The organism is Bacteroides sp. 224, from assembly GCF_010500995.1.
Lineage (GTDB): Bacteria > Bacteroidota > Bacteroidia > Bacteroidales > Bacteroidaceae > Bacteroides.
Map to the genome: position 1 here is coordinate 1 of NZ_QVMK01000017.1, position 57,671 is coordinate 57,671.

Sequence of the window (57,671 nt, forward strand, 5' to 3'; positions counted from 1 at the left end):
AGGAATTCCTCCCCTGCAAGGGGGAGGTGCCCAAAGGGCGGAGGGGGTATCATACAACTAATTATGAGCATCTACTTATATGAATTAATTTTGAATACCTACTTATTAAAAGAGTTTTCCTGTAGCTTCCAGCTTTTGTTTTCTGAGTAATGCTTCCAGAAAGTAGTAATCAGCATAAACAATGGGTACATCAATTTCGAAGTTTCCGGGTTTTGAACCTGTGCTATGCAGCAATAGGAAACCTTGATCTTTATCTAAAGTAGCGCGATATCCGTGAGTGAGGTTTTTCAGAATCATATCTGCTTTTCCTTTGTAGTCTTCGCTTTTTGAGGCGTCATAAAGACTGAGTTCGTATAATGCAGAGGCCATGCAAGCAGCAGCAGATACATCACGTGGTTCATTGGGTATCTCAGGCGCGTCGAAATCCCAGTATGAAATTAAATCGGAAGGCATGTTGGGATGTGTAAAGATGTAATTTTCTACGTGTTGCGCTTGTTTCAGAAATTCGGGTAAACCGGTTTCACGATAACACATCGTGTATCCATACAGCGCCCAGACTTGTCCACGCGACCAGGCCGATTCATGCGCATATCCCTGATGGGTATTCTTTTTTAGTACTTCGCCACTGATGGTGTCGTAATCTATCACATGATAGCAACTGTAATCTTCTCTGAAATGATTCTTCATTGTAGTTTTGGCATGATTTACAGCGATATCGTAATAAACAGAATCACTTGTCTGACGGAAAGCCCAGAAGAGCAATTCAAGGTTCATCATATTATCAATAATAACCGGACAATCCCATTTGGCTTTGCTGTGATCCCATGAACGTATGGCACCTATAGTTGGTTTGTATCTGGTAATTAATGTCTCGGCAGATTGTAATAATATTCCTTTATAGTTCTCATCTTGCGTTAAACGGTAACCATTTCCGTAGCTGCAAGCTTTTCCCGTTGAGAGAGCAAATTGTATATCCGTATAAGAAGTATTTCAATATTAAAGGGTTTCACGATATAATCATCAGCACCGGATAAATAACCTTCCTTCAAATGCATCACCATGGCGCGTGCGGTAAGCAATATCACCGGAATATGTCCGGTTTGCATATCGTTTTTAATACGGGCGCATAGTTCCAAACCATCACTTACAGGCATCATTATATCCGAAATAATAAGATCCGGAAACTCTTGCAGTGCAATATCAAAGGCAACTGCTCCATTATCGGCCTCCAATACAGTATAATAAGGTTCCAGTTTATTCTTGATGTAATGCCGTATCTCTTCGTTATCTTCAACTATCAGTATCTTTTTATCGGGAATGAAAAGAATGTCTTTATCGGGCTTATCGACCGAAGTCACAGGTGCAGACTGTTCATGATCTGCCGACGTTTGCTCCTCGATGGAATAGGCACTTTTCTCATTGGGTATAATGATGGTAAAGGCTGTTCCTTTGGGAGTGTTGTCTTCCACAAAGATGGCACCATGATGCAAACGTACGATTGATTGAGTAAGGCTGAGGCCGATTCCCGTTCCATTCGTGTTGTTTTGTTCACTGCTTTCTACCTGGTAAAATGGAGTAAAGATATGTTGCTTAACCTCTTCGGGTATTCCTTTACCTGTATCGCTTATCCTGATCATGAAGAAGTTTTCCGCTTGAGTCTGATGGATTTCCTCGGATAATAATTTATGGTATTTCTGTTTTATTTCCTGTGCGTTCAGAGGCATCATGCACATCTGAATAGATTCTCCCGTAGGTGTGAACTTAAAAGCATTGGACAGTAAGTTGAATACCACTTTTTCCAGAAGACTGTAATCAAAGTAAGCAGGGAACTCACCCGGTAGAGATTCGTAATGAAAATCTATTTTCTCGCGTTCTGCTATTTGCTTGAAGGCTAAGTACATCTCCTCTAAAAAGACATTCAGGTCGGAATGAGATAGTTTAAGCTTCAACTTTCCTGCCTGGTTCTTCTGTAAATCCATTAATTGATTGACCAACAATAGCAACCGTTGTGAGTTTTTGTACACCATACCCAGCTTTTGTTTCACTGCCGGAAGTATTTCTATCTGTTGAAGCATCTCCTCCAAAGGACTGATAATGAGTGTAAGAGGGGTACGCAACTCATGAGAGAAGTTAGTGAATAGACGAACTTTGGTTTGGTGAAACTCCTCAAGCTTTTGCCTTTCGATTTGTTTGATTTCCAGATTATGTTCCAATTCTCGCTTGCGGTATATATAGTATCCAATGGTAATACCTACAGCTAAAACGGATGTAATGTATAGGAAATAAGCCAAAGGAGTTTTCCACCACGGAGGCAGAACGATAATCTTTATACTTTTCGGATGCTCGTTCCATATTCCATCATTATTTGAACCGATAACCTGGAATGTATATTCTCCGGGGGCAATGTTGGTATAAAATGCTTCTTTACGAGTACCTACCCGATTCCAGTTTGTTTCATGCCCCAATAGACGGTATGCATATTGGTTTTGTTCGTGATAGATGTAATTAAGTGCACAATAAGCAATGGAGAAGTTACCTTGATTGTAGGCTAATGTCATCTCTTCTGTAAACTCCGGAGTTTCCTTCAGTATGCCCGTTTGATCTCCCGGAATTAGAACTTCATTGTTAACAGAGATTTGGTTGATAACAATGGAAGGGATGTATTCATTCGTCAGCAGGTTTTTGGGGTGAAAACATAGAAACCCATTACTGCCGGAGAAATATATTTCACCGGTCGGCAGGCAACAACTTCCCTGAGGGGTGAATTCGAAAATATCGGGGCCGTTAAAGCAATTGTAGGTCTTAACTTGGTAATCAGTCAAACTAACCTCGGATATTCCACCGGTATGACTGACCCAAATGGAGTTCTCGAATTCCTCCATGGCATAGATGTTATTGTTAGGTAAGCCGCTGTCTTTATTTATATGTTGAATCAATCCTTTGTATTCATCATATATATAAATGCCTCCTCCGAATGTAGCGATGCAAATCTCTCCTTTTTTACTTTGCTTGATAGAAGTAACATAATTACTCGACATCCTATGGGAGGGGAGCGTGGCATTTACATGATATTGCTCAATGGTTTTATGTTGAGTATCGTATTTATAAAGACCATTGGATCGGGTTCCTATCAGGAAAACACTTTCTTTTAGTTCGAGGAAACTTCGAACGCTGGGTAACCCAAGGGCAGCAGAATTGTTCTCCAACGGGATTTGTTCGGCTATGTCTCCGTCTTTTTCTATTTTGATGAGCCCGTTTGCTGCTGTGGTTCCTATCCACCAGTTTTCAGCCTTGTCTCGAAACAAGGTATAAATACCTAAGTTCTTTATATAATCAAATCGATGTACCAAGGAAAAACGCTTGGTAGGAATATGGAAACGATAAATAAGACCATTGTTTGTTCCACACCAAATATACTCCCCATCGGGAAGAATCGATTTTATAATATTCCGATTGTAAGGTCCCTGCGGAGATACATCCAACAGAAAGTTTTCGGATTGTTTGGTCTTTACATTGAAACAATATAAGCCGCTTCCTTCCGTAGCTATCCATAAATGATTGGCATGAAAAGCCATAACGCCAAAAATGCCCTGTGAATCAATGTTGTTTTGAGTTTTCGGGTGATAAAAGGTAAAACGATTCTTTAATGGATTATAGAAATTTACGCCACCCGAAAAAGTACCTACCCATAATGTATTCACCTTATCAATGTAGAGGCTGTAAACAGAAAAATGGCTTAAATTTCCCTGCCTCATGTCGAAGTTATTATAAGGTGTAATTATATCGGTGGAAAGATTCAGGATACTTAAACCGTTGAAAGTTCCAATAATAAGATCATTATTCATTTGTTTGAAACAACGAATATTCTCATCGGATAAACCACTGTTCTGTGTAGTGAATTGCCGGATGGTATTATCTTTAGGGTTCCATTTGTTAAGTCCTTTATCTAAGGTGCCTATCCAGATGCTTCCGTAAGAATCTTCGTAAAGCTCAAAAATGGTATTGTCAGTGAGGGCGGGAGTAGTAGAACGGGTTATTTGGGTAATAATTTGCAGTTTATCATTGCATACAAAGAGCCCTTTATTATAGGTCCCGATGTAGAAATGATTTTGCTTGTCAATATGGAGAGCATTAATTGTCTCATTAAATAAAAGACCATTCAGAAGAATGCTTTCAAATGTTTGCGTCTCGGGTTTGAACAAACATAAACCTTTGCGGGTACCTACCCATAAATTGCCGGAAGGATCTGAGCATAAAGAAACAATTTGATTACTGGGTATTTCAGGATAATCTGTATGAAGGTAGGATGTTATTCTATTGGTTTGAAGGTCTATGTAATTCAGACCATTATTGGTTCCTGCCCATAAACCTTTTCTTAAAGTGTCGGGAAGTAAAACGGTTATATGATTATCGGATATGGAGTTTTTATCTGTATTGTCATGGCGGTAAATAACGAAATGATCTCCATCAAACCGGTTTAATCCATTGCGAGTCGCCATCCAGATATAGCCATTAGAGTCTTCACAGATGTCTAAGACGGAAAGTTGAGAAAGGCCGTCGCGAAGGTCGAGGTTGGAGAAATAGAAGATACCATCATTAACAGCGGCATGTATAGGAAACATAGCTGCCAAGAAAATTATTAGCAAGAGAAGGTGTTTTTTGAATAAGAAGCAGATGTTTCTCATGTATTTAAATGCCAGTTAACTTTAAACAAATATATGTGATTGTTTAGAAACCGTTTTTTGATGAAGAATTGGGTGGTTGTACTTACAGATTAGGCTTGTTTTGTTCAGCTTCAAATGCTTTCCAATCATCATGCTGTTCGTTTAGCCAGTCATAATAATAAGAAAGAACAGTATAGGACATATCATCAGGATGTTCTATTCCTTTTTTCTGAAAGTATTGCTGAAGCCTGGAACCTCCCCATAATCCCCAGTTGTTTCTTAGAAAAGTGCCAAGTCCATGATGATAGATTATTGTCTCGTGTCTTTTTTCAAGGTTTTTTATAACTTCAATATTTTCTGGCTTTAAGAGCTTGTTTAGTTCAAAGAAACATTCCTCAAGGTTTTTGGGGATATAAAATCCGTTTATAGAGTCTGCTTCCAGACGTTTCTGGTAAGCTTCTTTTTCTTCTGCTGTCATTTCCCTCTTTTGGAATCCTTCATAATTCTTTAAATAAAAGTTTTTATTTGAGATATAGTTGGCTGCATGAATTGCTTGTATTCCTAAAAATATAGAAAGTACAAAAAAGGTAGATAAAGTAAAGATGTGTTTCATAATAAATAATTTAGCAAGTATTATGAAAGCAAATGAACATAATTCAAACTAAATAAACAAATATTTTACCCTTTTTCTGTTCTCAATTCTCTTTGCTCTTTCAACTCCTCATACCTTTCTATGATGTGTCTTCTACTCATGATTATTTGATAACGATATACCAAACATGTAGTTACAAAATAGAACCCTGCCTGTAGCCATAAAACTTTATATTCGAATCCGACATCGTGCAGAGTAGCTCCCATATTATTGATTCGAACAAAACCGTTAATACCAAAAGTAGAAGGGAAGATATATGAGAAATATTCCCAGAACGGAGGTATAGCTGCTCCCGGCCAGGATATACCGGATATAAACAATAGCGGGATAGATGTAAAGACAAAGATCAACATACATGTTTCCCGATTACGGATGGCGATGGAAGCAGTCATGGCAAAGAATATGCAGGCAGCCAAATAAGGCAACATAAATAAAAGCAAATCAAGCGGCATCCCTATTTGGTTTAACTTAAACATGCGAGGTACTACCACCAATACATATACACATACAATGGCGTAGATCATAAAATAGCATAACCCTTTGCCCAAAACAATGCGAAGAGTACCGTGATAATGCCGGTTGATAGGTACCAAATCCTTGAACTTATTCTTTTCGCGCGCCGTTCCGGCCGAAAGACCGATACCAAGCAACAATGTTTGTTGAATAATGAGGACTAATACCGCGGGAATCAAGAAAGCGGCGAAACCATTGGTCGGGTTGAACATAGCAACATCCTCATACTCGATGGGATAAGCTGTGATTTCATCTTGTCGGTCGGTAGTATTGCCTGCTAACGCAATTTTAATCTTTTCGTTCATATCCAATGAAACAGCGGTATTGGCCAATAGCACGCTTTTGTAATATAACAATCCGCTCATATCGCAATAAATGCTTACCTGCGTTTGCTTACCGGCTACAATATTGCTACTGAAATCATTAGGTATATAAATAGTGCCGTAAGCATCACGCTTTTTCATGAGTTGCTTCGCTTCTTCCATGTCGCTGCAATAGGCTACAATTTGTACATCGGGGGTAGCATCGACTTTGCGGAGATATTCTCTGCTTAAGGAAGATCGGGAATCATCTACCACCACGACGGGAACATCGCGTACTACTTCATTGGTATAGATAAATGCGTAAACCAATGGGTATGCCAAAGGAACGAGGATGAAGAATATCAATACTCCCTGATCCCGAAAGACATTGCGAAACTCCTTCTTCCAAATATAGAACAGGTCGCTTATTCCTCCTTTTATTTTTTCTTTGAATGTAAGTTCTTTCATCAGGGCATGTATTTATAATAGATTAATGCTTCTTTTAAACGTTTGAATATCAGGAAAGGAAGCATCATAAATAATAGTAAAGCCACATAGTTCACCCAAGAATAAGCCATATCGTATCCGTTAAGAGCCTGATCTACATAAATCAGGAAATAATGCCTAAGCGGAAATAGATTGGATAAAGCTTGCAAAGTAGGGTGCATGGCCATTACCGGAAACGTGAATCCCGAAATAGAGAACGAAATAACTCCCCATAGTGAGGCAAAGCTAAGCCCTAAACGCAAGGTTGGTAATACTCCTACCATGAAGACACCACAGGCTTGTGAAGCAAGTATAAACAGTAGCGTGGCAAAAATCATGGGTAGTATTCCACTATTATGAGGAAAATGCAGAATACCATATAAATATGCATTATAGAAGATGCCCATAATAAAGAATATAACAGTATGAGGTAGCAACTTACCGGCTAATGAAATGTAAATGGAGTTATTTCCCATTCGCAGCCATTCTCTGGCAGTTCGATCTTTAATCTCTACGCCAATGGAGTAAACAGTTATCATAAATATCATCAGCATTAAAACGCCCGGAACCAATGTGTTACAGAGATAAACAGAATAGTTTAACCAGGGATTATTTAACGCATGGGTATCTATAACAATAGGTTGCAGATAGGCCATTGCCTGAGCTTTTGTGGCACCTTTGGCATATAATACAGTGCGTGCGGCGGCACCGGAGGCCAATTCACTCATCATTTTCATATCCCTGAATAATAAGGAACCGGCAATCAGGTATGAGTTATTGGTGTAAAAAGAGACTTTGGGCTGCTGTTGCTTTTGAGCTTCTTCCGATAATCCGCGGGGGATGTAGAAGAATCCGTAAATCTCTCCTCGTTGCATGGCATTGCGTGCTTCGTCTACGCTACCATAACGTTGCACTACGGCTGTTTGACTGAATGCATCCAAATTCTGAATGATGTTTCGGGAGGTGGAGGTGTTATCTAAGTCTACTGCTGCTATCGGAAGGTTTGTAGGAAGCCCCGAATCCATCAGTGTAGTGAAGAATATATAGCAGAATAGAGGAGCTATTACCATGCAAAACAGGTAAAGCGGACGAGAGACAAGACGGCGGCATTCGCGCTTGGATACTGCCAATAGCCTCTCCCCAACCCTCTCCGAAGGAGAGGGAGAAGAGGAGGAACTTTTCTTATATTGCAGCTTTTTGTTCATTAAACTTTGTAAGTAGGATTTTTATTTCTCCCTTGGAGAGGGTTGGGGAGAGGCCATTATCACCGACATTCCCGGGCGAAGTCCTTCCACTTTCTCTATGGGAGATGCTTTCACTTCGAATGTTTTTAAGTCGAATTGTCCGGTAGTTTTGGTAGCTTTCCAGGCGGCGTATGTGCCCAAATCCTTCATGTAATATACCTTCAATCGGATGTTCTTTTGATCTAAAGCAGGTACAAAAGCTTCGAACTCGCTGCCCATGGTAAGGTCTTTGAGTAAATCCTCGCGTACATTGAAGGTTACCCACATATCATTCATAATGGCTACATTCATAATGGGTGCTCCGGTGCCTACCAATTCTCCCATCTTAGGAAATATTTCGGAAATCTCTCCCGCAGCTTGGGCTATGAGTATGGTTTCTTTGATGTAAGATTCTACCTCTGCCACAGCTCCTTGGGCACGACCTACCATAGCGGCGGCTGCCAACTTATCTTCGCGTTCGGCACCATTCCTGGCCATATCATATTGTGCTTTGGCAGCTTTTTCGGTAGCGATGGAAGCGTTTAGCTGTGCGGTTGCTTCATCTAACTTCTGGGCAGGCATAACACCTCCTTCATATAGATTCTTTACACGTTTGTGTGATTTCTCTGCGATATCTACACCGGCAATCGCCTTCTGCCACATTTCATAAGCTGCTTGTATCTGCTCCTGACGAGCACCTTTGATGGCTTTTTCGTTTTGTGCTTCGGCAGCAGCTTTGGCGGCTTCTGCCTGTTCAAGCTTGGCTGCGATGTCCGGAGCTTCCAGTATAGCAAGGGTATCTCCGGCGTTTACATGCTGTCCTTCTTTTACACGTATTTCTAATATTCGTCCGGGTACTTTGCTCGATACGCGATATTCGTTTACTTCTGCCTGTCCCTGAATGGTTTCAGGACCTTTTCTTAGCATAAAGAATCCAACAAGTGCTACTAATAAAATAACAGATAGCAATGTAAGGAATGCAAGTATCATGTTGCTATTCTGAGACTTTCTTCTTTCTGACTTTTGTGAGCCCATATCCATATTTCTTAATTCTTAATTTAAAATCTTACTTACCTAAACTTCCCATGGCCTTTTTGAGGTATATTTCTGTTAACTTCACATCTATCTGAGCATCAATCTTTTCAGATTGTGCAGATAGCCAGGCCGTTTGAGCTTCCAACACATTGCTGGTGGGGATGACTCCTTCTTTGAATCCAAGATTGGCATACCGAAGGTTTTCATTTGCTTTATCCATATTATTGTCGGCCATTATCAACTTTTTGGCAGCTTCGTTTACCTTGAATACAGCCTGATTTACCTGTAGCTCAATCTTTTCTTTAACATCATTCAGTTGATATTGAGCAATGTTTGCCTCTGCTTTGGCTGCTTTTACCTTATACGAACCCTCTCCCCAGTGCCAGATGGGTATTTGAAGCATTACGCCTACATTCCACATACCACGAAATTTCTTCTCGAAGCCATTAAATAAAGAAGGGTTCGATACCATATAATTTCCTATTAAAGCTACAGACGGCAGATGTTCGGATCGAGTTACGTTTATCTTCTGTTGGTGAATTTTTGTTCCCAGTTCTAAGCTCTGAACTTCAGGACGGTTGGCGTATATGGATGTTAGTTCAATTTGAATATCATCAGGATGTTTTATGGAGAGGTCTTCTATATCTTCGTCGTTTAATACAATGGGGGTAGTAAGCGGAATACCACATAGTTGACAAAGCAACATTCTGGAAAGACTTAATCCGTCTTCTACTTTTGTGAAGGTCATTTCTGCTTCATTCAGCTTAACACGTACAGATAGTGCATCGGCTCTGGTGGCTACTCCTTCTTCTACCATCTTTTCAATATCGCTATTCATTTTCTGCAAGAGGTTTCGATAGGCTTCTGCCAACTTCTTTTTATTTGTTAAAGATACTACCTGCCAATAGGCTTGGTCTGTGTTTAATATTACTTCCTGCAATTCTGTATTGTGTTGTTGATGAGCTAATTCTTCGGCATATTTGGTGATTTTATTGTATGCGCGAATTTTGCCACCCATATATAGAGGCTGAGTGAGAGTAATAGCCCCTACATACATATTTCTGGTGTCGGTGCGTAAGGCATCTATTAAAGAATTTCCAACGCCGTTCAGGGGAGCCACTACGGAGTTTCCTAAGGATGAAATCAGTGGTTGCAAGTCGGGAAACTGTGTTCCGATGGCTTGTGCAAACTCCTGAACGCTTCCGTTTACGGAAGTACCTATATGAGTTAATGCGCTTTTCTGATCGTCATTGAGCAATGAGATCTCTTTCTGCATACGCATATAAGCGGCTGTTCCCGAAATGCTTGGTAGGTAATTGGTGAAAGCCGCCTTCTTTTGATAGTGGGCGGCTTTTATTTTTTGTTGACTAATTAGTAACTCCTTATTGTTGGCTATGGCAAGTGCGCGACAACTATCTAAATTAAGATACGTTTGGGCTGTTAGCGAAGAAATGAAGCCGATAAAGATAAATGGTAATAGTAGCTTTTTCATTGTATACTAATACATTATAATGAATATATATGTTCAAGGAACAATCATTAAAGATATATTGTTCACAAGTATTTAATGCTTATTACCGGCAAAGATAATTAAAATAATTGCATAAACAACCTTATGGGCGGCTAACGTGTTCTAACCATATATTTCATTGAATGGAGTGTCGAGGAATTTGTCGTTGATATATTCTTTTGCAGTCTTTATAAATCGTTTCAATCCACCTTCTACTACAAATGCTTCCCATACTTTTTCGCCATGTTCTTTATCGTTTTCTCTATAGTAGTGTGCAAAGATATTTTCGAGAGATGCTTCTATTGCTTGGTCGATGGTTGCGAATTGTTTTTCCTCATATTCCACAATCGCCAAATAATATTTTCCTTTTCTTTTAATTTCCAAATAGGTTCCCATGGCTGTATTTACGTGTGAGTCGGCAAGTTGGAGACCTATGCATTGGAAGTCGTCGTCATCATCACTTTTGCGCATTTCCAACGTTGTTATTCCATTGAGTATTGAAATTTTTCTGGGGCTAATAATTGCTTCTTTAACTTTAAATTCGCTTAGTGTATTGCTTTTCTCATCTTTTTCAAAAATAGACATACAATAAGTTTCCTCATTGTTCTCTGCCAGATGAATTGTCTGAAAGGTTTCAAAGCAGTCGTCAACCTCATGGAATAATTCAACGATATGGACTGTATTTTCACCTTGTTTCATGTCTTTGATGGAGTAACTGATGGCTGATTCCGGATTGTTTGTAATACTCTTTACCCGCTCTTTTGTTGAGTTGGTCAAATAATATTCTATCTGGTGGTTAATCCTTTCAATTTCCCATTCGTTGTATCCGCATTCCTCGTCGTAGTGGTACATCAGGCTTGGGTGTATTTTTTTGAATAGAGATACTTTGCCTTCTTTGACTTTGCTGATTTCTACAGCCTGTTCAGATAAAGAGTAATCATCATCATCTTCATCAGTGAATCCAAATTTCCATAGAACTGTGACTATATCTCCCTGATTCAACTCGAGCATCGCTATGTCGTGAGAGGTTTTATTTCTTACTAAAATTGTTTCATCATCTTTTTTGAGAATAAAAGAAGGATAATCTATATCGCTGATAAAGGTGATATATTCAAATTCGTCCGTATAGGTTTGGTCGGCCTTTAGATCTATTCCGGGGCGAATGATGGATGTGACAGTAGTATTAGGATATAATACTTCAACCTCTTCCTCGGTAGTACAAATTTGTTCGGTGGGTTCGGTGGTGAAAGAATTAGAATCCGTTCCTTTCTTTTGAAATATGCACGAGGTGAATACTAAAAAAGTAATAAAGGCAATGGTGGTGAAGATTTTTGTTTTCATTGTTGTGCTTTATGGAATTGTTTCGATTTCTTTTACGGGAATTCTCTCATATTCTCTTTTACGTATTCGTATAATGTGTCTATCAATTCCGAACGACGTTTCAAGAATATTTCGTTCAATAATATATAGATATCATCTTCCCATATATTTTCAATCTCTTTACTTCGATTGATTGTATGATTAAGTATGTCTGCCATCCAATTCATTTTCAGAACTTGGCATGCTTGTACTACAGCAGGAGAAAGAACAATATATCCTTCCCACAATTCGTAATTAACCCATTCCATCAGTACTACAAATGGATATTCTATGGAACTAATTTGAGGACATTTCTTTTCCCAACAGAGCCAAAAGTCAAATGCGTATTTTTCGTGAATTGCATGTAGTACCTTATTAAGTGCATCTTCCTTATTTTTGTTTTTGAGTAAACATAGTTCTGTTATGCCATGTGTCTCCATTTCAAAATTTCGGATTGCTACTCCTAAATCATAATTGGCTGCTTCAAGGTATTGAACTGCTTGTTCAGTATTCAATGATTGCTCTTGCATGAATGTGTTGACTAAGCTTTTCTTAAATTGATATTCTGCTTCAGCAACATTCCCTGCTGCTTCTACCAACAATTTTTTAGCCTGATTAATTCCTATTGGGAACTTTTTTCGTAGTACCTTTATTTCTTCCAAATATTCCATTTCTATGGTACTCTCTTATTCAGCTTGTTAGTTTTCTACAGAATGAAATTCAAACCAGCCAACTTACTCTAAACTAAATTTCCTGGAGCCAATTAAAGTTCCATCAGCAAAAATGTCGGCTCTGTACTCTCCGGCATGCAGAAACTCTTCCACTTGCCAGTACACCACTACCGATTGCTCTTCGCCATTATATTCAACATACTTTTTGATGGAATAATTAAGCTCGCGATTTTCGTAAGGGAATGTATGAGATGCGTCTTTAAAAAGAACACTGTTGTCGGGCTTGGTTATGCGGACATAGATAATTCGTTCACCGGTTTCGGCAGTGATGTTCTTCACTAAGGTAAAGCCGATATTGAATTTAGTGACATCCTTTACCTTTTTAATGGTTTTATTCCTTTTGTTTTTGGGCTCTACCCAAATGTTGGTTGCATCTAATTGTGCAGCCAACGTCACACGTTTATTTAATTGTTCTTTTTCTTGAGATAAGGAATTGATTTGCTGAGATGCAGCATTGTATCTTTTGGTCACTTCGGCAATCTGCTTTTGTTGCTTTTCGGTTAGTTGATTCAGAGAGTCAATTTGAGTAATATAACTCATCATGATTTTGCGAAGTGAAGTTAACTCATTTTTTAAACGACGAATCTCTGCCGCATTGGTGCTCTTTACGGTGCGAAGTTCTTCCAACAATCGTTGCACCTTAACCTTTTCTTGGTCTAATAAAACGGATAAAGAATCATTGGTGAGTGTTGTTTGCAATTCGTCATAACGGGTAGCAAAATGACTATATTCGTTTTCGAGCTCTTCTTTTTCCAGTTCGAATACCTGAACAAGCTCTTTATTATTCTGCTTTTCTGCAAAAAATAAATAAGTAACGGTCAGCATGGCTACTATCAAAATGCCAACAACAGTAAATAGTATTGTATTTTTTTTATTCATGTTTTCAAGTTAAGATTGTTAAAACCGTGCAAAAATAGTCTTTTTTGTTATAGTACAGCAAGTAGCTTACTTCTTTTTATGTTTTCTTTGGTAACTGATTTCTATTTTATTGGGTGTTAACGAGTGATTTTCTTTAACTAAATTTATTACGGAAATATTTCCGCAATTAAGAATATCCTCTTAATTTTGCCTTTTCAAACAAATGGATCTAAGAATATTTATCAATTTAAATAAGAATAGTATTATGTCAAAAGTAACCGTAGTAGGCGCAGGTAACGTAGGTGCTACATGTGCAAATGTTCTTGCCTTCAATGAAGTGGCAGATGAAGTAGTAATGCTCGATGTAAAAGAGGGTGTTTCGGAAGGTAAAGCAATGGATATGATGCAGACAGCACAATTGTTAGGTTTCGATACAACCTTGATAGGCTGCACCAATGATTATGAAAAAACAGCTAACTCGGATGTAATCGTAATCACCTCGGGTATTCCTCGCAAACCGGGTATGACTCGCGAAGAGTTGATCGGCGTGAATGCAGGTATTGTGAAAACAGTAGCTCAAAACGCATTGAAATATTCTCCTAATGCTATTATCGTGGTAATTTCTAACCCTATGGATACCATGACTTATTTGGCATTGAAATCATTAGGTTTACCAAAGAACCGTATTATTGGTATGGGTGGTGCTTTAGATAGCTCACGTTTTAAATATTATTTGTCACAAGCTATTGGTTGCAATGCCAACGAAGTAGAAGGTATGGTAATTGGTGGTCATGGAGATACTACCATGATTCCTTTAACTCGTTTTGCTACTTACAAAGGATTGCCTGTTTCTAATTATCTTTCTGCAGAAAAACTTGAAGAAGTGGCCAAAGCTACCATGGTAGGTGGAGCTACACTGACCGGTTTATTGGGAACTTCTGCTTGGTATGCACCGGGTGCTGCCGGAGCATTTGTGGTAGAATCGATTCTTCACAATCAAATGAAAATGATTCCTTGCTCTGTAGCATTGGAAGGCGAATACGGCGAAGAAGATATCTGCTGTGGTGTGCCTGTACTTTTAGGTCGCAACGGTGTAGAGAAAATTGTGGAGCTTCCTTTGAATGAAGATGAAAAAGCTAAATTTAAAGCAAGTGCTGCTGCCGTACGCGGAACAAACGCTGCATTGAAAGAAGTAGGGGCTTTATAATGAGTATCCGTATAAGATAGAATAAGATAAAAAGGTGGGAGATTGAAGGGAGAAGTTCCGGATGTTTCTCACCTTTTTTCAGATACCTGATCAAATATTAATCGACTAAAATTTTATTTCATGGAAAACATTTTCTCGTTAGCTACCGAAGAATTGAAGTTTATTGCAGATGCACTTCAAGCAAGAATCGAAGAAGGTCTTAAAGAAGATAATCAAGAAATATCTGCCATTCCTACCCATATTCATCCCAAAGAGGAAGGTGTTACAGGAGAAGAAAGAGTGCTTGCGCTCGACTGGGGTGGAACCAATTTCAGAGCTGCCCTTGTAGAATATAAAGATGGAAAAGCTACCATTATTGAGGATGTAAAACATCGCTTATCTCGCGTGGAAACAAAAGGCTTTACGCAAGAAAAGCTGCATGAAAGAATGGGCTGCTTTATCAGCGAACTAAAACAACTCGATGAACGTGTTACCAAAATCGGATATTGTTTCTCTTATCCGGCAGCTTCGCGCTTAAATGGTGATGCCATTCTTCTTCGTTGGACAAAAGGAATCGATATTCCTGATATGATAAACAAACCGGTAGGAGAGTCATTGCTTAAATACCTGAATAACCATAAAGAGATAAATACCACATTTAAAGATATTAAGGTAGTAAACGATACAGTTGCCAGTTTGTTTGCCGGACTCACCGAACGCATAGATGGTAAACCTTTCGATTCTTACGTTGGCTTAATTGTAGGAACAGGTACCAACATGGCCAGCTTGATGCCTCTTAATAAAATAGAAAAGCTGAACAGTAAAGATGAAGGTGTGATTCCTGTTAACCTGGAATCGGGAAATTTCAATCCTCCTCATTTAACAATTATCGATAATCTGGTAGATGCTATATCGAATAATAAGGGTAGTCAGCGATTTGAAAAAGCTATATCGGGTGGTTATTTGGGCGAAATCTTCAAAACCGTATTTATGTTTGAGAAGGTTAAATATGACTTCGACGGTGGCGATTTGAGCTATATCATCAATAACCCTGATAAAAACAAAAAAGATCATGTAGACATCGCCAACTGGGTTTATAACAGATCGGCACAACTGGTTGCTGCTTCTCTGGCCGGATTGGTTCAGGTTTTGGTAGCACAAGACAGTGCAATAAAGAATATCTACCTGGCTGCCGACGGAACCCTGTTCTGGAGCAACGATTATGAGCAGCAAGTAGAAGCTGAACTTAAAAAGCTGTTGCCGGCAGGTGTTACAATGGTGATATCGGCTAAAGAAAAGATGCAGGAACCAAATCTGATTGGTTCGGCTATTGCAGCACTTTCTTAAGAATTAATAATTCATCCTTTTATAAGAGTGTATTTTCCTTTAATATATGGAAAGTACACTCTTTCTGTATGAAAATAGTTTTGTTTGAAAATCTATTTCAAACTGCTAAAACTTGTTATAAAGCTTGCGTTGTCGCACACGAAATTTGCACAAACCGAAAAACTCCGTACCTTTGTACTGTGTTTTTCATAGTATTAGATTTAAGGTTAACAAAGGTTGGGATCAGGCGTGATCCCTTTTTTTATATCTATACTTTTCCTTTGCTTCTGCATTCCACCAACCACTGTTTTAATTGCCGGTAGCATTTGCTTCAACTGTCGGTGGCATTTGCCCCAAATGCCAGTAGCATTATTAAGGTTTGGCAAGAAGGGAATTTTCACCACAGATTAACACAGATTTTCACAGATTATTAACTCAAAACAATGTTTTTGGGGAGGGAGGTAGTGAAATAATTTAATCTGTGCAAATCTGTGTTAATCTGTGGTGAACTAATTCAAGACTATTTCTAAAGTGTTTTAATGATAAGCTTTGAAGCAAGCAAAGTTTCAACACCTCCGGCAAATGTTTTGAAATGCGCTGATGTGGCATGAGTGTTTATCGCATCTTGGTCTTTATACTCCTCGTAGAACATAAAAGAGGTAGGAGTGAACGGACTTTGATAAAGATTATAACTGATATTTCCTTCTTCTTTGCGGGTTGCTTCAATCAGGGTTTCGGCCAAGGTAATGAATTCTTTTTCTTTTCCCGGGGTTACTTCTGCCCAAGCTACAATTGTTTTCTTTTCCATTGAATGTATGATTAAAATGATTTATGAATTAAATAAATACCGTACAAAGGTATAAGATTCTTGTTGAATAGCTATCTTTGCATATATTATATTTAGGTGAATTTATGCAGTATAAACTTTCCATACCATCTGCCTTAAAAGCAAATATACAGCTTCCGGCCTCTAAGAGTATAAGTAACAGGGTGTTGATAATGAATGCACTGGCTTCCGGAGAATATATTCCTCAAAATCTGTCGGATTGCGATGATACCAATGTCATGCTAAAAGCATTATCGGGCAATAATGAAGTGGTGGATATTATGGCGGCCGGAACTGCCATGCGCTTTCTTACTGCTTATTTTAGCATTACTCCCGGTTGCCGGATAATAACAGGCACCGAACGCATGAAGAATCGTCCCATTGCTATTTTAGTAGATGCTTTAAGAAAGTTAGGCGCTCAAATAGAATATGTAGAGAAAGAAGGTTTTCCGCCCTTAAAGATCACAGGCAAAGAACTCGATAGTAATGAATTGGCTTTGCAGGGAAATGTAAGTTCACAATATATATCTGCATTGCTTTTAATTGCTCCAATGCTAAAAAATGGATTAAATCTTTTTCTGGAAGGGGAGGTCATTTCAAGACCTTATATCAATCTTACCATCAAATTAATGAAAGATTTTGGTGCAGATTTGAGTTGGACTTCCGAGAATAGCCTTCATATAAAGCCGCGTCCTTATCAGAGCATTCCTTTTGTAGTAGAGAGTGATTGGAGTGCTGCTTCTTATTGGTATCAGTTGGTAGCACTTAGCAATGATGCAGAGATTGAACTACTGGGGTTGTTTAAGAATAGCTATCAGGGAGATTCTCAAGGGACGAAGATCTTTGAACGCTTAGGAGTTGACACAGAGTTTACTGATAGGGGAGTTATATTGCGAAAGAGTAAAATAAAAGTAAATCGAATTGAAGAAGATTTGGTGGAAATGCCCGATCTTGCCCAGACTTTTGTGGTAACTTGTGCCTTATTAAATATTCCATTCCATTTCACCGGTCTGCAAACATTAAAGATAAAAGAAACAGATCGTATTACAGCTCTTATTACCGAATTGGGTAAATTAGGCTTCCAAATCCGCCAAGAGAATGATTCTGTATTAATATGGGATGGCGAGAAAATGGTAGGAGAGGAGAAGCCAATAATACATACCTACGAGGATCATCGCATGGCGATGGCATTTGCACCGGCTGCTATACACTTTCCCAATCTGCGTATTGCAGAGCCGCAGGTAGTTACTAAGTCTTATCCTGATTTCTGGAAGGATTTGCAGAAGGCAGGGGTGTTAGTTAAGGAGCTATAAACTAATAATTGAACACAGAGACACAAAGGCACAGAGTTATTAATTTATAGAATAATAAATCTCCGTGTCTTTGTGTCTCTGTGTTCAACATAATATAAAATATTCTCTTATTTCCTCTCCATTATCTGCAAATTCGACTGCCGTGCAAAACCAATACGGAAATTTAACGGCTTAGGATCTCCCGTTTGATAAGCATCCCTCAGTTCTGGCTGTGCATATTTGGTATACGCTGTTGTGGGCTTATAAAATGTACCATACAATGTAATATCCCATTTATCGGGCGAATAAAAAGAGAGAGGAATTCCGGAGTCGTCTTGTACCACTGTATTGGAATGATCGAGAATCAGGCTGCGGATATCAGAGAAGTCACCTTCGTGCATCAGGTAAGATGCTGATTTAATGAAAGTAACTGTAGTCTTTCTATTTAGATTATTTATATAAGTAACAAGTGGTTTGTTCTTTAGCAAACCTTCGTTGCTAAGGTCGGTAGCGTAATAATACAATGTTTGCAGTCTTCTGGTGCCTTCTTTGAAGAACTTTATTTCTACAAGACCCGTATTTTCTGTAATCGGACTACCATTCTCGTGAGTAGAAACAAGCTCTCCTTTATTGCTAATCCGACAACTTTTGATGCTGACAATTTCCTTATCGGTACGAGCCATAAGCATCGAAATCACAGGAATAACCCCATCAATGGTGTCATTCTCTTCTTCTATATTCATATCTCTGGTTCGGAAGAAACTTAAACTAAGCACATCCGATACAGCATCCTGATACAGCCGATATGTGCGGGCAGAAGGGTGTTTAACCTGTATGGCATGCCCTGTACGCTCCAATCCAATCAGAAAATAAGTATCTACATCGGGGAAGAAAGAATTTGAAAACAAGAAATCCGGTCCACCGAAAGGATAAAACATAGCACTGCTTTCCTTATTGATGCTGTTCAATTCGTTCATGGCAAAAGACAAAACCTTAGGCGCACTCTGTTGATAAGAGTTCCAAATCTGGTCCATATTGCGCGAATGATTCTTCCACTCCTTGGTTTGTGTCAGTGCATACAATTTACTATTTTTATTATGAACAGGAAGACCGGCAACAAAGCGGGCGGCATCATTAAGTGCCTGATCGGTAATTAGCTTGCTATCATGCGGCCCTGTCGAATTACTCATCATAGTTGTACTGTCGGGGGTGGTGGATGTACCCTGTTGTTTATTGTTGCAGGAATACATGCACAATAGTATTCCGGCAGACAGTACGGTTAAAAGAAGTAGTTTAGTTTTCATATATTGTTTTGTTTACTTTTATGTTTAACGGCTATTGAATTCCACCAATAGAGTCCTGCCCCTGTTAATAAAGTTAATACACTCATTAGGGTCATCCACATTACAGGTTGTTCACGATCAATGAAAGTACTGACATAGTCTTCATGAATCAAATAAATAATAGACCATAGAATTAGTGTTATAAAAACGCAAGGAATCACAGGATACCCCCATGTTTTGTAAGGACGTGCGGCGTTTGGGAATTTTCTTCGATGAATAAATACCCCGGCTACCGTCAGCATTGCAAAAAAGGAGAGAGTGATACCCGTATATTTGGTGATTATAGCAAACGAGTTGGTGATAATCAATAGGAAGCTAATTGCAAATTGCACCCAGATAGCTATGTATGGGGTTCCTTTGGAAGATCGTTTGGAGAGTGCCCGAAGAATGTAAGTGTCTTCTCCCATTACTTGCGAAACACGAGGCCCCAGGAAAACCATTGAGCTAATGCTTGATAGTAGCAGCGAGGCAATGATTAACCCCATAATATTTCCGGCTTGTTCGCCAAAAATATAATGGGCAGAGATAAGCCCAACCTGCAACTGCCCCTTCATTTCTTCTATCGGAGTAGAAAGATAAAAAGCTGCATTCAAAAGAATATAAAGAATGGTAACAATCAATGTACTGATGAAAAGCGATTGAGGAATTGTTTTTTGTGGATTCTTGATTTCATTCGCCATATAAGCAGATGCATTCCATCCGGAGTAAGCATAGTACACCCAAATCAGAGAAACGGCAAAGCCACCGGAGAACAATTCTCCCAAAGAAAACTCAGATACGGAGGAAGATACCTCCTGATGATTCTCTGGCAAAATGAAGCCACAGATAATCAGCCCCACAATGATGAATATCTTGAAGAAAGTGAAGTAGCGTTGTACTGCACCTCCTATTTTTAAGTCATACGCATGTATGCAGGTAATAATAGTCAATACAACTAAAGCCGTAGTAACAGGAGGAAGAAAAGGAAATACCTTCGATAAATAAGTGCCGAAAGCGATGGCGGCTAAAGCCACAGGAGCAGCGAATCCAACAATTAAAGAAGCCCATCCCGCCATAAAGCCAAGTATGGGGTGATAGATTTCGCGGAGATAATGATATTCGCCTCCCGAACGAGGCATGGCGGCGCTTAATTCTCCGTAAACTAATGCTCCGCATAAAGCAATGATTCCGCCGAAAAGCCATAACAACAAGATGGATATAAAGTTGGTAGTTTCCAACAATACGAAGCCTAAAGATATAAAAACACCGGTACCAATCATATTGGCAACTACAAAAGCTGAGGCTGTTATGAGCCCGAACTTGTAGGTATGGGGTTTATCCTTTATCATTCTTTATGCTGTTGAGGATACAAAAATACAATTTAATAAGTAACTTTGCAGAAAACATTTTATTTTTAATTATGTGGGTTCTTGTTATTGGTTTGTTGTTCATAGCAGTTTTGGCACTAATCTTAGGTTATGCGCGCAATCGATATTTGCAAAGAAAAATAGAAAAAGGCGAACTGGATCAGATGCCGGAAATTCAGGAAGCAGATACCGAATGTTGTGGTCAGCATGCCACCTGCGAAAAAGACAGTCTGTTAGCTGCCGTAAGTAAAGAGATTGAATACTATGACGATGAAGAGTTAGATGCATTTATTGGTACCGCATCAAATCAATATGAGGATGAACAAGTAGAGCAATTTCGAGAAGTTTTCTATACAATGCAAGACATAGAAGTGGCAGGCTGGGTAAGAAGCTTGCAACTACGTGGAATCTCTCTACCCGACGATATTAAAGACGAAGTGTTTTTGATTGTAGGGGAACGCAGGAAATAGAGTTTGAGTTTATAGTTTGGAGTTTATAGTTTATAGTTACCATGCGGGCTTAAATTTGCAAACTCCAAACTTTAAACTCTAAACTATAAACTCACAAACTTTAAACTCACAAACTTTAAACTCAAATGAATCTACTACAATATACATTCTTTCAACATGCCCTGCTTGGTAGTTTGCTGGCAAGTATTGCATGCGGAATTATTGGAACTTACATTGTAACAAGACGCCTGGTCTTTATCAGTGGGGGGATTACACATGCTTCATTCGGAGGCATTGGTATTGGGCTATATACGGGTATTTCTCCCATACTATCGGCTGCTGTTTTCTCTGTTCTTTCGGCCTTTGGTGTGGAATGGCTCAGCAAACGCAAAGATATGCGCGAAGATTCTGCCATTGCAGTGTTCTGGACGCTGGGTATGGCTGTAGGAATTATATTCAGCTTTCTCTCTCCGGGCTTTGCTCCCGACTTATCTGCTTTTTTATTTGGGAATATACTTACGATTACCCAATTAGATATTGTGATGTTGGGTATATTAGCTATTTTATTAATTCTGTTCTTTACACTGTTCATTCATCCGATTGTTGCAGTTGCCTTTGATCGTGAGTTTGCCCGTTCGCAAGGTATTCCCGTACAGTTGTTCGAATATGTGTTGATGATGTTTATCGCCCTCACCATTGTATCTTGCTTGCGGATGGTTGGCATTGTTTTGGCTATTTCGTTATTGACAATCCCTCAGATGACAGCCAACCTGTTTACCTATAATTTTAAGAAAATAATATGGCTCTCCATTGGAATCGGTTACTTGGGATGTTTAGGAGGACTGCTAATATCCTACTTCCTGAATGTACCTTCCGGAGCCTCTATCATATTCTTTTCAATTCTTATTTATGCAATATGTAAATTGCTGAAAGCAACATTTATAAAAACCCAAATGAAATGAAAATACAAATTCAATCGTTAGACCAGATTCACGAGGCAGCCCGTCAGTTTATTGAAGCCATGGGCGATAATACGGTTTTTGCCCTTTATGGAAAGATGGGTGCCGGTAAAACTACTTTTGTGAAAGCTGTCTGCGAAGCACTCGGAGTAACGGATGTAATTAACTCACCTACCTTTGCTATCGTTAATGAGTATCGTTCGGATACCGGCGAGCTTATTTACCATTTTGATTTCTATCGTATAAAGAAACTGGATGAAGTGTATGACATGGGTTATGAAGATTACTTTTATAGTGGTGCCCTTTGCTTTATCGAATGGCCCGAATTGATAGACGATTTATTGCCCGGGAACACCATCAAAGTAACCATTGAAGAATTAGAAGACGGATCGAGAACAGTTACTTTAGAAGAATAGTTATGGCACCTCAATATTTTATTCAAGGACTATTTGCACTGGCAGGTATTGTTGCTTTATTGGCCGCAATCTTTAACTGGAAGTGGTTTTTCGAAGCACATAATGCTCAGTTTATCGTTCGTAATGTGGGTGCAAATCGTGCGCGACTATTTTATGGAGTGTTAGGAGTCATTCTGATTGTTATGGCTGTTTTCTTTTATTGTAAAACAAAGATTTGAATATACTGTTGCTCTTATGATAAACCGCAGAGTTACGCGGTTCAAAAAATAAATTAATAAATAAGTGTTCAGAATTAATTCATATCTTAGCAGTCACCCCGATAGGGGTGAGATGTGCATAACCCCGGGTCAGCGAAGCGCAGCCCGGGGATGGTCAGTCATCACACTCAGTCTCAACCCTGAAAGGGTTGAACCCACTTCGGGGTTCAGAGAAGAGAGAGTACCATCATCCCCGGGTTACGCTTCGCTCACCCGGGGTTATGCACATATTACCCCTGTCGGGGTAAATGCTTGCAGTTTAATTAATAGATGAACTAATTTTGAATACTTACTCAATACATACATATTATGGAAGAGAGAAAACCCTTGATATTTATATCTAACGATGATGGGGTAACCGCAAAAGGAATTAATGAACTAATTAAATATTTGCGCCCTTTAGGCGAAGTTGTAGTTATGGCACCCGATTCTGCCCGTTCGGGAAGTGGATGCGCCTTAACCGTAAATACCCCCGTACATTATAAACTAATAAAAAGAGAACCGGGATTAACCATTTACTCATGCTCGGGTACCCCTGTAGACTGTGTAAAACTTGCCCGCAATACAATTCTGGATCGTACCCCGGATTTAATTGTGGGAGGAATTAATCATGGAGATAACTCCGGAACCAATGTTCATTATTCGGGCACTATGGGTATTGTGATTGAAGGATGTTTAAACGGAATCCCCTCTGTAGGATTCTCTCTTTGCAATCATGCTCCTGATGCCGACTTTGCACCTTTCAAACCGTATGTGGTTGAAGTAGCTCGCATGGTATTAGAAAAAGGTCTGCCGGATAGAACTTGCTTGAATGTGAACTTCCCTGATACACAAGAGGTAAAAGGCGTAAAAGTCTGCGAACAAGCAGTGGGTCGTTGGCAAAAAGAATGGGAACCCTGCCCAAGACGATTTGATGATTGCTATTACTGGCTCACCGGCGAGTTTGTTAATACCGAGCCCGAGAACCCCAAAACAGATAATTGGGCTCTTGCACAAGGTTATGTAGCCATAACTCCCACAACAGTGGACGTGACGGCTTACGGATTTATAGAAGAATTAACTAACCGACTTTCTATACAAAAATAGAATGAAATACTATTTGATTGTTGGCGAAGCCTCCGGAGATTTGCATGCCTCTCATTTAATGGCTGCCTTGAAGAAAGAAGATCCCCAAGCCGATTTTCGTTTCTACGGTGGCGACTTGATGGCTGCTGTTGGCGGTACGATGGTGAAACATTATCGTGAATTGGCTTATATGGGCTTCATCCCGGTACTATTGCACCTACGTACAATATTTGCCAACATGAAGCAATGTAAAAAAGATATTGTAGCTTGGAACCCGGATGTAGTTATATTGGTGGATTATCCCGGCTTTAATCTGGATATCGCTAAGTTTGTACATGCCAAAACACAGATCCCCGTTTTCTATTATATCTCTCCTAAAATATGGGCCTGGAAAGAGTATCGCATAAAGAATATCAAACGCGATATAAATGAACTCTTCTCCATTCTGCCTTTTGAAGTGGAGTTTTATGAGAAACATCGCTATCCTATACATTATGTGGGGAACCCAACGGTAGATGAAATAACGAAGTTTCAGGAAGAGAATAAAGAAACCTTCTCAGAATTTGTGGCACATAATCAGTTAGAGGGTAAACCTGTGATTGCCCTGCTTGCCGGCAGCCGAAAGCAAGAAATAAAAGATAATCTTCCGGATATGATTAAAGCTGCATCTACCTATAAAGAGTATCAGTTGGTGATTGCCGGAGCTCCCGGAATCTCTCCCGATTACTATAATCAATATATAGGAGATGCGAATGTGCGAATCATTTTCGGGCAAACTTACCAATTGCTGAGTCAAAGTAAAGCGGCATTGGTAACTTCCGGTACGGCTACTCTCGAAACTGCCCTTTTCCGTGTGCCGCAGGTGGTGTGCTATCATACACCCATAGGAAAAGTAATCTCCTTTCTTCGCAAACACATTATTAAAGTGAAGTATATTTCTTTAGTAAACCTCATTGCAGATCGGGAAGTGGTAAGAGAACTCGTGGCCGATACTATGACAGTGAATAATATGCGGGAGGAATTGAATCGTTTACTCAATGATTCCGCTTATCGTGAGGATATGCTGAATGCATACGAACAGATGGCAGAAAGACTCGGACCGGCCGGAGCCCCCGAGCGAGCAGCTAAAACCATGATATCTCTATTATAGGAGCTGTTAAAGTTGTTAATTAACTAAAATCCATGCAGTAAACGCGTGGATTTTTTGTTTATATAGTGTATTAAGAAAGAAGCGATATAGTATTATGAAGAAGCTAAACCTTTACTTATTGGGATTGTTGCTAATGTTGATACCGGCAATCCAGTCATGTGGTGACGATGGTTATTCACTGGGAGAATTTGAAATCCGTATGGCTACTGTGAGAGTAGTAGGTGGTAGTACCTATTATTTAGAGACAGATAATGAAAAAACTCTTTGGCCGGTTGCTACCGAAATTGGATGGTACAAACCTGTGGATGGACAACGAGTGATAGCCAATGTAACAGTTCTATCCGATCAGTATGATAAATATGATCATGCTATAAGAGTGAACTTCCTAACTAATATTCTAACTAAAAATGTAGAAGAACTGACAGAAGAAAATCAGGAAGGGTTTGGAAATGATCCGGCTGATATAAGGGATATATGGATTGGAGGGCATTATTTGAATGTGGAATTTGTGTTTAATCTTCCCAAGTATCAAAAACATCGTGTTAGTTTGGTTAAGAATACTTTGGCAGAAGATCCTGAAGATGGATATATACACTTGGAATACCGATATAATGATCAGGATGATGTAAGTGGAGTATTCCGTTATAGCATGGTTTCCTTCAATTTAAGTGAATATATAAACGATGAGGCTACTTCTTATAAAGGAATAAAAATAAAGGCCAATTTAATAGACGAAGAAGAGAAAATATATACATACCTATTTACTGACAAATCTGAAAGCTCACGAGAAGTAGATGATCCTACCGACTTAGTAGACGGCGAAGGAAAAGTAATGTAAAGTTCCGGTAATGTTGTTGGTGAAGGGATCGTGTTCCGAAAGAACCGATCCCTCTTTATTATCTGAGCATTTGTAGGATATAGATATAAGTAACCGCTGCCGGAATAGCCATTAAAGCACTATCGAAGCGATCGAGCATTCCGCCATGTCCGGGAAGTATATTTCCCGAATCCTTCACTCCTAACTGGCGTTTCAGCAGAGATTCGGTAAGATCTCCCCATGTACCAAATACCACTACCACAAAGGCCAGACCCGCCCATTCCCAATTACCCATAGTAGAGATAGGGAAGAAGTGAGCTAAAGCAAAGGAGGAAGCAATCGCTAATACACCTCCGCCAATAGAACCTTCCCATGATTTTTTGGGTGAAATACGTTCAAACAACCTGTGCTTTCCTATCAGTGAACCTACACAGTAGGCACCAGTATCGCTCAACCAGATGAAGATGAAAATAGACAGCGGCAATACAAAGTTGTATGCATCTACCATATTGGTTACTTCATTATATTGAAAAGCGAGAACGTTTAAGAGAGCGAATGGCAAAGCTACATACAATTGGCTCATCATGCTATAAGCCCAGTTGTTGGCCGGATGTTCCTTCTTGAGATATAATTCGCTGATCATTAAATACATCAGTATTACCAGATAAGGAATGAATATCTGTGAAGTGGTAATGCCTGTGCAAAAACCGAAAAATGCCAAGCAGAGATAAACTCCACCCAGCATTGTTATTGATTTGTTTATTTTAGCTGTTCCCGTTTTATTTATAAGTTGAGCAAACTCATATACAGTGAGTGCACTGATCACCGTAAATAAGATGATAAATGATAAAGGACTGTATATAATGCCCCCAATCAGGATGGCCACAAATAAAATACCGGTAACGGCTCTTAATATAAAGTTCTTCAATGTAAATTAGTTGTTAGTTGATACTTCGGGTTCGCTAACAGGGTTGTTTTTCTTCTCATTAGCCATAATCTCTTCCGAACGAGATGCCCAAGGACGCTTACCAAAGATTTTTTCAACATCTTCGGCAAAGATTACTTCTTTTTCAATCAACAATTGTGCCAGTTCATTGTGCTCTTTCTTATGTGTAGAAAGAATATCTTTGGCTCTGTTGTATTGGTCGTTGATCATTCGTTTCACCTCTTCATCAATGAGTTCGGCTGTCTTTTCGCTATAAGGTTTGTTGAATGAATATTCGTCATTGTTGTAATAGCATAAGTTAGGTAATTTCTCGCTCATACCTAAGTAAGCAACCATGCCGAAGGCTTGTTTGGTAGCACGTTCAAGGTCGTTCATAGCTCCGGTCGATATTTTACCAATAAATAACTCCTCGGCTGCGCGTCCACCCAGAATAGCACACATTTCATCCAACATCTGATCTTTGGTAGTGATTTGTCTTTCTTCGGGTAAATACCAGGCAGCACCCAATGCACGTCCACGAGGTACAATTGTTACCTTGATTAGCGGATTTGCGTGCTCCAATAACCAGGATAAGCTGGCATGTCCTGCTTCGTGTAAAGCAATGGAGCGTCTTTCTGCTTCGGTGGTAATTTTACTTTTCTTTTCAAGACCACCAATAATACGGTCTACTGCATCCAGAAAGTCTTGTTTGCCTACAAACTTCTTTCCATGACGGGCAGCAATCAGAGCCGCTTCATTACAAACATTTGCAATATCTGCTCCGGAGAAACCGGGTGTTTGACGTGCTAATAAATCTACATCTACCGTATCATCAATCTTAATAGGACGAAGGTGTACTCCGAAAACTTCCTTACGCTCATTCAGGTCCGGAAGATCCACGTGGATTTGGCGGTCGAAACGTCCGGCACGAAGCAATGCTTTATCCAGTACGTCTACGCGGTTGGTAGCTGCCAGGATGATAACTCCACTGTTTGAACCGAAACCATCCATTTCTGTGAGAAGCTGATTCAATGTGTTTTCACGTTCATCGTTTCCTCCCATGCTTGGGTTCTTGCCACGTGCACGTCCTACAGCATCAATTTCGTCAATGAATACAATACAAGGAGCTTTTTCTTTGGCTTGTTTAAAAAGATCGCGCACACGAGATGCACCTACCCCTACGAACATTTCCACAAAATCAGACCCGGCCAATGAGAAGAAAGGCACGTTGGCTTCTCCTGCCACTGCTTTGGCTAATAATGTTTTACCGGTTCCCGGAGGGCCTACCAGAAGAGCACCTTTGGGAATCTTACCTCCTAAATCAGTATATTTCTGTGGAGACTTCAGGAATTCTACAATCTCTTCTACTTCTTGTTTGGCTTCTTCCAGTCCGGCTACATCCTTAAATGTTATTTTGATGGAACTTCCTTTTTCAAAAAGTTGTGCTTTTGATTTTCCTACGCTGAATACTCCACCGCCGCCGCCGGCGCCTCCGCTTCCCATGCGTCGCATGAAAAATATCCAAAGTCCGATAAGAAGAGCAAACGGAAGAATGTTCCATAAAATCATGGTGAGGTAGTTGTTTCTTTCTACCGGTTCCACTTTACCACTGAATCGTCCTTCTGTTTGTTCTTTATTCAGAAATTGTTCCAATCCTTCCAAGGTTAATGCCCGCGTAGTAACCAACGGACTTTTGCCTACTTTGGTAGAATCCTGTTGGAACACATCTTTAACATGTTGCGGTTTGATAGCGGCTTCTATGGTAGCATCGTCTTTGTAAATAGTTACTTTCTCTACAAAGCCTTTGCTTACATAACCTTGAAATTCATTGTATGAAATATTTTTTTGTACGCCCGATCCACTCTCATTCGCTAACCAGAAGCCAAAAAGAGCCATGGCTATGATCATGTACATCCAGCTCAAATTGAACTTGGGCATATTCGTTTTTACGGGTTTTTTCTTTTTATCTTCCATATTTTTTAATCTATATCAGGTATGGTCGTTAATTTGGCATCTGCCCAAAGAGTTTCCAGATTGTAGAATTCTCTTATATCAGGAAGGAAAATATGTACAAGTACATCGGAGTAATCCATAGCCACCCATTCTGCATTCTTTAATCCGTCTACGAAAATAGGTTTGGCATTTACTTTCCTGCCGGATTCTTTTACAGAATCTACTATGGCACTAACTTGTGTGGGGGTGTTTCCCTGACAGATAATAAAGTAGTTACATATAGTGTCACCGATGTTGGTTAAATCGGCTATAACAATGTTTTTACCTTTTTTTTCTTGTATCCCTTCGGTGATTTTTTGTAATAAAATCTTAGTCTCGTTCATCTATAAAATTGATCTTAGTCTGTTGCTTAATTCCCTAATAACAAGAAAGAAACGTTTATTGTTCCAAATTGCAAATATACGCCGAATTCTTGTATCAAAGATAAGGTGAAGAAGAATTCTCTTCTTTTTTTGTTGTTTTTTAAAATACTTATTATATTTGCACCCGAAAAGAATGGGCTATGGTGTAATGGTAACACTTCAGATTCTGGTCCTGACTTTCCAGGTTCGAATCCTGGTAGCCCAACAAGATAGAGTAAGCAATATATTATAATGCTTGCTCTTTTTCTTTTTATACCTATATTCCACCATCATGCCAAGCTTGTGTCACAACTGTGCCGCGCCCATGTCACAACTGTGCCACGCCCATGTCACAACTGTGCCACGCCCATGGCACAACCGTGCCACGCCTATGGCACAACTGTGCCACGCCTGTGGCACTACTCTTCCGCGTGTGGAGAGTTTAAGTTATTCAGAATAGTCGTTTTTTATTTCTTTAATTCCTCGAAGTAAGTATCTAATAGCTTTTTGGCAGCAACAAAAGAAGTTAGATTTCCTCTTAATACTTGTTCTTCTTTTTCTTCCAAAAGAGAGCCTATCTTTTCATTATTATAAAAACTATCTCTTAATTGCTCATTGATACTTTCGTACATCCAATATTTGCTCTGCTCATTACGGCGATGTTGAAAATAGCCGCTCTTCTTTACAAAATCCAAGTATTCGTAAACCATGTCCCAGATTTCTTTTACGCCAATGTTGTAAAAACCGGAGTAGGTGAGTACCTGTGGTGTCCATCCCGAATCGGGCAAAGGGAATAAATGCAGTGCATTTCTAAATTGGGTGGCAGCCAATTGTGCTTTCTCAATATTGCTTCCATCGGCTTTATTGATTACAATACCGTCTGCCATTTCCATAATACCGCGTTTGATTCCTTGTAGTTCATCTCCCGTACCTGCCAGTTGAATAAGCAAAAAGAAATCGACCATGGAATGAACAGCCGTTTCACTTTGTCCTACTCCTACGGTTTCGACAAAGATTTTATCAAACCCTGCGGCTTCGCAAAGAATAATGGTTTCACGGGTTTTGCGCGCTACCCCTCCTAAGGAGCCTGCCGACGGGCTGGGGCGAATGAAGGATGCAGGGTGTACGGACAATTGTTCCATGCGGGTTTTATCTCCTAAGATACTGCCTTTGCTGCGCTCGCTGCTGGGGTCGATGGCAAGTACTGCCAGTTTGCCGCCTCTTTCTAAAACATGCAGACCAAATACATCTATAGAAGTACTCTTTCCGGCTCCCGGCACTCCGCTGATTCCGATACGAACAGAATCTCCGGAGTAAGGAAGGCATTTCTCAATAACTTCCTGTGCTATGGCCTGGTGTTCCGGCTTTACGCTTTCTACCAGTGTTACTGCTTGACTAAGTATTGTGATATTTCCTTTTACAATACCTTCCACAAATTCAGAAACGGATAGTTCCGGCTTCTTTTGCCGCGGACGCTTCTTAAAATAAGGATTAACGGACGAAGGTTGTTCAATACCCTTATTAACTACTAATCCTTTGTATTCTTCATTGTTTTCAGGATGTTCCATGACGCACTGATTATTTGTTGGCAGAGGCCTGAATATTAATTGTTACCTTAGGTTGTTTCGGATCATTTGTAATCATCAGAATACGAAGGTGTTTCTTCTTATGGAGATCTTTCTTATTCAAAGTAATTCTTAAACGGGTTTTTCCATCGGGTTGAATGATTGATGTTTTCAGATCAACTCCAACTGCCGGGTTAAAGACTTGAAGCTTACTTATTTCCAATTGGGATTTGCCTGTATTAGATATGGTTATATCATATCTCGCTTTACTTTTCTTGCTTAACTGAGCGCTCAAGTCAATATCCTTCTCTGATAATTGGATGGATGGAGCATTTAACCTTTGAGCGTTACTTATTCCGGAGAAATCGGGAAGTAAAACGGCAGATAGTGGAATTTCATTATCATCACTCACTTTATCTCCTCCAAACCGAGATAGATAAACGGAAGTTTGCGTTAATCCGAGTCCGCTTAAACGATCTGTATGAAGGGTTAATTTGATCATTCCTTTCTCTCCTTTTTGCAACACTGCCGGTTCGGCTTGCATGGTTATATAAGATGGAAGATGCATTAATACAGGTTCGTAGGGCATTTCCGATTGATTCACAATAGTCATTGTGAGTCCCGGAGTATCTCCAAGATGAGAGTCGGGAAAGTCTATTTCAGTTTTATCCAAAAGTATGTCGCCAAAAGGATGGAGATCCATATTAGTGAAATTGGTTACTTTTTGCACTACTTCACCCGAAAAATGTAAATAAAGCAATTCGGGCACAGCGTTGCTATATATGCATACCGACTTTTTGAAGCGTCCTAATGCTTTGGCATCAAAAGTAGCTGTTATCTTGCCTTTCTCTCCCGGCATAATAGGCGTTTTTGTCCAGTCTGCTACCGCACAAGCACAAGAAGTCGTTATATTGGTTAAAACGAGTGGTTTATCTCCGGAGTTTGTTATTACATAATCTACACTTACGGGCTGTTTCCATTGTACCTGCCCAAAGTTGTGAGCTGTTTTATTGGAAGTTATACGGGTCTGTGCCATTAAAGAAGCGCAACAAACAATACATAATGTAAACAGGAGGAATATAATACGTTTCATTGTTTCAACTCATTTATACGTTTGAAACACAAAAATAGACGTTTTAGTTGAGAAATGGAGAAGAAAAGAAGTAAAGAAGTTATAAAATACAAAGATTTGTATTATAGATAGGTACACGGAAAAAGCGGAATGAACGGATGAACGCGGAAAAATAATAAAACAAACAGCTAATTACAGTTTACTAAATTAAAATTCCGCGTTTTTCCGCTCATTCCGCTTTTTCCGCGTATCTATCCTATACCGAGTTTTATTTCTCTATAAGAACCCTCACCGAACCACTATGCGAAGCATACTCCGGTGCATAAGCCGATTGAATAGTAGCCAATCCACTTTCATACGTACCTGTACGGCTTACTCTGTAGCTATACTCCAATACATATACTCCTTTATTTAATGAATCGAAGAAGAAATTGGTAGAAGCATCTTTAATAGCCACATAATAACCTGTTCCTGCTCCCCAACGATAGCCCGAGGCTGTACCGATAGGTTCGAAGCAAGCTCCACGCTGGTCTTTGAGTTGAACAAAGTCCATTGCTCTATCCAAACGAATAGTCAGGCGAGAGATTACTTTATCACCAATATTCAATTGAGTGTCGGCTGTTACGGGTACAAGTTCTTTCTGAGTACCTGAGATTCTTTCTACATAAAGCTTCTTATCTACAGATAGCTCTTTACCCGACTTGCTTACTTTGCTGATATCTTCTTTGTATTGAGCATAAACAGCACCCCAAGCAATGCCTTCGTCGCGTTTCTCTACAACGGCGGTTTTGGCTTTAGATAGGGTAGCCTGATCTGTAATAACTTCTTTGGTATAAGCCAGTCCCGGGATAGAAGCCTTGCCCGAAGCAAGCGTTTCGATGGTTTTGCCTCCTAAAGAGATGCGAACATCTCCCTGATTGTTCAACAGATTACTTCCACGATGCAATAAAGCATATACGGCATTTACTGTAGATACCGGAGAATCCCATTGTTGCGTTTGCTTTTGCTTGAGCAACCAGAGTTTCATTTCTTCTACCATCTTCTTGTCGTTAGCCACTTGGTCCATAGCTTCCATTACAGCTACATGAGCAGGTATTTTCAATCCCGACCAGCTATAAGGGCTTTCGTTAAAGGCAAAGTAAGTTCCTTGTTCATCTGTTTGAACGGTGTGTTCTTTCAGAGAAGCAATAAACTGCTGGGCGGCTCCCACTTTACCCACTTTGGTCAACACAACGGCTGCACGTGCTTTGTTGGTTAAAGAAAGTGTTGTGATAGATTCGCTTATCTTATTGATGAAATAGTCGCACGCTTCTTTGTTTTTATCCGGAACACGTTGATCCGAAATAACAATCAGGTACAAATAATCTAATGTGGTAGACGAGATTCCTTTTACCTCGTTCTTATTCTTAGCCGCTTTAGTCAGTGCCTTATATTCGCTCAGAGCTTCTTTATGTAAGAAATCAAAGCCCGATTGCTGCATAGAGAATGCATCTCCTTTCAGTTGCTTACCTGTAAGTTTGGCTAAGCGCGAAAATGCTTCCAGCACATAAGTAGTAATATACCGACTGCCTTGCATACCTTTGTACCAAGCCCAAGAGCCATCGGCTAATTGCAAATCTTTCAACTTGGTAAGAGAACCGGTATTGTTGTTTTGTATATTATTCAAATCGAATAAGGTAGCAATACGCTTCATCCGTTCGGCTTCTGAAGTGGCTTCCATTAACCAAGGAGATTCTTCGAGCAAGATATTCTTCACATCCTGATTCTTTTCCAGGTTGCTTATGAATGTTTCTTTGGTTCCGCCTTGCGCTTTCCAAGCATCGAATACGGTTTTTATTTTAGGATTGCTATCTACTATATAAGCAGCCAGTGAGTTTGCATAATAAGTAGTTGCCCATGAAATAGCATTATCACTTGTTGGCAAGCTTAATGCAGGAAGTGCCTGAACAGCATACCAAGCAGGGTTTCCTGAAAACTCTACAGTAAGTTTACGGTCGGTAGCAGTGTTGCTATTGTTATTAAATAAGGTAGCCAATGAAAACTCGCGAGTTTCTTTGCCGCGAACAGGCATGGCAATTGCTTCGGTAATGTATTCTTTATTGCTTAACACAGGGAGTACGTGTTGCTCGCCATCGCTAAAGTTTCCTCCTTTGGCAATGACACGACAACCCAGTAAGTCGTATTTATCGGTAGCAGTGAAAGTAAAGTTCACTCCGGTAGTTTTGCCGGCTTTGGTATCGAACTTCTGCTTTTGGGTAGTAATTACTTTGTCGGTCATCGGATCGAACAAAGTCAAGGTTACTGTTCCCGAAATAGCTTTCTCTGTCAGGTTGGCAATAGAGGCAGCAATAGAAGTCTGATCTCCTACTCTTACAAAGCGAGGTAAATTAGGCGTTACCATAAATTCTTTGCTGGTGGTAACTACTCCGTCGATAGTGCCTGTAAACATACTTTGTGTATGAGCATATCCGCGGAAGTTCCAACGAGTCAGGCTTTCGGGCATGGTGAAAGAGAATACAATTTCGCCTTGTTCGTTGGTGCGAAGCTGCGGATAGAAGAAAGCAGTTTCGGCAAAGTTGGTGCGAAGGTCGGCAGCGGGAGCGGCATCATTGTCACCGCCTTCAAAATCATCTACTATTGCTATCTCTTCAACCATTTTTAAGCTTGCTCCTGAATCTGCTGCTCTGGAAGCCATGCCCATAGCCATAGGAGCTTCCATTGCATCGTAGCTACTACCGAAAGCGGAATTAACGTTGCTTGAAATAATACCTCTTTTAGAAGCAAATTTATACCTTAAAGCCATAGGAGAATACATCCAGAAGGCATCGTACATTTGTTTTAGTTCATCTGTTGCCTTATACTCAAAGGCTGGATTACTAAACGATTGCCATCTTGCTCCTATATAATTGGTATTCCACACCGGATTTATCCAATTGAAAGTGTAATTAACACTCAATTGCTGTTTGTTTTCTCTGATTTTATCTAAAGATGCATCATACATCAAAGCCAACAGTTCGGCAGTGGCGGCAGATCCTTGTGTGTCTTTTATACGTAGTTTCCATTCTTCTTGCTGTCCCGGGCGTAGCTTATCGCGGAAGGTTTCCCACGAGAGTTCCAACTTCTTGTTTGGCTGTTTCTTCGACAGACGAACACATTCTTGATAAATCTGTCCATTCTTAACAAAGGCAAACACGACCACTACTCCCTCTTCGTACTCTTTCGATTCAAATGGAATATCAAACTTCTTCATTGTATCCGACAGGCGAAGCACTTCGCTCTTAATTCTGTTTTTGCCACAGAATACATCCATAAATATGTAGGTGTCTTTCAATGAAGTCCCAAATACAAAGGAGGCCGGAGTGTTTTCATCGAACTCTGTGTTTTGTTCATACACCCAACTGCTCTTAAACACCGGCAAGCGCTTGTCGTTGGTAGAGAAAAGAACTACATTTTGCTCGTGTTCTATCAGTCTTCCCTGCGAATCATGTATCTGAGCTTTTATTTTATAAGCTCCGGAAGGAAGTGCTTTCCAAGCAACTAAATCAATCTCTTTGTTTGAGTTGAATGTTCCTTCGTAAGCAACGGTAGAAGATTCTTCTTTTTTCTCTTCCTCATAAATGGTATATGGATACATTTTATAGGTACCCTCTACTGCTACAGGTTCGCTATTCAAGTTCTCTACTCTGAAAATAGCTTGAATGGCTTCTTCTTTATTCACCATTTTTCCGTCTGCCAAATTCATGTTCAGGCGGAGAGAACGTTCGCCGGCATTCAGCGTGGTTTGCGAAGTTTGCGTTTCGCCGGCTTCGTTGGTTACTGTGGCTTCTATGGTGTAGACATAGCTGCTGTATCTGCTTTGGGGTCTTGGTCCTCTTCCATCCGGTTGCAAGTGAGCGGTAATCTTAAAGATACCGTTTTCATCCAATGTACCTGTGCCCGAGGCTATCAGTTCCGGCGATGCAATGTAGAATGGCCATACATTCAATGCACGGTTCACGGTGTATTTTACTTCTACGTCTTGCAAGGGCACTCCGCTGTAGCTTTTTACTTGTCCCGATACCTGTACGGAATCTCCTAACCGGTAACTACCTTGCAGTTTATCGAACTTAACTTCAAAGGTAGGTCGCTTATATTCTTCCATATAAACGGTGGTGCTTCCATTGTCTGTTTCTATATAATATGCACCATTCAATCCGCCCGAAGGCAATACAAATTCAGTAGCAAACGAACCAAACTCGTTAGTGCGAACGGTTTGTTTACTTATCTCCCGTCTATTACTATCGCGCAGTGTTAATACACGTTCTTTATCTTTCAACACTTCGGCATCATTGAGGTATTGTTCATACAGAACCCCTTTTACATAGATGGTTTGTCCGGGGCGATATACTTTACGGTCGGTTAGTAAGCTAAGGCGCGTATTCTTGCTTGCCGTAGAGTAATAACTGCGGTATAAATTTTGAGGGAATATAGAAGAATCGCTTCCTGCTTTAACCACATAAGCATTATAACTTGTTTGATAGGCGATGGTTGCTTTTCCGTCCAATCCGGTGATCAGTTGTTCTACTTGTTTCTTTTCTCCTCTTTCATCTTTATACAATAAGATGGTGGCTCTTGCTATGGGAAGTCCGCTTTGTGCATCTAAAGCAGCCATCTCGAGCTGCTTGTTGGGCAAAACACGCGAGAGAACTTTTAGGCGAGTAGATACAAATGGAGAAGCTTTCTGGTCTTTCTCTTTAACTCCTTCCGGTACAACTTCAATATAGTAAAGTCCCTCGGAGGGAACAGGTATTGAGAACACTGTGTCTTTATTGGTATAATCAGCCGAACGAACCAATTGAAATTCATGAGTTATCTTCTCTGATGATATATTTTTCAGTTCTTCGCCATATACCTCTTTCTTATCTGTTTTCATTCCTTCCGCAGTAGCACGATGCAGATGGATTGTGAGTTTGTCTACATTCCGATGATTTACTGAAACCTTAAAGGTAGCTCCCGGATAGCCCGATTCGTCAATAGAAGTAGACAGGCGAGGAGCTAATATTTTAGCTTTCAGTGCCTTTACCTCAGCCAGTTTCTTATAAGACGGATATTTGGCTATTGCTTCATCACATACTTTCAAAGCCTCTGCTTTGCGTTCGCTGCTTCTTAGCATATTTGCTTTCTGAAGGTAAGCTTCTGCAATAACCTCTTCTGCTTGATAGGTTTCTATCAGTTGGTCTAAGGCTTGTAGATTAGTATCTTCTTCGTTGAGTTTTTTAAGTGTCATTAAAATAACGGCGTTCCGGTTGCCTTTTTGCTTATAGGCTGTAATTGCATTCTCGTATATCTGCACTATTTGTAGAGGTGCATCATCGCTGCTCCAGTTGTTCTTCACATTTCCCAATGCTGTAACAATGTGCTCTATCAATACATGATACATATCATGATTAAAATAATCGCTTAACTCCCCTTGTACCACAAAAGGATCATAAGCTTTGGTAGAAGTACTCAGCAAAGGAAGCGAATCTTTCAGCGCTGCCTGCGAATGACTCCAAACTTTGTTGACCAACAGATTACCACTCCACTCGCGGATATCATCCGAAGGTTCATCCGATAAATCGGTAGCCCGTTGAAGCTGCCAACGATTAGTTTGCACATAGTTGCCATACACATTTGCAATCAGTGTATGCAGAATGGAACGATCGATGGTGTTTGTAGTTTCACTCAGCCAAGTTTCCAGTCCTTTCAAATCTACATAAAAGCTGTCGGGCGTTATCTGCTCCTGATACTGAGAGCGAACAGTATACGCTTTCAGCATTTGTGGGGAGTTCTTTTCTTTTTGAGCCTTCCGGAAAATATCTCCGGTTAGCTTAATGGCCGTTTGAGGAAGGCTTTTCTTCTCGGCTTCTTCTACTGATTGCCACAGTTTCTTGTAGCTTTGGGCGTAACTCATAGTTGCCAGATTAATTAAACTTAGCAGTAATGCGATTAATGCAATTTTACTTTTCATATATTTCTCTTTGATTGTTTACTATGGTATAGATGCAAATTAAGTGCTTTTTCCATAAACTATTTCTTAATAATTATCTTTTCCGAACTACTATGTGCTGAATACTCCGGTGCATAAGCCGATTGAATGGTGGCTAATCCGCTTTCGTACACCCCTGTACGGCTTATTCTGTAGCCATATTCCAATACATACACTCCTTTATTTAAAGAATCGAAAAAGAAATTGGTTGAAGCATCTTTTATGGCTACATAATAACCTGTTCCTGCTTCTCTACAATAACCGGAAGCAGTACCAATAGGTTCAAAACAAGCACCACGTTGGTCTTTGAGTTGAACAAAATCCATGGCTCTATCCAAGCGAATAGTGAGGCGAGCGATTACTTTATCGCCAACATTCAATTGAGTATCGGCAGTAACGGGCAGCAATTCTTTTTGGGTTCCCGAGATTCGTTCTACATAAAGCTTTTTATCTACGGATAGCTCTTTGCCTGATTTACTTACTTTGCTGATATCTTCTTTATACTGAGCATAAACAGCTCCCCAGCCTATGCCTTCATCGCGCTTTTCTACTACGGCAGTTTTAAGGTTGGATAGGGTAGCGTTATCGGTTATCACTTCTTTTATATACGATAAACCGGGGATGGAAGTTCTTGCAGAAGAAAGTGTTTCGATTGTTTTCTTGTCTAAAGAAATGTGTGCATCTCCCTGATTACCTAATGGATTGTGCTCCTGAAAATAGAGCAATGCATACACGGCATTGACCGTAGCCACCGGAGAATCCCATTGCTGTGTCTGCTTTTGTTTGAGCAACCAAAGTTTCATTTCTTCTACCAAATGGTATTCTTCGCCCACTTCGGCCATTGCCTCCATAACGGCTACATGGGCAGGAACTTTCAGTCCCGACCAGTTATAAGGACTTTCGTTAAAGGCAAAGTATGCACCGAACTCATCTGTTTGAACGAGATGCTCTTTCAGAGAAGCGATGAACATTTTAGCATCTTCTGCTTTCTTGGCTTTGCTGAGCACTATAGCTGCATGGGCTTTATCTATTAAGGAGAAATCGGCAATGGATTCTTTTATTTTATCTATAAAATAGTAGAATGCTTCCAGATTATCGTCGGGTACTTGCTGACCGGAGATGGTTTGCAAATATAAATAATTCAATGTAGTAGCCGAGATGCCTTTGACCTTATTTCCGTTTTGCTCTGCTTTCTTTATATTCTTATATTCTTTCAGCGCAGCTCGATTTAAGAAGTCTAAAGCTTCTTCCAGCATCGTCAGCGCATCATCATCCAAATCTTTAGCTGTTTGTTTAGACAGACGAGCCAGCATTTCTACCACATAAGAAGTGATGTAACGACTACCCGGCATACCTTTATACCATGCCCAAGAGCCATCTGCCAATTGCAATTCTTCCAGTTTGGTTAATGCAGTAATGTTATTGTTTTGAATGTTATTCAAATCGTATAAGGTAGCAATGCGTTTCATTTGTTCCGTTTCGGAAGTGGCTTCCAACAACCAGGGCGATTCTTCGAGCAGGATATTCTTTACATCCCGGTTCTTTTCCAGATTGCTCAGGAATGTTTCTTTTGTTCCATTCTGTGCTTTCCATGCATCAAACACTGTCTTTATTTTAGGTTGTGCATTAAGTAGATTGGCTGCCAACGAATTAGTATAATATGCAGCAGCCCAAGAGATGGCGTTATCATTAGTAGGCATACTCATAGAAGAAAGTGCCTGCACTGCATACCAATTCGGATCACTTGTAAACTCAACTGTCAATTTACGTTCTGTAGCCGTTTCGCTTTGATTATTGAACAAGCCCTCCAAAGAGAAACTGCGCGTTTCCTTACCACGTATAGGCATAGCTACTGTTTCCGTAATGTATTCTTTATTGCTTAATACAGGAAGCACGTGTTGCTCGCCATCGCTAAAATTACCTCCTTTGGCTATGATGCGACAGCCCAGCAATTCGTACTTATCGGTAGCCGAGAACGTAAAGTTCACCCCTGTGGTTTTACCTGCTTGGGTATTGAACTTCTGTTGTTGAGTGCTGATGACTTTATCCGTCAGCGGATCGAACAGAGTTAAAGTTACCGTTCCGGAGATGGCTTTCTCTGTTAAGTTGGCAACGGATGCGGCAATAGACGTTTGATCTCCTACTCTCACAAAACGAGGAAGATTGGGAGTTAGCATAAAGTCTTTGCTGGTGGTTACCGTTCCGTTAATCATGCCGGTCAGCATATCTTGCGTATGGGCATATCCGCAGAAGTTCCAGCGAGTCAGGCTTTCGGGCATGGTGAATGAGATGGCTATTTCGCCTTGTTCGTTAGTACGGAGTTGGGGATAGAAGAAGGCGGTTTCGGCGAAGTTGGTGCGGGGGTCGGGGATGTTTTCTTCTTGATGGTGATTTGCTGTATTATAATGGGCTGTTCGCATAGAAAATGGGGTTTCTTCTGTAATTATGCCAGGCTGTCTCCATCTTGCCCTAAATGTTATCTTATCAAATAAATAAACCGGAGAGTGCAACCAAAATGTGTCATATATTTGTTCTCCTTTACTTATCAATCCCATATCAATTGCAAGATTACCAAATGATTGCAAACTTAAGTCTGCCAAATTCATATTCCATTCAGGAATAATATGATTAAAGCGATAATCGACACTCAATTCCTGATCATTCTGCTCGATTTTATCTAAGGAAGCGTCATACATCAGTGCTAACAATTCGGCAGGAACAACCAGACCTTGTGAGTCTTTAACCTTTAACTTCCATTCTTCTTTTTGTCCGGGACGAAGTTTGTCGCGGAATACCTCCCAAGACAATTCCAGTTTTTTGTTAGTTATTCGTTTGGTTAGTTCAACTGTTTCCTGATAAAACCAACCGTTTTTCACAAAAGCAAGAACCACTGTTACTCCTTGATTGTATGCCTCTGATGAGAAAGGAACTTTGAACACCCTCATCTCGTTTGATAGTTTTATCACTTCGCTATGGTATCTATGTGTTCCGCAAAATGCATCCATAAAGATATGGGTATCTTGAAGTGAAGTACCAAACACAAAAACACCCGGATTCTCTTCATCGAATTCGAGATTTTGCTCGTAAAGCCAGCACTCTTTAGCAATAGGCAAACGTTGTTCGTTGGTAGAGAAAAGAATAATATCTTGTTCATGTTCTACTACTCTACCTTGTGTATCTTTTATGTGAACCTTTATTCTATAAGCTCCCGAGGGAAGGGCTTTCCATGTTGACAAATCTGTAGTTACGTTAGAAGTAAATGTGCCTTTTTGAATAACAGTAGCCGAAAGCTCTTTCTTTTCATCATTGTAAACTGTATAAGAATACAATTTATAAGTACCCTCTACCAAAACAGGTTGATTATTCAGATTTTCTACCCAGAAAATGGTTTGAATAGGTTCCTCTTTGTTTACTATCTCGTTTGGCTCCATACTCATATTCAACAGTAAAGAGTGTTCAGCGGCATGCAGGGAGATTTGCGAGACCTGTGTTTCACCAGCCTCGTTGGTTACAACAGTTTCTATGGTATATCTATACTTTTTATATCTCACCAGATCTCTTCTTTCCAAGTTATTTGGTAGTAATTTAACAGGTATTTTAAAGGAACCGTTTTCGTTTGTTTTGCTTGTGCCCGATGCTATTAACTCTGAATCGAAACCATAAGAAGGCCAGATATACAAATCTCTGGTTATTATATACTTTACTTCTGCTTCCTGAACAGATACTTCACTAAAGGTCTTCACCTTGCCGGATACTTCTACGGAATCACCTAACTGGTAGCTTTCTTCGGGAGAATCGAATGTTACCTCAAATGTTGGAAGTTTATATTCTTCCATAAAAACAACTGTTGATCCCTCTTCGGTTTCAATGTGATAGGCTCCATTCAGTCCGCCTGAGGGCAAGATAAACTCCATAGTAAAAGAACCGAATTCATTGGTACGCACTTTCTGACTGCCTACTTCCCTCTTATAGCGATTAAAAATGGTTATATTGTATTCTTCATTCTTAACAACTTTCACATCATCTAAATATTGTTCGTAGGCAATTCCTTTTATATATACTGTTTGTCCCGGGCGATACACTTTGCGATCGGTCAATAAAGTTATTTGTTTCATTCTCCATGGTTTCGAATAGTAGTTGTCAGACAGGCGTTTTGTATAGACAGAGGAGTCGTCGGCTTTTTTCACTATGAAACTTTCTTGTTTGTTTTTAGGTAAAGTAATTGCTCTTCCAAGAGTATCCGTAGTTAGTGTATCTGTTACAACTTTCAAACCTTGCTCCTCTTTAAAAAGCAAAACAGTTGCTCCAGGCACTGGGTAACCGCTTTGAGCGTCTAAAACCATTATTTCGAGCTGCCTATCGGGTAATGTTCGGGAAATAGTACTTAGCCGAGTAGCTACAAGTGGAAAGATCTTGGGGTCTTCCCATTCTTCAGGTTCTATCCCAACTGGCACTATCTCTACATAATAAAGTCCTTCGGTGGGTACAGGTACTGCTAAAACTGTGTCTTTAGATAAGTAATCGGCAGGACGATTTAAGTGGAACTCATATGTGATCTTGGTTGAGGCTACACTCTTTAGTTCCTCGGTGGTTATGTCTTTGTATCTTTCTCCAATAGCCGGGTAAGTAGCGGCATGGTAGAGACTGACCATAACCTTATCAAGATTCCGATGATTTACAAAAATGTTAAAAGTTGATCCGGGATAACCTTCCTTTCTGCCTTCGGCAACCATGTGGGGTGTCAATATATCCTCTTTGATTTTATTTAGTTCATGCAATGCTTTGGCTGTAGGGTAATTCTCGACTCCCTCATTGCAACACTCCAATGCATCTACTTTATTATCTTGGCTTACTAAGGCATTGGCCTTGTGTATATAGGCCTTTACAATGCTTTCATAGGCTTTGTTGTTTTGTATCAATTGATCTAAAGCTTGCAAATAGGTATTCTTATCCGAAGTTCTTAAACTTTGTTCATGCAGCTTATTTAGTGTCATCAGGATAACTGCATCTTGATTGCCTTTCTGTAGATAAGCAGCAATGGCATTTTCGTATACTCCTGCTATTTGAGAAGCAACAGAGTTTAGATTCCGGTAATATGTTACATCTTTCAGTGCTCTCACTGCGCAGTAAACAATCACATGATACATATCATGTCCATAATAAACGCTTTCTTCTCCTTGCACTACAAAAGGTTCGTACGCTTTGGTTGGAGTATTCAATAAAGGAACGGGATCTTCTAAGGCAGCACGGGCATGCTTCAAAACTTTTTGCACAAACAGATTGCCACTCCATTCACGAATATCATCCGAAGGCTCATCAGATAAATTGGTAGACTGACGAAGTTCCCAACTGTTATTCAGTGCATATTCTCCATATACATTTGCTATCAGCGTATGCAAAATAGCACAATCTACCGGGTTGGTAGCTTCGTTTACCCATGCCTCCAATCCTTTCAAGTCTACATAAAAGCTGTCGGGGGTTATGTCTTTCCGGTATTGCGAACGAGCTGTATAGGCTTTCAACATCTGAGGAGAATTTTTCTCTTTCTCTGCCTTTCTATAAATCTTTTCAGTGAGTTTAATTGCCGTTTTTGGGATATCTTTTTGCTCGGCTTCCTCTACCAATTTCCATAGTTTCTTATAGCTTTGTGCGTAGCTTGTCGGTGATGTACTAATTGAAAGTAACAACAATGCGATTAATACAATTTTACTTCTCATATAGCCTGTTTTTGTTGTTTCACCACAGATTAACACGGATTTTCACAGATTAAATTATTTCACTATAAAACCAATACCAAATAGATATATAGAGTTTCGAGTTGCTAATCTGTGGAAATCCGTGTTAATCTGTGGTTTAAATATAATAAGAATGTTTACTCTGCAACAATCTCCCACTCTCCCAAATTCCTTTCTTCGCGGTCGAAGCTTACGCCAATCTTCACCAATTGCCGTCCATCGGCAGTATAGGGTATCAGGTAGCCTTTTTCATCAATCTGGCGAAGGGCCTCTTCGGTAGAGCCGTTCAACTTAAACTCGAATACATAGATGTAGTCTTTGGTCTTTACCACCGCATCGGCACGGCCACGGGCACTACGTACTTCGGCTTCGGTAAACTGTCCCATTAGTTTGAATACTAAGTAGAATACTACTTGATAATGCCGCTCAGTTTTATCATTGAGTTCGTAAGGGAAATCGGCAAAGAAAGCGCGCAGGCGATTGAGGAAGGCTTCGGTTTTGCCTTTTTCCAGTTCGTCTACAAACAGACCAATGTAGAAAGGAGTATTCTCTGTAGATACACAGGTATAAAATGGCGTAACAAAGTTGAGGAATCCATACTTCACTTCCTCATTGGGGTAACCCAGTGTATACATTTGAAAACGTTCATCATACTCTTTGATAGTAAGGTATCCACTTTGATAAATCATCGGTATCGGGTTGTCGATGCTGGCGCGATTGTTGGTTAAGGAGAGAGCAGGCACGCGTATACCATCCAAATCGCGGAGGTCGAAGTCGGTCTTCTTTAGTATTTCGGTAAGGAAGGTAGGTGTTCCGCTGGCAAACCAATAACTTTCATACACTCCGGAAGACAGGGTGTTCAATACACTAAATGGATTGAACATACCAATCATATTGCGATAGCTAAAATGATAGCCATCGTACATACGGGTTAATTTAGCCACGGCTTCGTTGCGCGATATGCCATTGTCGGCGGCAAGCGTTTCCAACTCGGGAGCACAATAGGTTTCGATCTCTTGCTGTGTCAATCCGCAAAGATCCGCAAAACGGTGATCCAAACTAATATCTACCAACTGATTGAGGTTGCTGAATATGCCCCCCTGTGCAAACTTGGTTACACCGGTGATGAATACGAATTGCAGCCACTTATCGGCATCTTTCAGCACGGCATAGAAAGCGGCGAGCAGGTTGCGGAAGCGAGTTTGCAGCTCCTCATCGTGCATGGAACGTAATAGGGGTTTGTCGTACTCGTCGATAAGTACTACTACGCGAAGGCCAGTTTTTTTATATGCTTTTTCAATCACATTCATAAAGCGCATGGAATAGGAGTCTGTTGTAGAGAGAGAGTCGTACTCTACTTCCCAAGCACTTAACTGATTCTCTAATATTTTCTGCAAATCTTCTACTGTTTCATACTTCTCGGCATTCAGGTCGAGGTGCAATACAGGGTAGGTCTTCCAGTCTTTCTCTACACGTTCAATAAACAGTCCTTTAAAAAGTTCTTTCTTTCCTTTGTAGTAAGCCTCAAGGGTAGAGAGCATCAAGCTCTTACCAAACCGACGAGGTCTACTCAGGAAATAAGGATTGCCGATACGGATAAGCCGATACATCTGCTCGGTTTTATCAATATAAACATAACCCTCACTACGAAGTTTCTCAAAACTTTGTATACCGATGGGGTAACGACGAAAGGGGGCAGTGTAATCTATACTTTCCATAATTGACTTCTGTTTATTTCTGAAAACAAATATACAAGATAATATGCGATATTGGTAATTTTATTAAGTGAAAAGTGAATAGTGAATAGTGAAAAGTGCGGCATCATAACTATTCACTTTTCACTATTCACTTTTCACTATTAAATCCTTTCCTTTCCGAACCATTTCAAGCTAAAATTAGACGCCTCTTGCTTTTCTCGAAAATAATAACGAAATTTGTAGCGATAACCAATAAATACACTCACAAAGATACGAATAATTTCGCTAACAAACGCGATTCTTAAAATTAATTAATCACTTTCGGTTTTAATGCCGATTTTAAAAGAAGAAACAAGCATGGGAAAGAAACATTACCTGCCATTAAAAGCAGACATCACAAAAGACGAAAAAGTTGTAGCAATCATCGAAAAACACGGACTTAAAGGTCTTGGCACATATACCGTTCTATTGATGGAGCTATACCAACACCCGGATTATTGCTGCAAGCTAAGCACTATACGAATGGCTTTACGCGCCTTTAAAGCAAATAAATCATTGCTCGACGACCTTATCCGAAACCAAAACCTCTTTGAACTAACGGAGATAGATGGAGAAAATTACCTTACATCTATCTACCTTAATGAACTGGAAAAGAAACAGAAAAGTTATACTAAGAGTAAATCTGCCGCAGGAAAAAAAGGAGCAAAAATAAGATGGCAAAAAGATAGCAAAAGGGATGGCAAAAGTATGGCTATATATAAAGAAGAAGAAGTAGTAATACTAAATACCGAAGAAAGAAAGGAAAAGAAATCATGGCAAGAATATGTAACCGAGGCATTCTCCGACAGAACTTGGGTAGAATGTCAAGCGGCACATTCAGGACTGGAAGCCCGTTTTCTAAAACATGAAACATATATCATAAACCTATTTCTGAAACATGTGCTTACTCATGGCACAGAAAACAAACAGCTTTCCCTGCAAGATATAAAGTTCTATTTTGCCAACTTTATTCGTCAAGGCACCATCACCTGCAAACGGGTAACCCAGAAACTCAATGATCTGGAGAACAAACAGGAGGCAACAACCCCTTATCGCTTTGAAACGATAGACGAAGTAACAGGAGAACGCTCGTACTACGGAAATATCATTCCCAAAGATGCTCCGCCACGCCCAAACGACAGAATGGTATGGAATTATGGGTATGAACGTTGGGAGTAATAAACAGGGAAAATGCTACTGGCAGTTGAGTAGAATGCTACTGGCAATTGGGGGGAATGGTACTGGCAGTTTAAAAGAATGAAGGTGTGCCAAGAATAATCGACACACCTTCATGATATAATATTTTATTAACGAAGCCTATATTTTACTTCTTCTCCGGCGTATTAGCCAGCGTAGCCGTCAAGAAATCATAGAATTTAGCAACCGTTGGTATCAGTGCTCTTTCGTCCGGTGAGTGTGGTGAACGTAAAGTAGGACCAAACGAAATCATATCCAATCCCGGGATATTTGCTCCGATGATACCACATTCCAATCCGGCATGAATCACTTTTACGTGAGGTTCTACACCAAATTGCTCTTTGTACGATTGCTTCATGGCAGCCAGAATAGGAGAGTTTACGTTGGGTTGCCATCCAGAATACGAACCGCTGAACTCAACTTTCATACCGGCAAGCAGGAATGTGCTTTCAAGGCTCTTAGCCAAACACTCCTTCATGCTATCGCTGCTGCTGCGAGCTAAAATCTTAATGGAAGCCTCTCCGCCTTTTATTTCCACAATAGCCAGATTGGAAGAAGTTTCTACCGTATCGGGAATGGTAGGAATCATACGGGTTACTCCGTTTTGGCAACCGTAAACCGCACAAACCAACGCATCTTGTACCTCTTCGGGCACTGCCATTGCAGGTGTGTCTACACGCTCGGCGGTTAAAGAAATAGGAGTTTCAATGGCACCATACTCTTCGTTGAAAGTCTTCTCCATCTCCGATACCAATTCCAATAAAGCCGCTTCGTTTTCTTCGGGAATGGTAATCACTACTTCGCCTTCGCGGGGGATAGCGTTACGCATATTGCCACCCGACCAGCTCACTAAACGAGCTTCTTCGTCTACGATAGCATCATATACAAAGCGAGCCAGCAGTTTGTTGGCATTGGCACGTCCTTCGTTAATTTCGAGTCCGGAGTGGCCTCCGCGCAATCCTTTTACGGAAACTTTAAAGGCGATGTCGCCTTCTTCGGCTTCTACTTCCTTATATTGCAGAGTAGCTGTAATGTCAATACCACCGGCACAACCAATGTAAAGATCGCCTTCATCTTCCGAGTCGAGGTTCAGAAGAATTTCTCCGTTCACGGTGCCTGCCTTTAATCCGAACGCGCCAACCATACCGGTTTCTTCGTCTAAAGTAATTAAAGCTTCAATCGGACCATGTTTCAGGTTTTTATCTTCGAGTATAGCCATAATTGCTGCAACACCAATACCATTGTCGGCTCCCAGTGTAGTGCCTTTGGCTTTCACCCATTCGCCATCTATATAAGTTTGAATAGGATCTTTCTCGAAATCGTGTACTGTATCGTTGTTCTTTTGAGGTACCATATCCATGTGAGCCTGTAAGATAACTCCTTTGCGGTTTTCCATTCCCGGAGTGGCAGGCTTACGAATAATTACGTTACCAATCTCGTCTGTAAAAGATTCCAGACCCAGGTCTTTGCCAAATTCCATAAGAAACTTGGTGATCGGCCCCATAAATCCCGACGGACGCGGAATTTGTGTTAACGAATAGAAATGTTTCCACACGTTCTGTGGTTCTAAAGATTGAATTGTTTTCATAAAGTATTTAATTTATTAACGGTAGATAGAGCTATTAGAGCGTATATACCTAATATTATAACTAATAATGTTTGAATTGAATGAACCAGCAACGCAAAAACACCTGCATCGGTTTCGTTTACCCCATAAAGTGTCAGCATGGTTATTACTGCAAAATGCCAGGGACCTGCTCCATTAGGAGTAGGCACTACTACGGCAAAGGTGCCTGCTACAAACAACACCAACCCTGCCCAAATGTTTAAATCCTGTGTAAAAGAAAAGCAAAAGAAGGTGATATAAAATTGCATGAAATAGCAGAACCAAATGGCAAACGTATAAAAGAGATAAACGGGTATATTCTTTGTTTTCTTTAAAGAGATAACTCCTTCCCAGATATTCACTACCACTCCTTTTACCTTTTCAAAGAAGGAGAGTGTGCGTGCCAGGTAATACAAAAGAATGATTACTCCAATCACGCTAAAGGCAATGATGTAAAATTGTACGGAGGTAAACAAATCTCCAATGGAATGCAGGTTGGTTCCTGTTTTTCCGAAAAACTGACCTACTACCTTCATTTGCCCCATCATGGCAATACCGGTAAGTAAAGCTACACATAGCGTATCAATCATTCGTTCGGTAACCACTGTACCCAATGATTTGGAGAAAGAAATTCCATCATATTTAGACAGTATGGCACAGCGCGAAACCTCTCCCACACGCGGAAGAACCAGGTTTGCTGCATAAGAAATGAATATCGCATTGATGGCAGTTACAGTTCTGGGCGGCGTTCCCAAAGGAGTTAAGGCAAGCTTCCAGCGCCAACCACGAAACAGATGGCTGAATATTCCAAAAAACAATGACAGAATCATCCACCACCAGTTCATCTCATGAAGAAGAACTTCTTTTACTCGCCAAAATTCGAAATCCCGGTATGTCCATACTAAAATACCTCCTCCTAAAGCTATAGGAAGAACCATTTTAAGTGCTTTTTTTAAGAGTTTCTTCATGCTCAATTCGTCATTCTTCATTTAAAAGAATTACCTTTGTCGGCTACAAACTTACATAAAAATACAGATTTTTAAGCGAGTCGAATAAAAATAATTATTGAACACAGAGACGTGGAAGCCCCAAAGTCTTTATCTGAACTCTGTACCTCTGTGTCTCCGTGTTCAATTAATATCTTAAAATTGTATAATGATGAGACAGGTAAAACCTAAAAAGTTCTTGGGACAGCATTTTCTGAAAGACCTGAAAATAGCACAGGATATTGCAGATACAGTAGATATTCTCCCTCAATTACCTGTATTGGAAGTCGGTCCGGGAATGGGAGTGTTGACTCAATTCCTGGTAAAGAAAGAAAGAGAGTTGAAAGTTGTTGAAGTTGATTTTGAATCTGTAGCTTATCTTCGTCAGGAATATCCGGAGCTGGAAGATCATATTATTGAAGATGATTTCCTGAAAATGCACCTCGATAGGGTATTCAACGGAAAACCGTTTATTATTACCGGAAACTATCCATACAACATTTCCAGTCAGATATTTTTCAAGGTATTGGAGAATAAAGACCTGATACCTTGTTGCACAGGCATGATACAAAAAGAAGTAGCCGAACGAATGGCTGCCGGACCCGGAAGTAAAACGTACGGTATCTTAAGTGTATTGATGCAAGCCTGGTATAAAATAGAATACCTTTTTACGGTGAGCGAGCACGTATTCAATCCGCCTCCCAAAGTAAAAAGTGCCGTGATACGAATGACGCGCAACGAAACCGTAGACCTTGGTTGCAACGAAAAACTCTTTAAGCAAGTGGTAAAAACTACCTTCAACCAACGCAGAAAAACATTGCGCAACTCTATCAAACCGATATTAGGCAAAGATAGTTTGTTAACGCAAGAAGAAATATTCAATAAACGCCCCGAACAATTATCGGTACAGCAATTTATTGAACTAACCAATAAGGTAGAAAAAGAACTTGCCACTTTTAATGTTCAACTCCCAACGGAAGAAAGATGAACGAAGAATTCATTAAAAACATAAAAGAACTGATCGAGTCGAGAGATTCGAATCAAGTAAAAGAGCTACTCTCAGGGCTTCACCCGGCAGATATTGCAGAATTGTGCGATGAACTGTCTCCCGAAGATGCTAAATTCATATACCGCTTGCTCGACAATGAAACCGCTGCCGATGTATTGGTAGAGATGGATGAAGATGCCCGAAAAGAGTTTCTTGATATTCTTCCCTCCGAAACCATCGCCAAACGCTTTGTCGACTATATGGATACGGATGATGCCGTAGACCTTATCCGTGAACTGGACGAAGACAAACAGGAAGAAATCCTCTCTCATATTGAAGACTTTGAGCAAGCCGGAGACATCGTCGACCTGCTAAAATACGATGAAGATACCGCCGGTGGATTGATGGGTACCGAAATGGTGGTGGTAAACGAGAACTGGAGTATGCCCGAATGTCTGAAAGAAATGCGCCATCAAGCCGAAGACTTGGACGACATCTATTATGTGTATGTAATAGATGATGATGAAAGACTTCAGGGAGTATTCCCTCTCAAAAAAGTGATTACGTCTCCTTCTGTCTCCAAAGTAAAACATGTGATGAGGAAAGGTCCCATTTCCGTACGTGTAGATACCCCGATTGACGATGTGGTGCAGACCTTCGAAAAGTACGACCTTGTGGCCATACCCGTATTAGACAGTATAGGCCGGTTAGTAGGACAAATCACTGTAGACGACGTAATGGACGAAGCACGTGAGCTGTCGGAACGCGATTATCAATTGGCATCCGGTCTTTCGCAAGATGTAGAAACGCACGACAGCGTATTCCGACAAACAACGGCACGCCTTCCTTGGTTGCTTATAGGTATGGTGGGGGGTATCGGCAACTCAATGATTCTGGGTAATTTCGATTCTACTTTTGCCATCCACCCCGAAATGGCCCTTTACATTCCTTTGATAGGTGGAACGGGAGGAAACGTCGGAACACAATCGTCGGCACTTGTAGTACAAGGTTTAGCTAATAATTCCTTAAACTCCAAAGATACAGTCAGGCAAATCGGTAAAGAAGCGGTAGTGGCTCTTATCAATGCCACTATTATATCGATGCTGGTATACTCTTACAATTTCGTTCGCTTCGGCGCTACGGCAACTGTTACGTATTCCGTATCTATAAGCCTTTTTGCTGTAGTTATGTTTGCGTCTATCTTTGGTACATTCGTGCCCCTTACACTGGAAAAACTAAAAATAGATCCTGCCATTGCTACCGGCCCCTTTATTTCCATAACCAATGATATTATTGGGATGATGCTCTATATGGGAATTACTGTTTTGTTGTCCTAAATAAAAAAAAACAGCGCAAAATGTATGAAGTAATCTTTTTATTTTATTAATTTGTGACCAAATAAGAAAAATGTAGGCTAACCCTATCAACCAAAAATACAGAATGATGAACTCTCACGTAACCGATCAACCTCTTATGCAAGATGGTTTAGAAGAAAAAAAATCAATTGAAGTTTCTGAAACTCCAATGTCAGAAATCTCGACTGAGGAAACCCCTGTTGAGCAAAAAGAGGCTGAACAACCTAAACAAAGCAAGGAAAGTATATTAAGTAACCTTAAAGAACTTGCCGCAAAAGCAGAAGAGGCAGATAAACATGAGTTAGACAGTTTAAAGCAAATGTTTTATAAACTGCATAACGCCGAATTGGAAGAGGTCAAGAAAGCTTTTGTTGAAAATGGCGGTACGGAAGAGGACTTCGCCCCACAACCGGATGAAGTGGAGGTTGAATTCAAAAAAGTAATGGGTACCATCAAAGAGAAAAGAAATGCAATGCTTGCCGAACTGGAAAGGCAGAAAGAAGAAAATCTTACTCTTAAGTTAGCCATCATAGATCGTTTGAAAGAACTGGTAGAATCATCCGAGGATACCGGCAAATCATACAACGAATTTAAGAAGTTGCAACAGCAATGGAATGAAATAAAGCTTGTACCTCAAGCCAAGGTTAATGAACTTTGGAAAAGCTATCAACACTACGTAGAGAAGTTTTATGATATTCTGAAACTGAACAATGAGTTCCGCGATTACGACTTCAAAAAGAATCTGGAAATTAAAATCAGATTGTGTGAAGCAGCAGAAAGATTGGCGGAAGAAACAGATGTAGTGTCGGCCTTCCATCAATTACAAAAGTTACATCAGGAATTCCGCGATACGGGTCCGGTAGTCAAAGAGCTTCGTGATGAAACATGGAATCGTTTCAAAACTGCTTCTACAGCAGTGAATCGTCGTCACCAGCAACACTTCGAAGAACTTAAAGAAAGCGAACAGCTTAATTTAGATCAGAAAACAGTTATCTGCGAAATTGTAGAGGCTATTGAATATAACGAACTGAAAACATTCAATGATTGGGAGAATAAGACCCAGGAAATTATTGCTTTACAAAACAAATGGAAAGCTATAGGTTTTGCGCCTCAAAAGATGAATGTGAAGATCTTCGAACGCTTCCGCAAAGCTTGCGATGAATTCTTTAAGAAGAAAGGAGAGTTCTTTAAGCAGTTGAAGGAAAGCATGAACGAGAATCTGGAAAAGAAGAAAGCACTTTGCGAAAAAGCCGAAGCACTGAAAGATAGTACCGACTGGAAAGAAGCTTCTGATATTCTGATCAACTTGCAGAAAGAATGGAAAACCATTGGTCCGGTACAGAAGAAATACTCTGACTTGGTATGGAAACGTTTCATTGGAGCCTGCGATTATTTCTTTGAGCAAAAAGGAAAAGCAACATCTTCTCAACGTACTGTAGAGGTTGATAATTTGAAGAAGAAGAAAAGCATCATTGAGCAATTGGAAGACATTGATGAAACAATGGATACAGAAGAAGCCAATGAGCTGGTACGCGAACTCATGAAAGAATGGAATACCATCGGACATGTGCCATTCAAAGAAAAAGATAAGATATATAAGCAATATCACGCTTTAATTGATCAGCTCTTTGATAGATTCAATCTGAATATCTCGAAAAAGAAATTAAGTAATTTCAAATCATCCATCAATAATCTGAATAGTGATAAAGGAGGTTCTCAGTCATTATACAGAGAACGCGAGAGATTGGTACGTGCGCATGAAAATATGAAAAGCGAGCTTCAAACGTATGAAAATAATCTGGGCTTTTTATCTGCATCTTCAAAGAAAGGAAACAGCTTGTTAACCGAAATCAACCGCAAAGTTGAGAAGCTGAAAGCTGATATTGAACTAATGAAAGAAAAGATCAAGGTTGTTGACGAATCAATTCAAGCTGAAGGATAAATACATAACTTATGAGACTGGATGGAAGAAGGGCGAGTGATAATGTAGACGACCGCAGAGCTCGCCGGGGCGGCAAAGCCTCTTTAGGCATTGGCGGAACTGTTATCGTAGCATTAATCATCTGGCTGACAGGTGGTAATCCCTTATCATTCCTTTCTCAGCAAGCTATGGATGGCATGGGTTCTTCTTCACAGAGTTATACACCTACTGCCGAGGAAGAGGAAGCTGCTGCTTTTGCAAAAATTATCCTTGCAGGAACCGAAGATGTATGGACTAAGATTTTCAAAGAGAACGGAGCTACTTATGCTCCACCCAAAATGATATTATTCAGTGGCAGTACAACTTCCGGCTGCGGTAGTGCATCTGCATCCACAGGGCCTTTTTATTGTCCGGCAGATCAATCGGTATATATTGACCTTTCTTTCTTCAAGCAGATGAAAGATCAATTAGGTGCAGGTGGAGACTTTGCTTATGCTTATGTAATTGCGCACGAAGTAGGTCATCATGTTCAGTACTTGATGGGCACCTTAGACAAGGTTACTCAAATGCAACAGAAAGCCGATAAGCGAGAAAGCAACCGACTCAATGTGCGCTTAGAGTTACAAGCCGACTTCTATGCCGGTGTATGGGCATATCATGACAATAAAGATTTCAGTTCATTGGAAGACGGAGATATTGAAGAAGGCTTAAATGCAGCTTCCCAAATAGGCGACGACCGTTTGCAAATGGAATCTCAAGGATATACCGTACCCGATGCTTTTAATCATGGAACATCGGCACAACGTACCCGATGGCTGAAGAAAGGGTTGCAAACCGGTAATATAAAAGGTGGAGATACTTTCTCTGTTTCTTATGATGAATTATAAACCGGGTCTCTTTTCTTTTTGAACACAGAGATACGGAGGCACAGAGTCTCTCATTTTTAGTGAGTTAAATTCTCTGTGCCTTTGTGTCTCTGTGTTCAAATCATAAATAATACATGACACACCTCCATCTATAATATCAAGCTTAATAGCTTTCCGATTCGTTCGGGAAGTTACTATCCTTCACATCTTTGATGTAATTTTGAGTAGCTTCTGTCATAATCGTATGTAAGTCGGCATAACGGCGAAGGAATTTGGGCGAAAAGTCCTTGTTGATACCCATCATGTCGTGAATAACAAGTACTTGTCCGTCTACTCCGCCTCCTGCACCAATACCTATAATAGGAACGCTCACTTTCTTGCTAACGTCTGTGGCGAGAGATGCCGGAATTTTTTCAAGCACAATGGCAAAGCAGCCGATCTTTTCCATCAGCAAACAGTCGTCTATTAGCTTTTGTGCTTCTTTCTCATCTTTTGCACGAACAGTATATGTACCATATTTATTAATAGATTGTGGCATCAATCCTAAATGAGACATCACAGGAATACCTGCATCAATAATCTTCTTTACGTCTTCCTGGATTTCTTTTCCACCTTCAATTTTAAGAGCATCAGCGCCTGTCTCTTTCATAATACGAACAGCGGCTTCCAATGATTTGATTGGATTTCCGGAGCAAGTACCAAAAGGCATATCTACTACAACTAAAGCTCTCTGTACCCCATTAACTACGGAACGCGCATGATAAATCATTTGATCGAGCGTCATTGGCAGCGTAGTTTTATTACCTACCATGGTGTTAGAGGCAGAGTCACCTACCAAAATACAGTCGATACCTGCTTCATCAATGATTTTAGCCATTGAGTAATCGTAGGCTGTAAGCATCGTAATTTTCTCTCCTCTTTGCTTCATCTCCCACAAACGATGTGTGGTAACTGCTCTTTTATCTTCTGAATAAGTTGACATATTCTAAGTTTTAAGTTTGTGATAAAAAATCAGGCAAACTTACATAAAAAGAATGATTTATAAACGAGTTGAATAAAAATAATTAATGAACACATCCTCCTTTGTGACTCTGTGTTCATTCTATTTATAAGTAGATGTTCATAATTAGTTTATATCATTGCCCCCCTCCGCCCTTTGGGCACCTCCCCCTTGCAGGGGAGGAATTCCTGCGGCATCGACTCCTCCCCTGCAAGGGGGAGGTGCCCAAAGGGCGGAGGGGGTAATGATATAAATTAATTATGAACACTTACTTAGAGGAAAGATAGCATCAGCCAATTTCTCCAAAATAGGGAGGCTGCTCATTAGAGAAAAACAAGTTAACGTAGGTTAATTAACAAGGCTGAAAGTAGTATAATTAGTGGGATATAATTACCAAGTAGAAAGAAAAGGAAAAAGAAGAAAAAAGAAGTGCTAAAACTCAGAAAAAAGAGAAAATAACCTCACAGAAAAAACCGAAAAAAGCACTTGTAGGATCGGAGAAGAGTGCTTAAGATCATCAAATGGTCTATATTACATCTTCGGAAAAGAAAAAATAGCCAATTACTACTCCAAAATAGAAAAACTGTAAAATATTAGGGGGAAAACGAAAAATAGAACACTTTAAAAGAAAGATAGAAAAGTGTTGCGAGTTAAAAACATAGTGTGTAAGTTTGCAAAAGAAATCGAATGTTCATCTCTTTATTCAGAGTTAGGCATTTAGACTTTAGTTAAAACTTATTTTACGGGAAATCATTTACAGATTATTATGAGATTAATCCTAATATTCTTTTTGCGTGGCATCATGTCTTATGACCATTCCGGCTTATTAAGTCGTCGTTTGGTTCTAATATCGCCTATCCTTAGAAAGTCATTATTAGCACTTTCCTTTCTGATTGTTTTCTTGTTACCGGTTTCCGGTCAGGTCCTAACCCGTTATGATGTTCCACATCAATATGGTACTGCTATTCCTCGTTGGGGGTTTAAGAACAATGCATTGCTGGATGCCACTTTAAGCTTAAATGTAGGTGTTGAGTACCGCATCTCCAAGCGTTATAGTATAGACTTAGATGTCAGCTACAATCCCTGGAGCTTCGACGAGAAAAAATTCAAGCACATCCTTGTACAACCCGAATTTCGTGTCTGGCTTTGTGAGCCTTTCTACGGTCACTTCTGGGGTTTCCATCCTACCTGGTCTTACTTCAATGTAGGCGGTTTGCGCCTTGGTGCTTTGAAAGAACACCGCTACGAAGGTCAGCTTTACGGTGGCGGCTTTAGCTACGGTTATCAATGGTACCTTTCTCCCCGTTGGAATATAGAAGCCTCTATTGGTTTGGGGTACCTGTATATTGATTACGACCGTTACATCTTCGGTGAGTGTGGCGACTTTGAGAAAACAAAGAACAAGCATTATATCGGCCCCACGCGTGCTACGGTGAGTTTCGTATATATCCTGAAATAATAAAAGCCTCTCCCCGGCCCTCTCCCAAGGAGAGGGAGATGGGAGATACATCAAAATCCTATTTTACAACATATAATTCCGTATTTCATGAAAACAATATATACTTTTATTAGTCAATCATTCTCCCATCTCCCTCTCCTTGGGAGAGGGCCGGGGAGAGGCTGCTTCTTTTTGTTGCTTTTGCTATGCTTTGGCTCAGCTTTTGCTCAGGATTACAAAGGCCTTGTTTTTGTAGAAGGTCGTGAGTTCCGCGAAGTTGGCGATAGCCTTTACGTAAGCTTCGATATTCGCGTAGACTCCAAAGCTTCTCCCAATTGTGGTTCGGTAATTTTCGAACCTCAGATTAGCGTAGATGGTGGCGGTCCTCAACTTTCGCTTCCCTATATTCAGCTAACCGGTCGTGCTCGTGTTAACCTGAATCGCCGTTGGTTTGCTATAACCAGCGATGAGTGGTTATCACATTATGAAGCTCCTCGTTTTCAGATCAATACAAACGAACAAACCAATGAAATGTTCACCTATTCCATCCGTGTTCCTTACGAAGAGTGGATGGATAACAGTCGTTTCTCTTTGAAACAAGAGATCACCGGTTGTCGTGGCGAAAGTCGTCTGTACGTTTACAGTTTGGCTAATCGTGTTGAACTCTCTCCCCGTGTTCCTTATGAAGTGAATCCGTTGGTTGCAATGGTTGAGCCTGTATCCGAAATAAAAACTCGTAACCGCCAAGGTAGTGCTTTCCTCGATTTCCAAGTAGGTCGTTCGGTTATTCTTCCCGAATTCCGTCGTAACCCTGTGGAATTAACCAAGATCAATGATGCCGTTTCCGGTATTGCCGATGACCCCGATATTCAGATCACCGGTATGATGGTTGAAGGTTTCGCTTCTCCCGAAGGAAGTTATAAATCCAATGATAAACTATCTCACAATCGTGCTTTAGCTTTGAAAGAATATATCCGTACACGTTACGCTTTCCCCGATGCCCTTTTCACCGTTAAGAATACTGCCGAAGACTGGAATGGTCTGAAAATTCTGGTGGAAGAAAGCAACTTGGAACCCAAAGCCGATCTTTTGGCTATCATCACGAATGACGAAGCTCCCGATGCTCGCGAACTCCGCCTGAAACGTGTAAACAAA

The 57,671-nt window shown here is 40.2% G+C and carries 40 protein-coding genes, 1 tRNA gene and 1 pseudogene (1 of these 42 running past the window's edge); 18 read left to right on the forward strand and 24 right to left on the reverse strand.

All coding sequences use genetic code 11. The annotated features are described in order from the left end of the window. Window positions 1–105: 105 nt before the first annotated feature. From D0T60_RS09620 to D0T60_RS09665, 10 genes and pseudogenes are all read right to left on the reverse strand, one after another. Window positions 106–942: pseudogene (locus D0T60_RS09620) on the reverse strand (glycoside hydrolase family 88 protein); the annotation flags it as partial. Beyond that, window positions 915–4,646 (reverse strand): two-component regulator propeller domain-containing protein, encoded by a 3,732-nt coding sequence (locus tag D0T60_RS09625; RefSeq protein WP_163217969.1) that lies wholly within the window; start codon window positions 4,644–4,646, stop codon window positions 915–917. The pseudogene D0T60_RS09620 and the gene D0T60_RS09625, both read right to left, overlap by 28 nt. 121 nt (window positions 4,647–4,767) lie before the next feature. Then, complete coding sequence (locus D0T60_RS09630) at window positions 4,768–5,277, reverse strand: DUF6794 domain-containing protein (RefSeq protein ID WP_163217970.1); 510 nt, start codon at window positions 5,275–5,277, stop codon at window positions 4,768–4,770. A 65-nt stretch (window positions 5,278–5,342) separates the two neighbouring features. Beyond that, on the reverse strand, window positions 5,343–6,599 hold the full coding sequence (locus tag D0T60_RS09635; protein WP_163217971.1) for an ABC transporter permease: 1,257 nt from the start codon (window positions 6,597–6,599) through the stop codon (window positions 5,343–5,345). Continuing rightward, window positions 6,599–7,822: an ABC transporter permease gene (locus D0T60_RS09640; protein ID WP_163217972.1), complete on the reverse strand. Its 1,224-nt coding sequence runs from the start codon at window positions 7,820–7,822 to the stop codon at window positions 6,599–6,601. Before D0T60_RS09640 ends, D0T60_RS09635 begins: the two co-directional genes overlap by 1 nt. 21 nt (window positions 7,823–7,843) lie before the next feature. Beyond that, complete coding sequence (locus tag D0T60_RS09645) at window positions 7,844–8,875, reverse strand: HlyD family secretion protein (protein ID WP_163217973.1); 1,032 nt, start codon at window positions 8,873–8,875, stop codon at window positions 7,844–7,846. Between the two features lie 31 nt (window positions 8,876–8,906). Then, complete coding sequence (locus D0T60_RS09650; protein ID WP_163217974.1) at window positions 8,907–10,367, reverse strand: TolC family protein; 1,461 nt, start codon at window positions 10,365–10,367, stop codon at window positions 8,907–8,909. A 141-nt stretch (window positions 10,368–10,508) separates the two neighbouring features. Beyond that, window positions 10,509–11,726 (reverse strand): hypothetical protein, encoded by a 1,218-nt coding sequence (locus D0T60_RS09655; protein ID WP_163217975.1) that lies wholly within the window; start codon window positions 11,724–11,726, stop codon window positions 10,509–10,511. 32 nt (window positions 11,727–11,758) lie between these two features. Beyond that, window positions 11,759–12,415 carry a hypothetical protein gene (locus D0T60_RS09660; RefSeq protein WP_163217976.1) on the reverse strand — a complete coding sequence of 219 codons (657 nt, stop codon included), beginning with the start codon at window positions 12,413–12,415 and terminating at the stop codon, window positions 11,759–11,761. A 63-nt stretch (window positions 12,416–12,478) separates the two neighbouring features. Beyond that, window positions 12,479–13,354: a keratin gene (locus D0T60_RS09665; protein WP_163217977.1), complete on the reverse strand. Its 876-nt coding sequence runs from the start codon at window positions 13,352–13,354 to the stop codon at window positions 12,479–12,481. 244 nt (window positions 13,355–13,598) lie between these two features. Between D0T60_RS09665 and mdh the strand changes: the two genes are divergently transcribed. Further along, on the forward strand, window positions 13,599–14,540 hold the full coding sequence (gene mdh, locus D0T60_RS09670; protein WP_163217978.1) for a malate dehydrogenase: 942 nt from the start codon (window positions 13,599–13,601) through the stop codon (window positions 14,538–14,540). A gap of 120 nt (window positions 14,541–14,660) precedes the next feature. Then, the gene (locus D0T60_RS09675; RefSeq protein ID WP_163217979.1) at window positions 14,661–15,866 is read left to right on the forward strand and encodes a hexokinase; all 1,206 of its coding nucleotides are present in this window, start codon (window positions 14,661–14,663) and stop codon (window positions 15,864–15,866) included. 505 nt (window positions 15,867–16,371) lie between these two features. Here the strand turns inward: D0T60_RS09675 and D0T60_RS09680 are convergent. Further along, complete coding sequence (locus tag D0T60_RS09680; RefSeq protein ID WP_163217980.1) at window positions 16,372–16,653, reverse strand: putative quinol monooxygenase; 282 nt, start codon at window positions 16,651–16,653, stop codon at window positions 16,372–16,374. A 104-nt stretch (window positions 16,654–16,757) separates the two neighbouring features. Between D0T60_RS09680 and D0T60_RS09685 the strand changes: the two genes are divergently transcribed. Then, on the forward strand, window positions 16,758–17,984 hold the full coding sequence (locus D0T60_RS09685; RefSeq protein WP_163217981.1) for a 3-phosphoshikimate 1-carboxyvinyltransferase: 1,227 nt from the start codon (window positions 16,758–16,760) through the stop codon (window positions 17,982–17,984). A gap of 107 nt (window positions 17,985–18,091) precedes the next feature. On the opposite strand, the gene D0T60_RS09690 is transcribed toward D0T60_RS09685, so the two are convergent. Together D0T60_RS09690 and D0T60_RS09695 are read right to left on the reverse strand one after the other, a co-directional pair. After that, window positions 18,092–19,267 (reverse strand): hypothetical protein, encoded by a 1,176-nt coding sequence (locus tag D0T60_RS09690; RefSeq protein WP_163217982.1) that lies wholly within the window; start codon window positions 19,265–19,267, stop codon window positions 18,092–18,094. After that, window positions 19,264–20,634 (reverse strand): APC family permease, encoded by a 1,371-nt coding sequence (locus D0T60_RS09695; protein WP_163217983.1) that lies wholly within the window; start codon window positions 20,632–20,634, stop codon window positions 19,264–19,266. Before D0T60_RS09695 ends, D0T60_RS09690 begins: the two co-directional genes overlap by 4 nt. Window positions 20,635–20,705: 71 nt before the next feature. Here D0T60_RS09695 and D0T60_RS09700 point away from each other — a divergent pair, with 71 nt between their 5' ends. The 7 genes from D0T60_RS09700 to D0T60_RS09730 all read left to right on the forward strand — a co-directional run bounded on the left by D0T60_RS09700 (window position 20,706) and on the right by D0T60_RS09730 (window position 25,786). Next, the gene (locus D0T60_RS09700) at window positions 20,706–21,122 is read left to right on the forward strand and encodes a phospholipase (RefSeq protein ID WP_163217984.1); all 417 of its coding nucleotides are present in this window, start codon (window positions 20,706–20,708) and stop codon (window positions 21,120–21,122) included. 125 nt (window positions 21,123–21,247) lie between these two features. Continuing rightward, window positions 21,248–22,063: a metal ABC transporter permease gene (locus tag D0T60_RS09705; RefSeq protein WP_163217985.1), complete on the forward strand. Its 816-nt coding sequence runs from the start codon at window positions 21,248–21,250 to the stop codon at window positions 22,061–22,063. Next, window positions 22,060–22,476, forward strand: a complete 417-nt coding sequence (gene tsaE, locus D0T60_RS09710) for a tRNA (adenosine(37)-N6)-threonylcarbamoyltransferase complex ATPase subunit type 1 TsaE (protein ID WP_163217986.1) — start codon at window positions 22,060–22,062, stop codon at window positions 22,474–22,476. The genes D0T60_RS09705 and tsaE overlap by 4 nt, the downstream gene beginning before the upstream one ends. A 2-nt stretch (window positions 22,477–22,478) precedes the next feature. Next, on the forward strand, window positions 22,479–22,694 hold the full coding sequence (locus tag D0T60_RS09715) for an immunity 17 family protein (protein WP_163217987.1): 216 nt from the start codon (window positions 22,479–22,481) through the stop codon (window positions 22,692–22,694). 348 nt (window positions 22,695–23,042) lie between these two features. Further along, the gene (surE, locus tag D0T60_RS09720) at window positions 23,043–23,819 is read left to right on the forward strand and encodes a 5'/3'-nucleotidase SurE (protein WP_163217988.1); all 777 of its coding nucleotides are present in this window, start codon (window positions 23,043–23,045) and stop codon (window positions 23,817–23,819) included. 1 nt (window position 23,820) lies between these two features. After that, window positions 23,821–24,948, forward strand: coding sequence for a lipid-A-disaccharide synthase (gene lpxB, locus D0T60_RS09725; protein ID WP_163217989.1), 1,128 nt, complete (start codon window positions 23,821–23,823; stop codon window positions 24,946–24,948). Between the two features lie 94 nt (window positions 24,949–25,042). Next, window positions 25,043–25,786: a NigD-like protein gene (locus D0T60_RS09730; protein WP_163217990.1), complete on the forward strand. Its 744-nt coding sequence runs from the start codon at window positions 25,043–25,045 to the stop codon at window positions 25,784–25,786. Between the two features lie 58 nt (window positions 25,787–25,844). Here D0T60_RS09730 and D0T60_RS09735 read toward each other — a convergent pair whose 3' ends face one another. From D0T60_RS09735 to rsfS, 3 genes are read right to left on the reverse strand one after another with little or no spacing between them, the layout of a single operon-like run. Continuing rightward, window positions 25,845–26,693 (reverse strand): phosphatidate cytidylyltransferase, encoded by an 849-nt coding sequence (locus D0T60_RS09735; protein WP_163217991.1) that lies wholly within the window; start codon window positions 26,691–26,693, stop codon window positions 25,845–25,847. A 6-nt stretch (window positions 26,694–26,699) separates the two neighbouring features. After that, complete coding sequence (ftsH, locus tag D0T60_RS09740; RefSeq protein WP_203558314.1) at window positions 26,700–28,628, reverse strand: ATP-dependent zinc metalloprotease FtsH; 1,929 nt, start codon at window positions 28,626–28,628, stop codon at window positions 26,700–26,702. Window positions 28,629–28,669: 41 nt separating this feature from the next. Next, on the reverse strand, window positions 28,670–29,026 hold the full coding sequence (rsfS, locus tag D0T60_RS09745) for a ribosome silencing factor (protein ID WP_163217993.1): 357 nt from the start codon (window positions 29,024–29,026) through the stop codon (window positions 28,670–28,672). Window positions 29,027–29,199: 173 nt separating this feature from the next. On the opposite strand from rsfS, the gene D0T60_RS09750 reads away from it, so the two are divergent. Beyond that, a tRNA-Gln gene (locus tag D0T60_RS09750) sits at window positions 29,200–29,270 on the forward strand. Window positions 29,271–29,511: 241 nt separating this feature from the next. Here the strand turns inward: D0T60_RS09750 and meaB are convergent. The 5 genes from meaB to D0T60_RS09775 all read right to left on the reverse strand — a co-directional run bounded on the left by meaB (window position 29,512) and on the right by D0T60_RS09775 (window position 45,141). Beyond that, the gene (gene meaB, locus D0T60_RS09755; protein WP_163217994.1) at window positions 29,512–30,612 is read right to left on the reverse strand and encodes a methylmalonyl Co-A mutase-associated GTPase MeaB; all 1,101 of its coding nucleotides are present in this window, start codon (window positions 30,610–30,612) and stop codon (window positions 29,512–29,514) included. Window positions 30,613–30,622: 10 nt separating this feature from the next. Further along, on the reverse strand, window positions 30,623–31,702 hold the full coding sequence (locus tag D0T60_RS09760) for a DUF1573 domain-containing protein (protein WP_163217995.1): 1,080 nt from the start codon (window positions 31,700–31,702) through the stop codon (window positions 30,623–30,625). A 247-nt stretch (window positions 31,703–31,949) separates the two neighbouring features. Continuing rightward, window positions 31,950–37,670, reverse strand: coding sequence for an alpha-2-macroglobulin family protein (locus D0T60_RS09765; RefSeq protein ID WP_163217996.1), 5,721 nt, complete (start codon window positions 37,668–37,670; stop codon window positions 31,950–31,952). A 59-nt stretch (window positions 37,671–37,729) separates the two neighbouring features. Continuing rightward, window positions 37,730–43,405: an alpha-2-macroglobulin family protein gene (locus D0T60_RS09770; protein ID WP_239059533.1), complete on the reverse strand. Its 5,676-nt coding sequence runs from the start codon at window positions 43,403–43,405 to the stop codon at window positions 37,730–37,732. Window positions 43,406–43,560: 155 nt separating this feature from the next. Beyond that, the gene (locus tag D0T60_RS09775; protein ID WP_163217997.1) at window positions 43,561–45,141 is read right to left on the reverse strand and encodes an ATP-binding protein; all 1,581 of its coding nucleotides are present in this window, start codon (window positions 45,139–45,141) and stop codon (window positions 43,561–43,563) included. A gap of 336 nt (window positions 45,142–45,477) precedes the next feature. Here D0T60_RS09775 and D0T60_RS09780 point away from each other — a divergent pair, with 336 nt between their 5' ends. Beyond that, on the forward strand, window positions 45,478–46,338 hold the full coding sequence (locus D0T60_RS09780) for a Lin1244/Lin1753 domain-containing protein (RefSeq protein WP_163217998.1): 861 nt from the start codon (window positions 45,478–45,480) through the stop codon (window positions 46,336–46,338). Window positions 46,339–46,483: 145 nt separating this feature from the next. Here D0T60_RS09780 and D0T60_RS09785 read toward each other — a convergent pair whose 3' ends face one another. Together D0T60_RS09785 and D0T60_RS09790 are read right to left on the reverse strand one after the other, a co-directional pair. After that, window positions 46,484–47,944, reverse strand: a complete 1,461-nt coding sequence (locus tag D0T60_RS09785; protein ID WP_163217999.1) for an aminoacyl-histidine dipeptidase — start codon at window positions 47,942–47,944, stop codon at window positions 46,484–46,486. Then, window positions 47,941–48,930: a lysylphosphatidylglycerol synthase transmembrane domain-containing protein gene (locus tag D0T60_RS09790; protein WP_163218000.1), complete on the reverse strand. Its 990-nt coding sequence runs from the start codon at window positions 48,928–48,930 to the stop codon at window positions 47,941–47,943. The genes D0T60_RS09785 and D0T60_RS09790 overlap by 4 nt, the downstream gene beginning before the upstream one ends. Window positions 48,931–49,120: 190 nt before the next feature. On the opposite strand from D0T60_RS09790, the gene rsmA reads away from it, so the two are divergent. From rsmA to D0T60_RS09810, 4 genes are all read left to right on the forward strand, one after another. Next, entirely contained in the window at window positions 49,121–49,936 is an 816-nt protein-coding gene (gene rsmA / locus D0T60_RS09795; RefSeq protein ID WP_163218008.1) for a 16S rRNA (adenine(1518)-N(6)/adenine(1519)-N(6))-dimethyltransferase RsmA, read from the forward strand. Then, a complete protein-coding gene (gene mgtE / locus D0T60_RS09800; RefSeq protein WP_163218001.1) occupies window positions 49,933–51,273 on the forward strand; it encodes a magnesium transporter in 1,341 nt (446 codons plus the stop codon). The genes rsmA and mgtE overlap by 4 nt, the downstream gene beginning before the upstream one ends. A gap of 103 nt (window positions 51,274–51,376) precedes the next feature. Next, entirely contained in the window at window positions 51,377–53,233 is a 1,857-nt protein-coding gene (locus tag D0T60_RS09805; protein ID WP_163218002.1) for a DUF349 domain-containing protein, read from the forward strand. 11 nt (window positions 53,234–53,244) lie between these two features. Beyond that, window positions 53,245–54,099, forward strand: coding sequence for a neutral zinc metallopeptidase (locus tag D0T60_RS09810; RefSeq protein WP_163218003.1), 855 nt, complete (start codon window positions 53,245–53,247; stop codon window positions 54,097–54,099). A 142-nt stretch (window positions 54,100–54,241) separates the two neighbouring features. Here D0T60_RS09810 and panB read toward each other — a convergent pair whose 3' ends face one another. Beyond that, complete coding sequence (gene panB, locus D0T60_RS09815) at window positions 54,242–55,060, reverse strand: 3-methyl-2-oxobutanoate hydroxymethyltransferase (RefSeq protein WP_163218004.1); 819 nt, start codon at window positions 55,058–55,060, stop codon at window positions 54,242–54,244. A 784-nt stretch (window positions 55,061–55,844) separates the two neighbouring features. Between panB and D0T60_RS09820 the strand changes: the two genes are divergently transcribed. Both D0T60_RS09820 and D0T60_RS09825 read left to right on the forward strand, forming a co-directional pair. Further along, window positions 55,845–56,537 (forward strand): DUF3575 domain-containing protein, encoded by a 693-nt coding sequence (locus tag D0T60_RS09820; RefSeq protein ID WP_239059534.1) that lies wholly within the window; start codon window positions 55,845–55,847, stop codon window positions 56,535–56,537. A gap of 87 nt (window positions 56,538–56,624) precedes the next feature. After that, the coding region annotated (locus D0T60_RS09825) for a DUF3868 domain-containing protein (RefSeq protein ID WP_163218005.1) crosses the window boundary (this coding region is incomplete at its 3' end): on the forward strand, window positions 56,625–57,671 show 1,047 of its 1,311 nt. Its footprint extends 264 nt past the window's final position.

Bases quoted from the DNA above. Each gene is read 5' to 3' on its own strand.
- D0T60_RS09760 (WP_163217995.1), bottom strand. From the start codon at position 31,702: ATGAAACGTATTATATTCCTCCTGTTTACATTATGTATTGTTTGTTGC.
- D0T60_RS09700 (WP_163217984.1), top strand. From the start codon at position 20,706: ATGTGGGTTCTTGTTATTGGTTTGTTGTTCATAGCAGTTTTGGCACTA.
- D0T60_RS09630 (WP_163217970.1), bottom strand. From the start codon at position 5,277: ATGAAACACATCTTTACTTTATCTACCTTTTTTGTACTTTCTATATTT.
- D0T60_RS09820 (WP_239059534.1), top strand. From the start codon at position 55,845: ATGAGATTAATCCTAATATTCTTTTTGCGTGGCATCATGTCTTATGAC.
- D0T60_RS09780 (WP_163217998.1), top strand. From the start codon at position 45,478: ATGGGAAAGAAACATTACCTGCCATTAAAAGCAGACATCACAAAAGAC.
- lpxB (WP_163217989.1), top strand. From the start codon at position 23,821: ATGAAATACTATTTGATTGTTGGCGAAGCCTCCGGAGATTTGCATGCC.
- D0T60_RS09730 (WP_163217990.1), top strand. From the start codon at position 25,043: ATGAAGAAGCTAAACCTTTACTTATTGGGATTGTTGCTAATGTTGATA.
- D0T60_RS09775 (WP_163217997.1), bottom strand. From the start codon at position 45,141: ATGGAAAGTATAGATTACACTGCCCCCTTTCGTCGTTACCCCATCGGT.
- panB (WP_163218004.1), bottom strand. From the start codon at position 55,060: ATGTCAACTTATTCAGAAGATAAAAGAGCAGTTACCACACATCGTTTG.
- D0T60_RS09640 (WP_163217972.1), bottom strand. From the start codon at position 7,822: ATGAACAAAAAGCTGCAATATAAGAAAAGTTCCTCCTCTTCTCCCTCT.
- D0T60_RS09655 (WP_163217975.1), bottom strand. From the start codon at position 11,726: ATGAAAACAAAAATCTTCACCACCATTGCCTTTATTACTTTTTTAGTA.
- D0T60_RS09665 (WP_163217977.1), bottom strand. From the start codon at position 13,354: ATGAATAAAAAAAATACAATACTATTTACTGTTGTTGGCATTTTGATA.
- meaB (WP_163217994.1), bottom strand. From the start codon at position 30,612: ATGGAACATCCTGAAAACAATGAAGAATACAAAGGATTAGTAGTTAAT.
- ftsH (WP_203558314.1), bottom strand. From the start codon at position 28,628: ATGCCCAAGTTCAATTTGAGCTGGATGTACATGATCATAGCCATGGCT.
- mgtE (WP_163218001.1), top strand. From the start codon at position 49,933: ATGAACGAAGAATTCATTAAAAACATAAAAGAACTGATCGAGTCGAGA.
- tsaE (WP_163217986.1), top strand. From the start codon at position 22,060: ATGAAAATACAAATTCAATCGTTAGACCAGATTCACGAGGCAGCCCGT.
- D0T60_RS09765 (WP_163217996.1), bottom strand. From the start codon at position 37,670: ATGAAAAGTAAAATTGCATTAATCGCATTACTGCTAAGTTTAATTAAT.
- mdh (WP_163217978.1), top strand. From the start codon at position 13,599: ATGTCAAAAGTAACCGTAGTAGGCGCAGGTAACGTAGGTGCTACATGT.
- D0T60_RS09675 (WP_163217979.1), top strand. From the start codon at position 14,661: ATGGAAAACATTTTCTCGTTAGCTACCGAAGAATTGAAGTTTATTGCA.
- surE (WP_163217988.1), top strand. From the start codon at position 23,043: ATGGAAGAGAGAAAACCCTTGATATTTATATCTAACGATGATGGGGTA.
- D0T60_RS09715 (WP_163217987.1), top strand. From the start codon at position 22,479: ATGGCACCTCAATATTTTATTCAAGGACTATTTGCACTGGCAGGTATT.
- D0T60_RS09685 (WP_163217981.1), top strand. From the start codon at position 16,758: ATGCAGTATAAACTTTCCATACCATCTGCCTTAAAAGCAAATATACAG.
- D0T60_RS09790 (WP_163218000.1), bottom strand. From the start codon at position 48,930: ATGAAGAAACTCTTAAAAAAAGCACTTAAAATGGTTCTTCCTATAGCT.
- rsfS (WP_163217993.1), bottom strand. From the start codon at position 29,026: ATGAACGAGACTAAGATTTTATTACAAAAAATCACCGAAGGGATACAA.
- D0T60_RS09785 (WP_163217999.1), bottom strand. From the start codon at position 47,944: ATGAAAACAATTCAATCTTTAGAACCACAGAACGTGTGGAAACATTTC.
- D0T60_RS09805 (WP_163218002.1), top strand. From the start codon at position 51,377: ATGATGAACTCTCACGTAACCGATCAACCTCTTATGCAAGATGGTTTA.
- D0T60_RS09650 (WP_163217974.1), bottom strand. From the start codon at position 10,367: ATGAAAAAGCTACTATTACCATTTATCTTTATCGGCTTCATTTCTTCG.
- D0T60_RS09645 (WP_163217973.1), bottom strand. From the start codon at position 8,875: ATGGGCTCACAAAAGTCAGAAAGAAGAAAGTCTCAGAATAGCAACATG.
- D0T60_RS09810 (WP_163218003.1), top strand. From the start codon at position 53,245: ATGAGACTGGATGGAAGAAGGGCGAGTGATAATGTAGACGACCGCAGA.
- D0T60_RS09635 (WP_163217971.1), bottom strand. From the start codon at position 6,599: ATGAAAGAACTTACATTCAAAGAAAAAATAAAAGGAGGAATAAGCGAC.
- rsmA (WP_163218008.1), top strand. From the start codon at position 49,121: ATGAGACAGGTAAAACCTAAAAAGTTCTTGGGACAGCATTTTCTGAAA.
- D0T60_RS09680 (WP_163217980.1), bottom strand. From the start codon at position 16,653: ATGGAAAAGAAAACAATTGTAGCTTGGGCAGAAGTAACCCCGGGAAAA.
- D0T60_RS09705 (WP_163217985.1), top strand. From the start codon at position 21,248: ATGAATCTACTACAATATACATTCTTTCAACATGCCCTGCTTGGTAGT.
- D0T60_RS09690 (WP_163217982.1), bottom strand. From the start codon at position 19,267: ATGAAAACTAAACTACTTCTTTTAACCGTACTGTCTGCCGGAATACTA.
- D0T60_RS09770 (WP_239059533.1), bottom strand. From the start codon at position 43,405: ATGAGAAGTAAAATTGTATTAATCGCATTGTTGTTACTTTCAATTAGT.
- D0T60_RS09660 (WP_163217976.1), bottom strand. From the start codon at position 12,415: ATGGAATATTTGGAAGAAATAAAGGTACTACGAAAAAAGTTCCCAATA.
- D0T60_RS09695 (WP_163217983.1), bottom strand. From the start codon at position 20,634: ATGATAAAGGATAAACCCCATACCTACAAGTTCGGGCTCATAACAGCC.